47 protein-coding genes (2 of these 47 running past the window's edge) are annotated in these 57,671 nt (G+C 72.3%); 24 read left to right on the top strand and 23 right to left on the bottom strand.

Translation table 11 applies throughout. The annotated features are described in order from the left end of the window. Window positions 1-615, bottom strand: the 5' portion of a protein-coding gene (locus K1J60_RS46960) for a BadF/BadG/BcrA/BcrD ATPase family protein (protein ID WP_317619738.1). 15 nt of this gene lie to the left of the window's left edge; only the first 615 of its 630 coding nucleotides appear in the window; its start codon is at window positions 613-615; its stop codon lies beyond the left edge, outside the window. Window positions 616-1,140: 525 nt separating this feature from the next. Here K1J60_RS46960 and K1J60_RS38625 point away from each other — a divergent pair. Then, on the top strand, window positions 1,141-2,382 hold the full coding sequence (locus K1J60_RS38625; RefSeq protein ID WP_220651891.1) for a glycoside hydrolase 5 family protein: 1,242 nt from the start codon (window positions 1,141-1,143) through the stop codon (window positions 2,380-2,382). 87 nt (window positions 2,383-2,469) lie between these two features. Here the strand turns inward: K1J60_RS38625 and K1J60_RS38620 are convergent, their stop codons facing one another. Together K1J60_RS38620 and K1J60_RS38615 are read right to left on the bottom strand one after the other, a co-directional pair. Further along, the gene (locus K1J60_RS38620; RefSeq protein WP_220650268.1) at window positions 2,470-3,963 is read right to left on the bottom strand and encodes a glycoside hydrolase family 3 N-terminal domain-containing protein; all 1,494 of its coding nucleotides are present in this window, start codon (window positions 3,961-3,963) and stop codon (window positions 2,470-2,472) included. A gap of 101 nt (window positions 3,964-4,064) precedes the next feature. Next, on the bottom strand, window positions 4,065-4,703 hold the full coding sequence (locus tag K1J60_RS38615; protein WP_220650267.1) for a DUF6629 family protein: 639 nt from the start codon (window positions 4,701-4,703) through the stop codon (window positions 4,065-4,067). 243 nt (window positions 4,704-4,946) lie between these two features. On the opposite strand from K1J60_RS38615, the gene K1J60_RS38610 reads away from it, so the two are divergent. Further along, window positions 4,947-6,137, top strand: coding sequence for a phytanoyl-CoA dioxygenase family protein (locus K1J60_RS38610; protein WP_220650266.1), 1,191 nt, complete (start codon window positions 4,947-4,949; stop codon window positions 6,135-6,137). 187 nt (window positions 6,138-6,324) lie between these two features. Beyond that, complete coding sequence (locus K1J60_RS38605; RefSeq protein ID WP_220650265.1) at window positions 6,325-7,458, top strand: SGNH/GDSL hydrolase family protein; 1,134 nt, start codon at window positions 6,325-6,327, stop codon at window positions 7,456-7,458. Between the two features lie 108 nt (window positions 7,459-7,566). Here K1J60_RS38605 and K1J60_RS38600 read toward each other — a convergent pair whose 3' ends face one another. Continuing rightward, a complete protein-coding gene (locus tag K1J60_RS38600; RefSeq protein WP_220650264.1) occupies window positions 7,567-8,088 on the bottom strand; it encodes a hypothetical protein in 522 nt (173 codons plus the stop codon). 227 nt (window positions 8,089-8,315) lie between these two features. On the opposite strand from K1J60_RS38600, the gene K1J60_RS38595 reads away from it, so the two are divergent. Further along, window positions 8,316-8,879: a hemerythrin domain-containing protein gene (locus K1J60_RS38595; RefSeq protein WP_220650263.1), complete on the top strand. Its 564-nt coding sequence runs from the start codon at window positions 8,316-8,318 to the stop codon at window positions 8,877-8,879. Window positions 8,880-8,899: 20 nt separating this feature from the next. After that, window positions 8,900-9,751 (top strand): SDR family oxidoreductase, encoded by an 852-nt coding sequence (locus K1J60_RS38590; protein ID WP_220650262.1) that lies wholly within the window; start codon window positions 8,900-8,902, stop codon window positions 9,749-9,751. A 22-nt stretch (window positions 9,752-9,773) separates the two neighbouring features. Here the strand turns inward: K1J60_RS38590 and K1J60_RS38585 are convergent, their stop codons facing one another. Then, the gene (locus K1J60_RS38585) at window positions 9,774-10,955 is read right to left on the bottom strand and encodes an aminotransferase class V-fold PLP-dependent enzyme (RefSeq protein WP_220650261.1); all 1,182 of its coding nucleotides are present in this window, start codon (window positions 10,953-10,955) and stop codon (window positions 9,774-9,776) included. A 20-nt stretch (window positions 10,956-10,975) separates the two neighbouring features. Next, window positions 10,976-11,647: an expansin EXLX1 family cellulose-binding protein gene (locus K1J60_RS38580; protein WP_220650260.1), complete on the bottom strand. Its 672-nt coding sequence runs from the start codon at window positions 11,645-11,647 to the stop codon at window positions 10,976-10,978. Between the two features lie 465 nt (window positions 11,648-12,112). Here K1J60_RS38580 and K1J60_RS38575 point away from each other — a divergent pair, with 465 nt between their 5' ends. The 6 genes from K1J60_RS38575 (at window position 12,113) to K1J60_RS38550 (ending at window position 23,029) form a co-directional block, all read left to right on the top strand. Beyond that, window positions 12,113-13,615: an acyl-CoA carboxylase subunit beta gene (locus K1J60_RS38575; protein ID WP_220651890.1), complete on the top strand. Its 1,503-nt coding sequence runs from the start codon at window positions 12,113-12,115 to the stop codon at window positions 13,613-13,615. A 122-nt stretch (window positions 13,616-13,737) separates the two neighbouring features. Next, complete coding sequence (locus K1J60_RS38570; protein WP_220650259.1) at window positions 13,738-15,486, top strand: fatty acyl-AMP ligase; 1,749 nt, start codon at window positions 13,738-13,740, stop codon at window positions 15,484-15,486. After that, window positions 15,483-19,841, top strand: a complete 4,359-nt coding sequence (locus K1J60_RS38565; RefSeq protein ID WP_259408092.1) for a type I polyketide synthase — start codon at window positions 15,483-15,485, stop codon at window positions 19,839-19,841. The genes K1J60_RS38570 and K1J60_RS38565 overlap by 4 nt, the downstream gene beginning before the upstream one ends. Window positions 19,842-19,863: 22 nt before the next feature. Further along, the gene (locus K1J60_RS38560) at window positions 19,864-20,895 is read left to right on the top strand and encodes an alpha/beta hydrolase (RefSeq protein ID WP_220650258.1); all 1,032 of its coding nucleotides are present in this window, start codon (window positions 19,864-19,866) and stop codon (window positions 20,893-20,895) included. A 122-nt stretch (window positions 20,896-21,017) separates the two neighbouring features. Next, window positions 21,018-22,250: a PucR family transcriptional regulator gene (locus K1J60_RS38555; RefSeq protein WP_220650257.1), complete on the top strand. Its 1,233-nt coding sequence runs from the start codon at window positions 21,018-21,020 to the stop codon at window positions 22,248-22,250. Window positions 22,251-22,387: 137 nt separating this feature from the next. Continuing rightward, window positions 22,388-23,029: a cutinase family protein gene (locus tag K1J60_RS38550; protein ID WP_220650256.1), complete on the top strand. Its 642-nt coding sequence runs from the start codon at window positions 22,388-22,390 to the stop codon at window positions 23,027-23,029. Window positions 23,030-23,100: 71 nt separating this feature from the next. On the opposite strand, the gene K1J60_RS38545 is transcribed toward K1J60_RS38550, so the two are convergent. From K1J60_RS38545 to K1J60_RS38535, 3 genes are all read right to left on the bottom strand, one after another. After that, window positions 23,101-24,831 carry a hypothetical protein gene (locus tag K1J60_RS38545; protein WP_220650255.1) on the bottom strand — a complete coding sequence of 577 codons (1,731 nt, stop codon included), beginning with the start codon at window positions 24,829-24,831 and terminating at the stop codon, window positions 23,101-23,103. A gap of 139 nt (window positions 24,832-24,970) precedes the next feature. Beyond that, window positions 24,971-25,573 carry a zinc metalloprotease gene (locus K1J60_RS38540; protein ID WP_033529086.1) on the bottom strand — a complete coding sequence of 201 codons (603 nt, stop codon included), beginning with the start codon at window positions 25,571-25,573 and terminating at the stop codon, window positions 24,971-24,973. 36 nt (window positions 25,574-25,609) lie between these two features. Then, window positions 25,610-26,605 (bottom strand): pectate lyase family protein, encoded by a 996-nt coding sequence (locus tag K1J60_RS38535; RefSeq protein ID WP_220650254.1) that lies wholly within the window; start codon window positions 26,603-26,605, stop codon window positions 25,610-25,612. Between the two features lie 164 nt (window positions 26,606-26,769). Between K1J60_RS38535 and K1J60_RS38530 the strand changes: the two genes are divergently transcribed. Continuing rightward, window positions 26,770-29,952, top strand: a complete 3,183-nt coding sequence (locus K1J60_RS38530) for a glycoside hydrolase (RefSeq protein WP_259408091.1) — start codon at window positions 26,770-26,772, stop codon at window positions 29,950-29,952. 106 nt (window positions 29,953-30,058) lie between these two features. Here the strand turns inward: K1J60_RS38530 and K1J60_RS38525 are convergent, their stop codons facing one another. Further along, complete coding sequence (locus tag K1J60_RS38525) at window positions 30,059-31,762, bottom strand: cellulase family glycosylhydrolase (RefSeq protein WP_398683896.1); 1,704 nt, start codon at window positions 31,760-31,762, stop codon at window positions 30,059-30,061. Window positions 31,763-32,760: 998 nt separating this feature from the next. On the opposite strand from K1J60_RS38525, the gene K1J60_RS38520 reads away from it, so the two are divergent. Next, on the top strand, window positions 32,761-33,396 hold the full coding sequence (locus tag K1J60_RS38520; RefSeq protein ID WP_220650252.1) for a hypothetical protein: 636 nt from the start codon (window positions 32,761-32,763) through the stop codon (window positions 33,394-33,396). 83 nt (window positions 33,397-33,479) lie between these two features. Then, window positions 33,480-34,411 (top strand): IS5 family transposase gene (locus tag K1J60_RS38515; protein WP_398684334.1). Its coding sequence is split into 2 segments (ribosomal slippage): window positions 33,480-33,812 and window positions 33,815-34,411, totalling 930 coding nucleotides; the frame shifts between segments, so codons are not numbered across the junction. A gap of 149 nt (window positions 34,412-34,560) precedes the next feature. On the opposite strand, the gene K1J60_RS38510 is transcribed toward K1J60_RS38515, so the two are convergent. Then, window positions 34,561-35,022, bottom strand: a complete 462-nt coding sequence (locus K1J60_RS38510; RefSeq protein WP_220650251.1) for a MarR family winged helix-turn-helix transcriptional regulator — start codon at window positions 35,020-35,022, stop codon at window positions 34,561-34,563. 114 nt (window positions 35,023-35,136) lie between these two features. Between K1J60_RS38510 and K1J60_RS38505 the strand changes: the two genes are divergently transcribed. The 4 genes from K1J60_RS38505 (at window position 35,137) to K1J60_RS38490 (ending at window position 39,855) form a co-directional block, all read left to right on the top strand. Continuing rightward, complete coding sequence (locus K1J60_RS38505) at window positions 35,137-35,547, top strand: HGxxPAAW family protein (RefSeq protein WP_220650250.1); 411 nt, start codon at window positions 35,137-35,139, stop codon at window positions 35,545-35,547. 100 nt (window positions 35,548-35,647) lie between these two features. Beyond that, complete coding sequence (locus K1J60_RS38500) at window positions 35,648-36,763, top strand: LacI family DNA-binding transcriptional regulator (protein ID WP_220650249.1); 1,116 nt, start codon at window positions 35,648-35,650, stop codon at window positions 36,761-36,763. Window positions 36,764-37,149: 386 nt separating this feature from the next. After that, window positions 37,150-39,210: a galactose-binding domain-containing protein gene (locus tag K1J60_RS38495; protein WP_220650248.1), complete on the top strand. Its 2,061-nt coding sequence runs from the start codon at window positions 37,150-37,152 to the stop codon at window positions 39,208-39,210. Window positions 39,211-39,240: 30 nt separating this feature from the next. Beyond that, on the top strand, window positions 39,241-39,855 hold the full coding sequence (locus K1J60_RS38490) for a TetR/AcrR family transcriptional regulator (protein WP_220650247.1): 615 nt from the start codon (window positions 39,241-39,243) through the stop codon (window positions 39,853-39,855). A gap of 159 nt (window positions 39,856-40,014) precedes the next feature. Here the strand turns inward: K1J60_RS38490 and K1J60_RS38485 are convergent, their stop codons facing one another. After that, window positions 40,015-40,284: a hypothetical protein gene (locus tag K1J60_RS38485; RefSeq protein ID WP_220650246.1), complete on the bottom strand. Its 270-nt coding sequence runs from the start codon at window positions 40,282-40,284 to the stop codon at window positions 40,015-40,017. Between the two features lie 181 nt (window positions 40,285-40,465). On the opposite strand from K1J60_RS38485, the gene K1J60_RS38480 reads away from it, so the two are divergent. Both K1J60_RS38480 and K1J60_RS38475 read left to right on the top strand, forming a co-directional pair. Beyond that, the gene (locus tag K1J60_RS38480; RefSeq protein WP_220650245.1) at window positions 40,466-40,903 is read left to right on the top strand and encodes a hypothetical protein; all 438 of its coding nucleotides are present in this window, start codon (window positions 40,466-40,468) and stop codon (window positions 40,901-40,903) included. Then, a complete protein-coding gene (locus K1J60_RS38475; protein WP_220650244.1) occupies window positions 40,896-41,282 on the top strand; it encodes a hypothetical protein in 387 nt (128 codons plus the stop codon). Before K1J60_RS38480 ends, K1J60_RS38475 begins: the two co-directional genes overlap by 8 nt. 42 nt (window positions 41,283-41,324) lie before the next feature. On the opposite strand, the gene K1J60_RS38470 is transcribed toward K1J60_RS38475, so the two are convergent. From K1J60_RS38470 to K1J60_RS38450, 5 genes are all read right to left on the bottom strand, one after another. Continuing rightward, window positions 41,325-41,906: a GTP-binding protein gene (locus K1J60_RS38470; RefSeq protein WP_220650243.1), complete on the bottom strand. Its 582-nt coding sequence runs from the start codon at window positions 41,904-41,906 to the stop codon at window positions 41,325-41,327. Then, window positions 41,893-42,249 carry a DUF742 domain-containing protein gene (locus K1J60_RS38465; RefSeq protein ID WP_220650242.1) on the bottom strand — a complete coding sequence of 119 codons (357 nt, stop codon included), beginning with the start codon at window positions 42,247-42,249 and terminating at the stop codon, window positions 41,893-41,895. The genes K1J60_RS38470 and K1J60_RS38465 overlap by 14 nt, the downstream gene beginning before the upstream one ends. A gap of 1 nt (window position 42,250) precedes the next feature. Then, on the bottom strand, window positions 42,251-42,679 hold the full coding sequence (locus tag K1J60_RS38460; RefSeq protein ID WP_020114533.1) for a roadblock/LC7 domain-containing protein: 429 nt from the start codon (window positions 42,677-42,679) through the stop codon (window positions 42,251-42,253). A gap of 48 nt (window positions 42,680-42,727) precedes the next feature. Beyond that, a complete protein-coding gene (locus K1J60_RS38455) occupies window positions 42,728-45,202 on the bottom strand; it encodes a sensor histidine kinase (protein WP_220650241.1) in 2,475 nt (824 codons plus the stop codon). 241 nt (window positions 45,203-45,443) lie between these two features. Then, on the bottom strand, window positions 45,444-46,451 hold the full coding sequence (locus K1J60_RS38450) for a substrate-binding domain-containing protein (protein ID WP_220650240.1): 1,008 nt from the start codon (window positions 46,449-46,451) through the stop codon (window positions 45,444-45,446). A 396-nt stretch (window positions 46,452-46,847) separates the two neighbouring features. Here K1J60_RS38450 and K1J60_RS38445 point away from each other — a divergent pair, with 396 nt between their 5' ends. The 4 genes from K1J60_RS38445 to K1J60_RS38430 all read left to right on the top strand — a co-directional run bounded on the left by K1J60_RS38445 (window position 46,848) and on the right by K1J60_RS38430 (window position 52,299). Continuing rightward, a complete protein-coding gene (locus K1J60_RS38445; protein ID WP_220650239.1) occupies window positions 46,848-48,914 on the top strand; it encodes a pectinesterase family protein in 2,067 nt (688 codons plus the stop codon). Window positions 48,915-49,054: 140 nt separating this feature from the next. After that, window positions 49,055-50,572 (top strand): alginate lyase family protein, encoded by a 1,518-nt coding sequence (locus K1J60_RS38440; protein ID WP_220650238.1) that lies wholly within the window; start codon window positions 49,055-49,057, stop codon window positions 50,570-50,572. Between the two features lie 68 nt (window positions 50,573-50,640). Then, window positions 50,641-51,015 carry a DUF779 domain-containing protein gene (locus tag K1J60_RS38435; RefSeq protein ID WP_220650237.1) on the top strand — a complete coding sequence of 125 codons (375 nt, stop codon included), beginning with the start codon at window positions 50,641-50,643 and terminating at the stop codon, window positions 51,013-51,015. A gap of 57 nt (window positions 51,016-51,072) precedes the next feature. Beyond that, the gene (locus tag K1J60_RS38430) at window positions 51,073-52,299 is read left to right on the top strand and encodes a phosphodiester glycosidase family protein (protein WP_398683892.1); all 1,227 of its coding nucleotides are present in this window, start codon (window positions 51,073-51,075) and stop codon (window positions 52,297-52,299) included. 30 nt (window positions 52,300-52,329) lie between these two features. Here K1J60_RS38430 and K1J60_RS38425 read toward each other — a convergent pair whose 3' ends face one another. The 6 genes from K1J60_RS38425 to K1J60_RS38400 form a co-directional block, all read right to left on the bottom strand. Then, window positions 52,330-52,524, bottom strand: a complete 195-nt coding sequence (locus K1J60_RS38425) for a hypothetical protein (RefSeq protein ID WP_220650236.1) — start codon at window positions 52,522-52,524, stop codon at window positions 52,330-52,332. A gap of 117 nt (window positions 52,525-52,641) precedes the next feature. Next, a complete protein-coding gene (locus K1J60_RS38420) occupies window positions 52,642-53,511 on the bottom strand; it encodes a phosphatidylinositol-specific phospholipase C/glycerophosphodiester phosphodiesterase family protein (protein WP_220650235.1) in 870 nt (289 codons plus the stop codon). 203 nt (window positions 53,512-53,714) lie between these two features. Then, complete coding sequence (locus tag K1J60_RS38415) at window positions 53,715-54,818, bottom strand: acyl-CoA dehydrogenase family protein (RefSeq protein ID WP_220650234.1); 1,104 nt, start codon at window positions 54,816-54,818, stop codon at window positions 53,715-53,717. Next, entirely contained in the window at window positions 54,815-56,056 is a 1,242-nt protein-coding gene (locus K1J60_RS38410; protein WP_220650233.1) for an acyl-CoA dehydrogenase family protein, read from the bottom strand. The genes K1J60_RS38415 and K1J60_RS38410 overlap by 4 nt, the downstream gene beginning before the upstream one ends. Continuing rightward, entirely contained in the window at window positions 56,053-57,030 is a 978-nt protein-coding gene (locus tag K1J60_RS38405) for an NADPH:quinone oxidoreductase family protein (protein ID WP_220650232.1), read from the bottom strand. The genes K1J60_RS38410 and K1J60_RS38405 overlap by 4 nt, the downstream gene beginning before the upstream one ends. Window positions 57,031-57,144: 114 nt before the next feature. Beyond that, window positions 57,145-57,671, bottom strand: the 3' portion of a protein-coding gene (locus tag K1J60_RS38400; RefSeq protein ID WP_220650231.1) for a helix-turn-helix domain-containing protein. Its footprint extends 70 nt past the window's final position; 527 of the gene's 597 nt are visible here — the last part of the coding sequence; its start codon lies beyond the right edge, outside the window; the stop codon is at window positions 57,145-57,147.

Here is a 57,671-nt window from a genome sequence, read left to right as displayed (position 1 = left end):
GTGCGCGAGGCGGGCCAGGGCGACGGCGCCCGGGGAGCCGTCCGCGACCGGGGTGACGGTGAGTCCGAGGGGGGCGAGGCGTTCGGTCAGCGGGGACAGCAGGGGGCCGTCGGGGGCGAGCAGGCCGCCGGTGGCGACGAGGGGTTCGCCGGGCCGGGGCGCCAGGGCGGCGACGGTCTCGGCCAGGTGGCGCGCGGCCTCCTGGAGGATCCGCACCGCCACGGCGTCCTTCTCCTCGGCGGTCCGCACCACCACAGGCGCGTGATCGGCGAGACGGACGGGCGGCCGGTCCATGACGGCGGGCAGCACCCCGGCCCGGTAGGCGGTACGCCGCTCGGCACTCCACACGGCGGCACCGGTCACCCCGTAGCCACCGGTCACCCCGTAGCCCTCCGGCGGGAGCACCTCCTCCGGCAGGCCCAGGTCCCGGCCGACGGCGAGCACGAGCGCGGTGGGCTCGCCGCGGCCGTCGGCCGCGCGCAGGGCCGCCCGTACGGCCGCGCGGCCGATCCAGAAGCCGCCGCCGTCGTCCCCGAGGAGCCAGCCGTCGCCGCCCGAGGTCGCGGTCGGCACCCGTCCGGCGACCCGGGCCGCGACCGCGCCGGTGCCGGCCACCAGGACCAGCCCGTCGGCGGGATGGCCGGGGGCCGCGGCGAACGTCGTCTCGATGTCACTGTGGACACCGACCGACGCGGCGGTGACACCGAGCCGGGCGAGCGCGGCCGACAGGGCGGCCCGGGCCCGCAGTCGGCCGGGCTCGTCGGCCCCCTGGGCCCGGTGGCCGGCCCCGCGAACCCGCCCGCCACCGCCACCACCCGGCCGCGCAGTTCCTCCGGCACGGCGCGCGCCACGGCCTCGGCGAGGTGGTCGGCGAGCGCCGGGCCGGGCACGGTCAGCGCGTTACCCGGCCCGGCCGCGCCCTCGCCCCGGACCCGCCCGCCGTCGAGCTCCGCCAGGACGGCGCGGGTACGGGTGCCGCCCGCGTCGATGCCGACCACGCAGGCGGGAGCGGCCTCGGCCACCGGCCGTGCGGCGGGCGCCGGGAGATCCCCGGAAGCTTGGTTCAAATCACTATTCATTGCCGTCCATGGTGGTTGATACATTCGCCGGAGACAAGGTCCGTCTCTTGAGGAGGACGCCATCAGCACGCCACCCTCGTCCGCGCCCGCGCTCCGCTTCGGAGTGAACTACACCCCACGCAGGGGCTGGTTCCACGCCTGGCACGACTTCGACCCCGGGCTCGCGCGCGAGGACCTGGCCCAGATCGCCGGGCTGGGCCTGGACCACGTCCGGGTCTTCCACCTGTGGCCCCTGCTCCAGCCGAACCGCGCCCTGGTCCGGGCGTCGGCTGTGGACCAGCTCGTCCGGTTGGTGGATCTGGCGGGCGAGTGCGGGCTCGACGTCCTCGTGGACGGCGTCCAGGGCCATCTGTCGAGCTTCGACTTCTACCCCGAGTGGACCCGTAGCTGGCACCACCGCAACGTGTTCACCGACCCCGAGGCGATCGAGGCCCAGGCGCTGCTGCTGCGCACGCTCGGCCGCGCCCTCTCCGGCCACCCCCACCTCATCGGCCTCCAGCTCGGCAACGAGCTCAACAACCTGGTCGAGCACAACCCGGTGACCGTGGCCGAGGTCGACCACTACCTCGACACCCTGCTCGGCGCCGCACGGGACGGGCTCGGCGAGGCCCGGGGCCTGGTGACCCACTCGGCGTACGACGCGGCCTGGTACGGCGACGACCACCCGTTCACCCCGGAGGCCTCGGCCCGCAAGGGCGACCTCACCACGGTGCACCCCTGGGTCTTCTCCGCGGACTGCGCCCGCCGTTACGGCCCGCGCTCACCCGAGGTGCACCACCTCGCGGAGTACGGCACGGAGCTGGCCGCCGCCTACGCCACCGACCCGGCCCGGCCGGTCTGGGTGCAGGAGACCGGCGCCCCCGAGCCGCACATCCCGGCGGCCGACGCCCCCGACTTCGCCCGCGCGACCCTGCTGAACGCGGCGGGCTGCGCCCACCTGTGGGGCGTCACCTGGTGGTGCTCCCACGACGTCGACCGCTCCTTGGCCGACTTCCCCGAACTGGAGTACACGCTCGGCCTGTTCGACTCCACCGGGCGCCCCAAGCCGATCGCGGAGGCCCTGTCCACGACGGTGGCCGAGCTGCGCACCGCCGCCGTCCGGCCCGCTCCCCGCGCGACCGCGCTGGTCCTGGACTGCACCCCGTCCACCCGCTCGGTGTCCGGCCCGGGCGGCGCCTTCTTCGACGCCTGGATGCGCCTGCGACAGGAAGGCACCCGCCCGGCGGTGGTCCTGGCGGAGCGCGTGGAGGACACGGCGTATCTGGCGGCGCGGGGGATCACGGAGTTGATCGAGGGGAAGTGAGGGGGCGGGAGCGGGCCGGAACCGGGCGGAGCAACCCGCGCCACGGGCGGGACCGGCCGCGCCGGGGGCCCGTGATGGGAGACCCGCTCAGGACGTGCGGCCCGTCACCAGCTCGGCCGCCGCCCGCAGGTTCACCCGCCCCCTGCCGTGCGCGGCCACCGCGGCTCCCTCTTCCGGCAACCCGGTCGAGACCACGAGCGCGTCCGGCCGGGCGGCCAGCAGCGCGTCCCGGAGACGGGCCTGCCAGGGGTACAGCCCGGCATCGCACAGGGCGAGGACCAGCGGACGCGCCCCGGCGGCCCGTAGCACCTCCTCCGCGACGGCCGCGAGGTCGGCGGGCTCCCCGGCGACCGCCACCCCCGTCGCGGTCGGGTCGAGGGCACGGATCTCGGTCAGCAGATCCTCGCCGCCCCAGTTGAGGGCGGGGTGCGGGGGCGGGAAGCAGTCGACGACATGGGCGCCCGGCACCGGCCGCGGCAACGGCCCCCCGCTCCGTACGGCCCGCCGCGCCGCCGTCAGCCCGGCGCCGGTGTCCCACGCGGCCACGGCACCCGGCCGGTACGGCACCGCGTACCGCAGCGCGAGCCGCCGTACCCGTTCCGCGGCCTCGGTCACCCTCTCCGCCGCGAGGTCGCCCGCCCCGAGCGCGTCGAGCACGGCGTCACGGCAGGCGAGGGTGACCTCCAGATCCGGTACGGCGACGATGACCTGGTCGGCTCCGGCGGCGAGCGCGAGGCGGGCGCCGGCCGCTTCGCCGTAGCGGTCGGCGATGGCCTTCATCTCCAGCGCGTCGCTGACGAGGACGCCCTCGAAGCCGAGTTCGCCGCGCAGCAGGTCGGAGAGGATCCGCGGGCTGAGGGTGGCGGGCAGCTCCGCGTCGAGGGCCGGGAAGACGACGTGGGCGCTCATCAGCATGGGCACGCCCGCCTCGACGGCGGCCCGGAAGGGCGCGAGGTCGAGGTGTTCGTAGGGCCGCGGGTCGACCGCCGGCGCGTGGTGGCTGTCGGTGACGGTCCCGCCGTGGCCGGGGAAGTGCTTGGCGCAGGAGGCCACGCCGCGCCGCTCGGTGGCCTCGATCCAGGCGCGCAGATGCCGGGAGACCAGCTCGGGGTCGCCGCCGAAGGCGCGGGTGCGCACGATCGGGTTCTCTGGCCGGCTCTGGACGTCGGCCACGGGGGCGTAGGAGGCGGTGATCCCGAGCGAGAGCAGGTGTCCGGCGAGGGCGTCGGCGCACGCGGCGGTCAGGCCGGGGTCGTCGGCGACGCCGAGCGCCCATGAGCCGGGCACCTCGGGGGCGCCCGCGGCGACGAGGTGGCCGATGCCGCCGCCCTCGTTGTCGATGGCGACCAGCAGGTCCGGCCGCAACGTCCGCAGGGTGCCGGTGAGTTCGCGGACCTGGTCGGCGTCGCGGATGTTGCGGGTGAACAGGATGACCCCGCCCAGACCGCGGTCGATCAGCCGTTTCAAGGTGTCGGGGACGGTCGTCGTACCGTCGAAGCCCGCGACGAGGCAGCGGTGGGCTGCCTCGTCGAGGGCCGCGGGGAGAACCGGGCCGAGGGGCCCGGCGGCGGAGTGTGTCACCTCCGAAATCCTCTGGCTGGTCGAGCCGAAAGTCAACAGTTCGATGGATGATTGATTCACCAAGAGCCGGGCGGCGCCGTCCAAGGCGTATGGGCGACGCCTCAGGCGTTGTGGTGCGGCCGCGAGGACGCCCTCGCGCGTGCGCGGACCCAGCCGAGCAGTACCACCGAGCACAGGGCCGCGAAGGCGCACCAGGTGGAGATGAACTCCAGTCGCCACAGGGTCCAGCAGACCGCGGCTCCGACGGCGGCCAGGAGGCCGAGTACGACGAGCCGACGGTCGCCGGAGAGGAGCAGGGAGCCGACGGTGGCGAGGAGGTAGCCGGCGACCAGGAGCACCGGGTGGGAGAGGTCGACCGTGTACCCGACGGTGCGGCCGCGGATCTCGGCCGTCACCGGGCCGGTGGCGAGGGCGTGGGCGAGCGGCACGGCGGTCGCGACCCCGACGGCGAGCAGGACGGCCGACCGGGTGCGGGCCCGCGGCGGAGCCACGCACAACACGCCGGCCGGCACCCACACGGCCAGCAGCGGCAGGGCGACGACGGCCCAGGCCACGGTCGCCGGTCCGCTGCCGCCGCCCGAGGACCAGACCGCCGACTCCACGATCTGGTGGGCGCCGAGCAGCAACGGCAGCGCCGCCAGCGGCAGATCCCGCCGGTCGGGCGCCAGCACCACACCGGTCACCCCGACCGCCGCCACCGCGGCGCCCGCCACGAGATCGGCCGTCGCACTCCAGCACATCCCGCCGCCCCGGGTCGCCCGACACCTGCGCGGCCCACGCTACGTCGCCCACGGTGACCGGCCGCGGGGCGACACGGAGCCGGCCACCTCGGGCACCGCGCCGCACCGCTCATGTTCCCAAGGCGTGCCCGAAGGCGTGTCCCGAGGTGATCGTGACGTGTTTTTGATGGGTTTTCGCGCATTGAATGAGGGATCCGAGGTCCTCAGACTGGCAGCAACACAAGGGCTGCGAGAGGAGCCGCGATGTCCCCCATCGCTGCGGTGTCACGGACCTGGCTGACCGAGGCGGACTGCGATCTCGACACGTTCCGGGCGCTCGTCGAGCGGAGCACCGACCCGGCCGACCACCCCTCGGCCGAGCGGGTCGAGGGGAACGTGCCGCTCTACGACAGCGACCGGCTCCGCGCCCTGACGGCCACCCCGCAGGGCCGTCGGGACGTCCTGACGGAGTTGGTCAGGACGCTCCTGGACGGCCCCGGAATCGTCGTGTTCAAGGGCGCGTTCACCGATCCGGCCGTCGTGGACCGGGCGTCCGCCGCCTTCCGCGAACTGATCGAGGAGGAGCGCGCCTCGGGTACGGCCCGGGGCGACCACTTCGCCAAGCCCGGCGCCAACGACCGGGTCTGGAGCGCCCTGGACAAGCTGGCCGTACGCGCGCCGGACGTCTTCGCCGACTACTACGCCAACGACATGCTGGCCCTGGTCGCCGAGGCCTGGCTCGGCCCCGCCTACCAGGTCACGTCACAGGTCAACGTGGTCAACCCCGGCGGCGCCGCCCAGAGCCCGCACCGCGACTACCACCTCGGCTTCCTCTCCCAGCGGCAGGCCGCCGCCTACCCTGCGCACGTCCACCGGCTCTCCCCCGCCCTCACCCTTCAGGGCGCGGTCGCCCACTGCGACATGCCCGTCGAGTCGGGCCCCACCCTCTATCTGCCGCACTCGCAGAAGTACGAGCCCGGCTACCTCGCCTGGCGACTCCCGGAGTTCGTCGCGTACTTCGACGCCCATCACGTCCAACTCCCCCTCGACAAGGGCGACGCGGCCTTCTTCAACCCGGCCCTCTTCCACGCGGCCGGGCACAACCGCTCGTCGGACATCCGGCGCATGGCGAACCTGCTCCAGATCTCCTCCGCCTTCGGCCGGGCCATGGAGACCGTGGACCGCGAGGCGATGGTGAACGCCGTGTTCCCCGTCCTGGTGCGGCGCAGGGCCGAGGGCGCCACGGACGACTGGGTGCGCCGCGTCGTCGCCGCCACCGCCGAGGGCTACCCCTTCCCCACCGATCTGGACCTCGACCCGCCCGTCGACGGGCTGGCCCCGCCCTCCCAGGCCGATCTGCTCCGGCAGGCCGTCAGCGAGGCGTGGGATCCGGAGCGGCTGCGTCGTGAACTGGAGGCGGCCGACAGGCGCCGAGGGCACCGAACCGTTCGGTGACGCCGCCGGCGGGCGGCGGGCGGACGACGACGGCCGCTCGTCCGGGCGGCGCCCCCGGGGCTGCCGGGGCTGCCCGGGGATCCGTGACGGATGTCGTCGCCGGGGTTGACGGCGTCGCGTGAGGCGGTCACCTTCGATAGCGCTTCCGTTGTGGGAGCGCTCCCATATCCGCGTCGAAGGGACGGCCATGCAGACGCCTCACGAGTTATCCCGACGGACGGTGTCGCGACGGGCGCTGGTCGCGGCCGCGGCCGCGGGTCTCGTCACCACCGTCGTGTCCCCCGCGCGTGCCGCCGAGGCCGAAACGGCGCGGTTCCACACGGTGGGCCGGGTCAGGCGGGCCGCCGACGGGACCGTCCGCTACAGCTGGCCCGGCGTCTCCTTCGAGGGGCGGTTCCACGGGACCGGCGTCGGCGTGGTCCTCGACGACGCCGACAACGACTACGACGTCCAGGTCGACGGGGCGACCGTGGCCACGCTCGTCACCCCGGGCCGTAGCGTCTCCTGGGTCGACGGCCTCGCCGACGGCGCCCACCGCGTACGGGTCGTGAAGCGCACGGAGAGTCCGTGGGCGGTCGGCCGGTTCGGCGGGTTCGTCGCGGCTCCCGGGGGCGGGATCCTCCCGAGCCCCCGGGCGCGACGCCGGCAGATCGAGTTCATCGGCGACTCGTACACCGCCGGTTACGGAAATGTCTCCGAGATCCGGGACTGTTCCGGCAACGGCGGTGTCAACCGGAACAGCAACGCCGATCTCTCCTTCGGCGCGCTCACCGCGCGAGAACTGGACGCCGACTTCCAGATCAACGCCTTCTCCGGTCGGGGAATGGTCCGCAATTACAACGGCGGCGAACCCGGAACCGACTTTCGCACCTACTACGACCGGGCCCTGCTGAACGTCGAGGGCGACGTCTGGCGAAAGCCGCACAGCTGGTGTCCGCAGGTCGTCGTGGTCGGACTCGGCATCAACGACTTCTCGACGGCCCTGAACCCCGGTGAGCGCTGGAGCACGACGGCCGAGCTGGTCGCCGCCTACGAGAGCGCCTACCACGGGTTCCTCGACAAGCTGCGCGCCCGGTACGGGCCGAGGACGTTCCTCGTGGTGGCCGCCGCCCGTCTGTGGAACACGACCGCGCTGGCGGAGGCGACCCTGCGAATCGTCGAGGAGCGGGGCCGCCGCGGCGACGACCGGGTGAGCCACTGGTACTACGACGATCCCGGCCTCGACCACCTGGGCTGCGACTGGCATCCCTCGCTCCACGACCACCGGATCATCTCCGGACTGCTCGACACCCACTTGGCGGGGCTGCCGCTGCTCTGGTAGCGCGGCCTCGACCGGGATGCGCCCGCCTCGCGGCCTCGATCGACCCGTGGACCGGCGTCCCGTGGGCCGGCAGCCCGTGGGCCGGCCCGGGGTCTGCGGCCGACCGGCTCAGGCCGGCAGGGGCCGGCCCGGCCGCAGCGCGTCGAGGAGGCCGGTGTGGTGCAGGGTCGCGACGGGCGCGAGCAGGTCGGGGTGGCGCAGGAGTGCGGCGGCCCGCCGGTCGAGCTCGTCGGGGTCGAGGAGGCGGCGGAAGGCGGCGGACGGGCCGGCGGTGTGCGGGGACCCGTCGAGGGCGTCCACGGCGGTGCGGGCCAGCGCGGCATCGGCCAGAAGGCAGGCCGCCCAGCTGGCCACGACCTCGTCGACCCAGGTCCGCCAGGCGTACTCCTCGGGTGTCGGGACCTCGTCGTAGCCGGTGACCCAGTCGAGGCGGGCGGAGCCGCCCGGTCCGGCCACGCCGACGAGGGCGGCGTCCATCGGTGTCGGGTAGCGGAGCCAGGCGGCCACGGTGACGGCCTGGCGGGCCTGGGCCTCGCAGAGCGCGCCGTCCAGCGCGCCGCCGCCCGCCGGGTAGGCGCGCGTCAGCCACTGGGTGGTCGCCGCTATGAGAGGGGAGAGATCTGCGAGCACGCTGGGCCATCCGTGGGTACTGGGGAACGCCGGCACAACGTAGCCGTGCGCCGCCCGCCCCGAAATGGCGCAGGCCACGGAAGGGACGTGTCCTGGGCCACACCTGTGCGCCGCACTGACTCACCGGACGTCAATACGACGCATTCGGGACGGCGAGGGTTTCACTGACCTCCACAGAGGTCCGGACCGGAACGAACGCCGGGACGCGCAGGCAAGGAGCGACGGAAATGGCACACGGCGGGGACGTGATCGAGGAACTGACGGCGGACCACCGGGAGGTGGCGGAACTCTTCGGCAAAATCGAGGAACTGCCTTCCGGTGACGCGAAGCGCAAGGAATACGCCGACCTGGTCACCATCGAGTTGGTACGGCATTCCGTCGCGGAGGAGGCCTACCTCTACCCGGCGGTCCGCGAGCACCTGAACGACGGTGACGCGGTCGCCGACCGGGAGTTGGCGGATCACACCTCGGCCGAGCGCACCATGAAGGACCTGGAGCGGCGCGCCGCCGACGACCCGGAGTTCGACCGTCTGATCACCCAGTTGATGGCCGAGGTCAGGCATCACGTCCGGGACGAGGAGAGCAGTCTCTTCCCGCAGTTGGCGAAGGCGTGCTCCGCCTCGGTGCTGAACGACCTCGGCGACAAGGTCCGCCGGGCCAAGAAGCTGGCGCCGACCCGTCCCCACCCGGGGGCCCCGACCAAGCCGCCGGCCAACAGGATCCTCGCGCCGGGCCTCGGCCTCGTCGACCGGATGCGCGACGCGTTGAGCGGCCGGGGCAAGGAGTCCTGAGGGGCATATCGTTGCCGGTCATGAGGCTTCTGATCATCGGCGGCAGCGGTTTCCTGGGCGGTGAGTTGACGCGCCGGGCCGTGGCGGCGGGCCACGAGACGTCCGCGACCCGCACCACCCGGCCGCCGGACGCCCGTCGGGACGTTCCGGCGGAGGTCTCCTGGCACGCCCTCGACCTCCGGGACCCCGCGGGGCTGACCGAGGTGCTGGCGCGGGTGGCTCCCTCGGTCGTCGTCAATGTGTCGAGCGGCGGGTCGGACTGGGCGGTCACCGCCGAGGGCGCCGTCCGGGTGGCGCGGGCCGTGGCCCGGCGGGGCTGCCGCCTGGTCCATGTGTCGAGCGACGCCGTGTTCTCGGGTGACGGCGGCCCCTACGACGAGACCTGCCCGCCGGATCCCGTCACGCCGTACGGTGCCGCGAAGGCGGCGGCGGAGACCGGGGTCCGGCTGCTGGCGCCGGACGCCGCCGTGGTGCGTACTTCGCTGATCATCGGGGACGGGCACGCTCTGTCCGTGCATGAACGGCATGTGCACGACCTGGTGGCCGGTGCCCGCGACGGTGTGCTGTTCACCGATGTGGTGCGCTGCCCGGTGCAGGTGACCGACCTGGCCGACGCGCTGCTGGAACTGGCCGCGTCCGAGGCGGTCGGCGTACGGCACGTGGCGGGGCCGGACGCCCTCACCCGGCACGAGTTGGGCGTCCTCGTCGCCCGCCGCGACGGACTGGATCCGACGCGGCTGCCCGCCGGACGCCAGGTCGACGGCGCCCGGCGAGGAGCCCTCGACGTGCGGCTGGACAGCCGGGTCACCCGGCGGGGGCTGCGCACCCGGCTGCGTGGCGCCCGGGAGTTCCTCGCGGAGCCGCGGGCCTGACGGCCGGTCGCCGGGCGGGGTTTCAGCGTGCGCTGCGGGCGAGGTCGGCCATGACCTCGACGGTGCGGTCGAGTTCGGCCTCGGTGTTGTAGTAGTGCGGGGAGAGCCGGACCAGGGGGTGGACGCCTCGGTGTTCGGTGTCGAACTGGGTGTGGTCCGGGTCGGTGGTGGTGACGTTGATGCGCTGCCGGGCGAGGCCGGCGGCGACCTCGGTCGCGGACAGCCCGTCGACCTTGGCGGTCACGATGGCGCAGCGGTGTTCGCCGAGGTCGTGGGTGGTGACGCCGGGGAGGTCGTCGAGCCGGTCGCGCAGGTACGCGCCCAGGGCGACGGCGCGTTCACCGATGCGGTCCAGGCCCAGGTCGAGGGCCTGGCGCACGGCCGCGTCGAGGCCCAGGACACCCGCGTAGGCGGTCTCCCAGGTCTCGAAGCGGCGGGCGCCGGGCTGCCAGGTGAAGCCGCGTCCGCCGTCCCAGGTGGCCGAGTGGATCTCGATGACGTTCGGGTCGAGGTGTTCCAGCACCTCGGTGCGCACCCAGAGGAACCCCGTGCCGCGCGGGCCGCGCAGGAACTTGCGGCCGGTGGCGGAAAGCATGTCGCACCCGATGGCCTCGACGTCCACCGGGAACTGGCCCACGGACTGGGTGGCGTCGAGGAGGAACGGGACACCGGCGGCGCGGGTGATCCGGCCGATCTCGGCCGCCGGGTTGATCAGGCCGCCGCTGGTGGGGACGTGGCTGACGCCGACCAGTCGGGTCCGTTCGTCGATCAGGTCGGCGAGGGCGGCGGTGTCGAGTTGTCCGGACGGATCGTCGGGGACGACGACGATCTCCGCGCCGGTGCGCCGGGCGACCTGGAGGTAGGCGAGCACATTGCTGCCGTACTCGGCCCGGCCGGTGAGGATGCGGTCGCCCGGCTTGAAGGTGAGCGCGTAGAACGCGGCGTTCCAGGCGTGGGTGGAGTTGTCGAACAGGGCGATCTCGTCGGGGTGTCCGCCGATCAGCCGGGCGAGGGTGGTGTAGGTGGCGTCGATGCGGTGCTGCTCCTGCCGGGCCGCCTCGTAGCCGCCGATGGTCGCTTCCAGTTCCAGGTGGGCGGTGACGGCGTCGAGGGTCTGCCGGGAGAGCAGGGCGGCTCCGGCGTTGTTGAGATGGAGTCGGTGGGCGGTGCCGGGGGTGTCCCGGCGCAGTGCGTCGATGTCCATGCCCTCACCCTTCCCATGGGTCAGCGCTTGGTGAACTGGGCGCGGCCCGGCTGGTCGACGTTCGGGGTGAGGGCGACGCCGGCGTCGACGAGGGTCTGGCCGTGGATGTCCGTGACGCGGATGTCGGAGCCGCAGCCGGCGCCGTCCGCCGAGACGAAGTAGTTGTACTCCTGGCGCGGGAGTTGCCGCCAGGTGGTGCCGGTGCGGACCTCCAGGGTGGCGACGGGGTTGCGGTGGTTGCGCACCTGGATGCCGCACCACCACTGTGTGGACCCTTCCTTGTAGCGGTAGGAGACGGGTCCGGCGAGGTCCGGGCTCACCAGCGTCCAGGTGATCGGCACCCGGCCGGCCACGGGGTCGGCGATACGGGCGAAGGCCTGCTGCCCGAGGTCGACGTCACCGGGACGGCACTCCGGGCAGCGGTCGACGATCTTCACCGTGAGCTCGCCGCGCGGGCCCTTGACCCGGATGAAGGCGCCGCACATACGGGCGGTGTCGTAGTCGGTGTGGTTGAGAGCCGCGACGGCGATGTCGCTCGTGGCGTCGTAGAGGCAGTTCCCGACGCCGGTCGCGCCGTAGAAGGTGCCTTCGCCGGAGTAGGTGACGCCGGGCCGGACACCGGCGTACGCCGGTGAGGGGGCCGCCGTCAGCAGGGCCGTGGCGGCGGCGAGGAGGGTGAGCCGACTGCGCATGTCGAAGCCTTTCGCGAACGGTGGGGCGTGCTCGGGGGCCGAGATCCTGGCATCGTTGAACCCTCAAGTGAAGCGGGATTACGGCCATCCGCCCGGAACACCCGAGTCGCCCCCGGGCCCTTGTCACCCACGGACTAACCCGGGCCCCGCAGGACTCATCTCCCGCAAACAGAAAGGGGATCGGCCCGGTCCGGCCCTCCTCCGCTGCCATATTCGAAAGCCACTTCGGAGGTGGCTGTGACGCTAGAGGTGACGACATCCCGGGCGAGGCAGGTGGCGGAACGTACGCCCGGCCGCGTGCGCGAGCCGGTCCCGGAACCGGCCCCCGGGCCGGTCCCCGAGCCGGTCCGTGACCATACCGCCGACCGGATCCCCGACCGGGCACCCGACCCGGCACCCGACCGGACCCCCGGCCGGACCGCCGGCCGGACCGCCGACCCGGCACCCGACCGGACCGTCGACCGCATCGCCGATCTGGAGGGCCGCCGGACGCGGGCGGTCGCGGCGGGCGGGCCCAGGAGACGCGGGGAGTACGGGGCCCGCGAACGGATCGACCTGCTGCTGGACGCGGGATCGTTCACGGAGACGGGCCTGTTCGTGCGGGCCCGGCCCACCGGGGACGACGCCCGGCGCCCGTACGGCGACGGGGTGGTCACCGGGCACGGCACGATCGACGGCCGTCAGGTCTGTGTCTTCGCCCAGGACGCCACCGTGTACGGCGGCAGCATGGGCGAGGCCTTCGGGGAGAAGACCCTCGCGCTGATGGACCTCGCCCTGAAGACCGGCTGTCCGGTCATCGGGCTGAACGACGGCGGGGGCGCGCGCATCCAGGAGGGTGTCACCTCCCTCGCCCTCTACGCCGAACTGGTCCGCCGCAACGTCCAGGCGTCCGGGGTGATCCCGCAGATCTCGGTCGTCCTGGGTCCCTGTGCGGGCGGGGCCGCGTACTCGCCGGCCATCACCGACTTCACCGTGATGGTGGACGGTGCCTCGCACATGTTCGTCACCGGACCCGACGTCATCGAGACGGTCACCGGCGAACGCACCAGCGCCGAGGAACTGGGCGGCGCCCGCACCAGCAACACCGTCAACGGCAACGCGCACTTCCTCGCCGCCGACGAGGTCGACGCTCTCGACACCGTGCGTGACCTGTTGTCGTATCTGCCCGCCAACAACCTGGAGCGGCCCCCGCAGTACGCGCCGGGGGCCGCGCCCGCCGGGCCGTGCCTCGACACGGTGGTGCCGGACCGGCTCGGTCAGGCCTACGACATGCGGGACGTGCTGCGCGCGGTCGTCGACGACGGTGAACTCCTGGAGATCCAGGAGCTGTTCGCGCCGAACATCATCTGTGCGCTGGCTCTCGTCGAGGGAGCCACCGTCGGGGTCGTCGCCAACCAGCCGCTGTGCTCGGCCGGGGTCCTCGACATCGACGCCTCCGAGAAGGCCGCGCGGTTCGTACGGTTCTGCGACGCGTTCGGCATCCCCCTGCTGACCTTCGCCGATGTCCCCGGCTATCTCTCCGGCGTCCGCCAGGAGCAGGCCGGCATCATCCGGCGCGGTGCCAAACTGCTGTACGCCTACGCCGAGGCGACCGTCCCCAAGGTCACGGTGGTGGTGCGCAAGGCGTACGGCGGCGGGTACGCGGTGATGGGGTCCAAGCACCTCGGCGCCGACATCAATCTCGCCTGGCCCACCGCCAGGATCGCCGTCATGGGCGCCGAGGGCGCGGTGGGGATCCTGCACCGCCGTGAACTCGCCGCCGCGGCCGACCCCGAGGCGCTGCGGGCCAGCCTGGTCACCGCGTACGAGAGCACGTACGGGACCCCGTACCTCGCAGCCGAGCGCGGCTACGTCGACGCCGTCATCGCCCCGCGCGACACCCGTGCCCACATCTGCCGCGCCCTGCGCGCCCTGCGCGGCAAGCGCGCCCCGATGCCGGAACGGCGCCACGGCAACATTCCGCTCTGAACGCGCGTGTGCCCGAGCGCGTCCCGCTGTGCGCGCCGCGTCCCGCCCAGTCCTGTCACCGCCCGTCACCGCCGTCACCGCTGTGACCGCAAGCCGTCCCGCGACGTGAGGAGCCATGCCCGATGGACAGCCGCCGCCCCCCGCTCGCGCCCGCCTTCCGCAGTCTGCCGGAGTATGTGCGGCACTGGGCCGAGACCACTCCCGACCGCCGGGCGTTCACCTTCGTCGACCATCCCGCGCCTCAGTCGCGCGGCGTCCACCGCACCCTGACCTGGCGTCGGCTGGATCTACGGGTGCGGGCCGTGGCCGCGCGGCTCGCGGCGGAGGCCGAGCCCGGGGAGCGGGTCGCGGTGCTGTGCCCGCAGGGGACGGAGTACGTCACCGCCTTCCTCGGGGCGCTCGCCGCCGGGCTGGTCGCCGTACCGCTGTATCCGCCCGGTCTGCCCGGGCAGGGCGACCGGCTGTCGGCGGTGCTGGGCGACGCGTCCCCGGCGGTGGTCGTCACGACGGTCCAAGTCCTGGCCGAGGTGCAGGAGTTGTGCGAGGGCGGGGCGGCGCGGGTCGTCGCCGTGGACCGGATCCCGGACTCGGCCGCCGATGACGCACGGCCGTCGTGCACGCCCGATGCCGGCGCCGTCGCCTACCTCCAGTACACCTCCGGTTCGACCCGCACCCCGGCGGGAGTCGAGATCACCCATGCCAATGTCGTCGCCAACGCCCGCCAGGCGCTGTCCGCCTACGGTGCCGACGCGCACCCGGCTACCTGTGTGGGCTGGCTGCCGCTGTACCACGACATGGGGCTGGTGCTCAGTGTCGCGGCGCCGGTGGTGCGGGGGCTGTTGTCGGTCCTCATGGACCCGGTGGCGTTCCTGCACGAGCCCGTGCGCTGGCTGCGGCTGCTGGCCGCCCACCCGCTCGCGTTGAGCGCGGCGCCCAACTTCGCCTACGACTACTGCGCTTCGGCGGTCACCGAGGCGCAGAAGGCGGGGTTGCGCCTGGACGGGGTCATGGCGCTGATCAACGGCAGCGAGCCGGTCCGTCCGGGCACGGCCGACCGTTTCCACGCCGCGTTCGCCGCCCAGGGCCTCGCCCCGCGGACGCACTGTCCCTCGTACGGTCTGGCCGAGGCGACCGTCTTCGTCAGCGCGGCCCGGCCCGGCGAGCCGCTGCGCGGATTCGCGCTCGACCGGGACGCCCTGGCCGCGGGCAAGGCCCTGCCCGCGCGCCCGGAGGACCCGAGGGCCGTGCTGCTGGCCGGCTGCGGCGCGCCGGCGGGGCAGCGGGTGCGGATCGCCGACCCAGTGTCCCGGGTCGCGCTGGCCGAGGGCGAGGTCGGCGAGATCTGGGTGCAGGGCCCCAATGTCGGCCGGGGCTACCGGAACCAGGACCGGCAGACCCGGCGGGTCTTCGGCGCCGAGCTCGCCGACGCCGCGTCCGGTCCCGGGTGGCTGCGGACCGGTGACCTCGGGACGGTCCTGGACGGGCAGTTGATCGTCACCGGGCGGCTGAAGGACCTCATCGTCGTCGACGGGCGCAACCACTACCCGCAGGACGTGGAGGCCACGGCCCAGGAGGCGCATCCGGCCGTACGGCGCGACCGGCTCGCCGCGTTCGGTGTGTCGGGCGGGGCCGGGGAGCGGGTGGTCGTCGTCGCGGAGCACGCGCGAACCGTTCCGCTCGCCGACATCGACGTGCCCGCCCTCGTGCGGACCGTGCGCGCGGCCGTCTCCGCCCGGCACGGGCTGCGGCTCGCCGACGTCGTGCTCGTCCCGCCGGGAACGGTGCCCCGGACGTCCAGCGGGAAGGTCTCGCGGGCGTCGACCCGCGAGCGCTATCTGGCGGGTGCCTACGCGGCGGGGGTCGGGGGATGAGGGTCGTGGGCGGGAGCGGGCGCGGGCGCGGGCGCGGGGACGGGGACGGAGACGGGGACAAGGGTGACGGCCCGGACGAGCGCGGGAGCCGGATCGGGGGCGGGCTCGGGGGCGGGCTCGGGGGCAGGGAGGCCGGCGCGGGCCGTCCGCGGAGGCTGTCCGGCGACGGGCGGGAAGGCGTGGTGCGGCGGCTGATCGCGGCGCGGGTGGCCGGCTGGAGCGGTGGGGCCGCCGAGGACGTGCCGATGGACCGGCCGCTCGCGGATCTCGGAATGTCCTCGCGGGACGCGGTCGTGCTGGCCGGGGAGCTGTCCCGGGCGACGGGCCGGGAGCTGCCGGCCACGCTGCTGTGGGAGGCGTCCACCGGGGACGCGCTGGTGGCGCGGCTGTGCGATGCGGCGGCGGACCTCGCTCCGGTGACGGGCGCCGTGCCGGCCGCCGCACGCCTCGTGCCGACAGCGATGGACCTCGCTCCTGCGGTGGACCTCGTTCCGAGGGCGGCCCCGTCGCGGGAGGCGCCCGCGCCCGGTGAGCCCGTCGCGGTCGTCGGGGTCGGGTGTCGGCTGCCGGGTGGGGTGCACGGCCCGGCGGAGTACTGGCGGTCGCTCCTCGACGGTGTCGACGCGATCCGGCGCGTCCCGGAGGACCGGTGGCGGGACTTCACGCCGTACCCGCCCGCCGACGCGCTGCCGTACGGCGGGTACCTGGACGACATCGCCGGGTTCGACGCCGACTTCTTCCGCGTCACCCCGCGCGAGGCCGCGGTGATGGACCCGCAGCAGCGGATCCTCCTGGAGGTCGTGCGGGAGACCCTGGACCACGCCGCCGTCCCGGCCGCGTCCCTCACGGGCAGCGCCACCGGGATCTTCGTCGGTGTCTCCGCGCCCGAGTACGGGCAGCTCACCGGCGCCGACCCGGCCGCCGTCGACCCCTGGGCGCCGGCCGGCGGGGCGCTGAGCGTGGCGGCGGGCCGGCTGGCGTACGTCCTGGACACCCGGGGGCCGAGTCTGGCCGTCGACACCGCGTGTTCGTCGTCGCTGGTGGCCGTGCACCAGGCGTGCGTCAGTCTGCGCACGGGCGAGAGCGATCTCGCGATCGCCGCCGGGGTGAACCTGCTGCTCTCTCCGACCGTCACCGTCGCGTTCCGGCGGGCGGGCGCCCTCGCGCCGGACGGCCGGTGCAAGCCGTTCTCGAAGGCGGCCGACGGCATCGGCCGGGGCGAGGGCTGCGCGGCGGTCCTGCTGAAGCGCCTGTCCGACGCCGAACGGGACGGCGACCGGATCCTCGCCGTCGTCCGGGCCACCGCCGTCAACTCCGACGGCCGCTCCAACGGCCTCCTGGCCCCCAACCCGGCCGCCCAGCAGGCCCTGTTGCGCACCGCGTACGCGAGGGCCGGGCTCTCCCCCGCGCACGTCGACCACGTCGAGGCGCACGGCACCGGCACCCCGCTCGGCGACCCCATCGAGGCGGGCGCGCTCGGCGCCGTCCTCGGTACGGGCCGCGACCCCGACCAGCCCCTGCTCCTCGGCTCCGTCAAGGGCAACCTGGGCCATCTGGAGTCCGCGGCGGGCATCGCCGGGCTGGTGAAGACGGTGCTCGCGCTCCACCACGACCTGATCCCGCCCTCGCTGCACTGCGCCGAGGGCAGCGCCCTGGACGGCGACGTACGGCTGCGGGTGGTGACCGAGGCCGAACCGTGGCCCCGGTACGGGGGTACGGCCACCGCCGGGGTCTCCGGGTTCGGGTTCGGCGGCACCAACGCCCACGCGGTACTGGAGGAATGGCGGGCCGGCGCCCTGCTTCCGCCCCCGGCCGAGGAACCCCCGGCCCGGCTCCACCTCCTCTCCGACGTCGACGCCGACCGGGTCCGCGACACCGCCGCCCGGCTCGCCGACTGGCTGGACACGCCCGAGGGCGGCGCCGCGCACCCCGCCGACGTGGCGCGCACCCTCGCCGGGCGGACGGGGAGGGGGCCGGTGCGGGCGGCGGTCGTCGCCGCGGACCCTGCCGAACTGGCTGACGGGCTACGGGCGTTGGCAGCGGGCCGGCCGCACGAACGGGTGACGGTGGGCGACCGGGATGTGGTCGGGAACGGGCCGGTGTGGGTGTTCTCCGGATATGGCAGCCAGTGGACCGGCATGGGACGTCGGCTCCTCGCCGAGGAGCCCGCCTTCGCCGCGGCCGTGGAGAAACTGGACGGACAACTGGCCCCCGCGTGCGGCCTCTCGCTCTACGACCATCTGGTCTCCGGCGGCGACCTCGATCGTCTGGAGGTCGCCCAACCCGTGCTGCTGGGTGTGCAGTTGGCTCTCGCGGAGCTGTGGCGGGCGCACGGTGTCGAGCCCGCCGCCGTCATCGGGCACTCCCTGGGCGAGGTGGCCGCGGCGGTGTGCGCGGGCGCGCTGGAGGTGTCGGACGCGGCCCGGGTGGTGGCCGTGAGGGCCCGGCTGCTCAGCGGGCTGCGGGGCGGGGCGATGGCGGTGGTGGACCTCGACGACACCGAACTGCGCATGCTGGAACGGGACTTCCCGGGGGTGCAGGTCGCCGTGCACTCCTCCCCCTGCCAGAAGGTGGTGACCGGGGAGGGGGAGTCGGTGGCCCGGCTGGTGGAGCGACTGGAGAAGGAGGGGCGGGCCGCGCGGGCGATGCGGGTGGTGGGGGCGGGCCACTCGGCCCAGGTGGACCCGTTGTTGCCGGAGTTGACGGCGGAACTGGCCGACATCCGGGGCGGACACCCCCGCGTCCGGGTCTATTCCACCGTGCTGGACGACCCACGCGGCGACTGCGCGTTCGACGCGGCGCACTGGGCCGCCAACCTGCGGCGGCCCGTGCGTCTGGACCGGGCGGTCGCCGCGGCCGCCGCCGACGGCCATACCGCGTTCGTCGAGCTCTCCCCCCACCCGGTCCTGGCCCGGGCGATCACGGACAACGCGCCCGGCGCCCTCGCCCTCGGCACGCTTCACCGGGACGCCGACACCTCCGCCGACTTCCTGACCCGGCTGGGCACCCTGCACACCGCCGGATCGGGGCTCCCCCGGCCTCCGGGGCGCGTCATCGACCTGCCCGCGCCGCGCTGGCGACATGCGCGGCACTGGTGGACGGACGGCCGGGCGGGGGGCGCGGGCGGGGACCGCGCGGCGTGGGAGGGCCGTACCGAGGGCCCGGACGTCGGCCCCGCGCCCGCGACGTGGCTCACCGGGCAGGAGCGGGACGCCTCCGTCCCGGCTCGCCTCTGTCACCACATCGCGGCCGTCACCGGGCACCCGGCGACCCGTGTCACCCCGGCCACCGCCTTCGCCGAACTGGGCCTGGACTCGCTGATGGCGGTCCGCATCCGCTCCGCCATCGAACGCGAGTTCGACATCGAACTGCCCCTGCGCGACCTCCTGGGGGCCGGCACGGTCGAGGAGACGGCGTCCCGCATCCAGCGGGCACTGTCGAGGGAGGAGGGGCCGGCCGAAGCCGCCCCGGTCGCGCCACCCTCAGCGGTGACGGCTGAGCACCGCCTGCCCCAGCCCATCCGTCCCCTGGGCCCCCACCCCCATCCCCTCCTCCGCCCCCTCCACACCTCCGGCTCCCTGCCCCCGCTCTTCCTCGTCCACGCCGCCGGAGGGACCACCGACGTCTACCGGGGCCTCGTCGAACGGCTCGGCGGGGAGCGGCCGGTGTACGGGATGGAGCGGGTCGACGAGGCCCGTACGGTCGTCGAGAAGGCCCGGCGGTACGCCGAGGCCGTGGCCGCCGTGCACCCCGACGGGCCCTGCCTGCTGGGCGGTTGGTCGTTCGGCGGCTTCGTCGCGCAGGAGGCGGCCCGACAGCTCACGGCCGCCGGGCGGGACGTGCGGCTGGTGGTGCTCATCGACTCCGTACGACCGCTCCCCCGCGCCGAGGAGACACCGGGCGAGCGGATCCGCGCCCACTTCACCGGCTTCGCGCGCCACGTCGCCGACACCTACGGGGTCGAACTGGAGCTGCCGTACGACGAGTTGGCCGCGACCGAGGACGACGGCGAACGGATCGACACCGTGCTGGAGGCCCTGCGCGAGGCCGTCGACGTGCCGCGCGCGGCCCTCGATCACCAGCGGTCCTCCTATGTGGACCTGCGGATCGGCGAGGCCCACCGACCCGGCCGCCACGACGGGCGGGTGGTGTTGTACCGGGCCACCGAGCCCGCCCCGCACACCGTGCGCGACCCCGCGTACGTGCGGGACGACGAGGCGCTCGGCTGGGACGAGGTGTGCCCGCGTCTGACGGTCGTCCGGGTCACGGGTCACCATCTGTCGCTGCTCGACCCCCCGCACGTCGACGAGATCGCCGCCCATCTGCGGCGGGAGCTCGCCGAGGAACACCGCTGAACCCGAGCCGAGGAGAGCCGCCATGTCCGACTCCACCGACCGCACCACCGCGATGTCCCGTCGCGCCGTCACCAGAGCGGCCGCCGTGACGGGCGTGGCCGCCCTCTTCGGTGCCGCGACCACCCGGACCGCCGGGGCGGCCGCCTCCGGCTCCCGGCCGGCCCCGGCCCGGCGCGCGGGCCGGGCGGCGGCCACCGCGACCACCACCCCCGCCGGCACCGTCACCCGCCTCGGCCCCCGGACCCTCGACATCTCGCTGCCCTCCGCCGCCCTGGGTCGCAGCGCCCCGGTGCGGCTGATCCTCCCCTCCTCCTTCGACGCGCAGCCCACCCGGACGTATCCCGTGCTGTACCTCCTCCACGGCGCGCACGACGACCACACGTCATGGACCCGGGAGACGGACATCGAGGCGTTCACGGCGGGCCGGGAGCTGATCGTGGCGATGCCGGACGCGGGGCCGACCGGCATTCCCACCGCCTGGCGCGACGGACCCGACTACGAGACGTTCCAGGTCTCCGAGGTCCCCGCGCTGCTCGCCCGCGACTACCGCGCGTCCGGGGTCCGGGTGATCGCCGGTGTCTCCACCGGCGGCTACGGCGCGATGGCCCACGCGGCACGTCACCCGGGGAGGTTCGCCGCGGCGGCCTCGTACAGCGGCATCCTCGACACCCTGGCGCCCGGGGTGCCGAACCTGATGGAAGCCATCGTGTCCCGCGAGAACCTGGCGCCCCGGTCGCTGTGGGGCAGCCCGATCCTGAACCTGCTCACCTGGCGGGACTTCAACCCGCGTTCCCGGGCGGCGGGGCTGCGCGGCACCCCCCTGTACGTGTCGAGCGGCAGCGGAGTGGTCGGCGGTATCGGCGACTGGCTCCCCGAGGCGCTGGAGAGCCTGCTCTGGCCGTCCGCCCACGCCTTCACGGACACGCTCGCGTCGCTGCGGGTGCCGGTGACGACCCACTTCTACGCGGGCGGAGGGCACGGCTGGGCCTACTGGAAGCGGGAGTTCGGCACATCGTGGCCGATGCTCGCCGGTGCGCTGGGGGTGCCGGCGTGAGGCCGGTGCCGTCGGGGCACGGAACGGAGCGCAGGGGACATCCGTCCAACCCTGGACTTGTCCCTCGCCCCACGGGCGTCAGCCCACGGGTGAGCCGCTTCCGGGTGAAAGGAGGGTCCGCCGTGGCTGCCCCCATCCCGCCGTACGGCGTACCGAACGGTCCCGGCGCCGCCCCGGCGCCGCCCGAACTGGTCAAACTGCTGCGCGAACAGTTGGAGCATGTCGCCGACCAGGTGGAGGAGGAGGTGTGCAGACAGGTCCCGGAGTACGCCTCCCGGTCGCTTGACGGAGCGAGCCGCGCACTGCTCAGATCGGGGGTCGTCCAGGCGCTCACCCTGTTCGTCGACCACATCGCCGATCCGCGCGGCCGGGGAGACTCGATCACCGCGATCTATCACGAGCTGGGGCGTGGCGAGGCGCTGGAGGGCCACAGCCTCGAAACACTGCAGTCCGCACTGCGGGTCGGAGGGCTGCACGCCTGGCGGCTGCTGGGCCGCACGACGGAGGAACTCGGGTTGGACTCCTCGGTCATGGCCAGGCTGGGTGAACTGGCGTTCCGGACGGTGCACGAGGTGGCCGAGGCCGCGGCGGCGGGATACGCGGAGGGGCAGCTGCGCAGCACGGACGAACTGGAACGGCGCCGAGGGCGGCTGCTCGCCCTGCTGCTGGGCGAGAGGCCGGTGTTGCCGGAGGCGGTGCGCGACCTGGCGCACGGCGCCCGGTGGTCCGTGCCGACGCACGTCGCGGTCGTCGTCCTCGCGGCCTCGCCCGACCGGCGGGAGGAGCGGCCGTTGGCCGCCGCCGGGGCGCTGGTGGACATGGAGTCCCGGCCGCCACGGATGCTCGTGCCCGACCCGGACGGCTCGGGCGGCTTCGGCGGCCGGGCGTTCACGCTCGCACTGCGGGGGCGGCCGGCCGCGATCGGGCCCTCGGTTCCGCTCACGGAGGCCGCCCGTTCGCTGCACTGGGCCACCCGTGCGCTCGGGTTGATGGGGCGCGGCATCCTGCCCCGGCAGGGCGTGGTGCGCTGCGCGGACCATCTGTCGACCCTGCTGCTGCACAGCGACGAGCCGATGCTCGACCAGCTCAGGTCTCAGGTGCTGGCCCCGCTGGACTCGGTCGCGGAGGGGCCGCGCGGCCGGCTCGCCGAGACCCTGCTGGCGTGGCTGCTCGGCGGCAGCAACGTGCCCGATGTCGCCGCCCGCCTCCACATCCACCCGCAGACGGTCCGCTACCGCCTGCGGCAGCTGGAGAAGCTCTTCGGCGAGGCCCTGCACGACCCCGGTACCCGACTGGACCTCATCCTCGCCCTGCGGGCGGAGGCCGTGCGGGACGACGACACGTTCACCGCATAAAATCATCGACTCACCTCGGCGCAAAAACAGAAGCGATTTTTGAATTCTCGTCCATAACACCCGGCCTGGCACAGCGAATACCTTCGGGACGTCCTTTTCCACAGGCGCTTCACGCGCCCCACCCGCAAAGGATCCCCATGCGCATCCGCTTGTGCCTCGCCGCGCTCTCGCTGGCCGGCGGGGCCGGACTGGCCACCGTCTCGATGCCCACGGCCACGGCCGCGGCCTGCACGGACATCGACGTCGTCTCAGCTCGCGGCACGTTCGAGCCGGGCACGCTCGGCTTCATCGTCGGCGACCCCGTGTATTCGGCGCTGCAGAAGAAACTCACGGGCAAATCCCTGTCCAGCTACAAGGTGAACTATCCCGCGGACCTTTCCCTCACCTCGGCCGCGCAGGGAAACGCGGATCTGGTGAACCATGTCAGGAGCCAGGCCGCCGCCTGTCCGAACCAGCGTTTTATTCTGGTCGGTTATTCGCAGGGCGCGAACGTCGTCGACAACTCCATCGGCATCAGCAGCGCCGGCGCGGTGGTCGGCAGCCCCATCGTGGCCACCATTCCCGCCGCGCTCGAACCGAAGGTCTCCTCGGTGCTGCTGTTCGGCAACCCGATCCGGGCCATCGGCAAGAGCGTCACCGGCACCTACCAGAGCCGCACCATCGACTTCTGCGCGGCCGGTGACCCGGTCTGCGAGAACGGCGGGGGCGACACGGGCGCCCACCTGAGCTACCGGGCGAACGCGGACGCGGCGGCGGCCTTCGCCGCGACCAAGGTCTGACCGACCCCACGCACGGAGGCGAAGGGCCCGGGAGGAGATCCTCCCGGGCCCTTCTTCCATGGGGGCGATGGCTACTCGGTGTCCCGCGCGAACTCCGTGAGGCTCCTGGAGACGGGTTCGGGACGGCCGTCGTTCTGGGTGGGCGCGGCGGTCAGCACGTCCAGGTGCTGGTAGCCGTCGGCGACCACGGGGTCCAGGTCGGCCGGGACGCGGCCGGCCAGAAGTCCGTCGCCCGCGAGCACGGTGAGCGTCGGGTTGGCGGTGAGTCCGTCCGGGTGGACGACGAGGCGCTTCACCTGCGGCGAGGTGGACAGTTGGAGGTCGGTGACCAGCTTGGTCGGGAAGTACTGCTCGGTGAAGTCCAGCGGCTGCTGGGCCATGCTGCGGGCCAGTTGCTGGATGTCGGTGACCTCCTTGCCCGCGTCGGTGAAGGGGGTGCCGTCCGCCGACCGGTAGCCGGGGTCGTCGGGGTCGCCGACGCGGTCGTAGTTGCGCCAGGTGTAGAGCGGGCCGCCCGGCCGGTCGGGGATCGCCTTGTACTCGCTGCCGAACAGCGCCGGTTGCCCGGTGCTCCCGTTGGCGACGGGGAAGTTCTTGTCGACGACCGGCCCGCCGTCGAAGAAGCCCACACTGCTCTGGAGGAACGCCAGCGGTACGGAGTGGTCGTCCATCAGCGCGCCGAGGATCGCCTCGTTGGTGAGCCGGAAGTCCCTCACCGCTGGTGAGCCGGAGAGGAAGGTGGCGGTGTCCTCGGAGAACAGGAAGCGGTTGGTGACCTCGATGTTGGTGTTGAGGGGCAGGTAGCCCGGCAGGGTGGCCTCGCCGTCCGGGTCCTGCAGCGCGCCGAGGCCGGCGATGGCCAGCAGCGTCATCATCTCGGGGTTGAGGAGCACCGGCGCGGACAGCGTGCGGGAGAGGAGTCCGCTGTCGAGCCCGGCCTGCACCGCGCCGTGACCGAGGCCCACGTCGGGCAGGTTGGTGTCGTCCGGGATGCTGCCGCTGAGGTCGGCGAGGGAGGTGGAGACGGTGGTGTCGAGGGCGAAGTAGCCGGCGCACTGGCGGTGCCCGGCGTCGGCCGTGGTGGTTCGGTCGCCGTCGAAGTCGGCGGTCGCGAAGTACCCGGTGATGACTCCGCCGAGCGAGTGCCCGCCGCACAGCACCTTCTCCTTGCGCACCCGCTGGTCGGGCAGTTCGGCGGTGAGCAGGTCGTACTGGTCGCGGACGGTCCGCTCGATGCCCAGCTTCGCCATCCAGCCCAGTTCGCCGTTGCCGACGTAGCCGTCGAAGGTGCGGCCCTCGACCTGTTTGTCCCGGTAGTAGTAGTCGACGGCCGTGTGCTGGTCGCCGGAGGCCACGCCGGTACGGTCCTCCAGGCAGTTGGAGCGCCGGTCCAGAGCCCAGAACTCGATGTGCCGTCCTTGTTCGGCCGCGCGGGCGACGGTGTTGCGGGCGACGCTGTCGAAGGCTCCGGCGCCTTCCAGGATGCCCGGCTGGGCGACGAGGATCCGGTCGGCGTCGGCCGAGGCGGCGGGCCCGTCGGCGGATCGGTAGCGCAGGTACGACAGCCAGTCGCACGCCGCCGGCCGCGCGCCGAAGGACACCGGCAGCGGCGCCCTCACGCGGACCAGCGTCTCGGTCACCCCGTCGACGGGGCTCGTCGTCGCGACGGCCGTCTCGGTGCGCGCGCTCTCGCCCCGGGCGTCCGGGGCGGCGCCGGTGACCGCCCCGACGGTCAGCAGCACCGCCAGCGCGGCGCTGCGCAGTGGTCGTGAGGTCTTTCCTCTGCTGTGACTCGTGTTCATGCTGGGACGGTAGGACCGCGAACGCGGCCCCACCGCCCCATGCTCACAACAACGCAGCCACCGTCGGCGCCTTTGTCACCGGGCACCAAGCGTCGGCGCCTTGGTCACCGGGCACCAACCGCCGCCACCGCGGACGCGGTCACAGCCCGTCGCTGACCATGGCGGACACGATGCGGACGTGCCGGTCGGCCGCCGTGCCGGAGAACTCGTTGTCGTAGTTCAGGCCGTACGGCCAGAAGTGCCCGCCCCCGGTGGAGATCTTCGCGCTCGCCCCGTCGTACTGCCGGACCAGTGCGGTGGCCCCCGCGCCGGTCCAGGTGCCGCTGCCGCCCAGCCGCGACCAGCCCGCGCTGGTGCCGACGCCTATGGTGTGCGCGATCTCGTGCAGCGCGGTCCGCTCGTTCATGTAGCTGCGGTTGGAGCCGAAGCGGATGGTTCCGTTGATGTTGCCGTCGGCGGTGGGGACGCCCGGCTCGTAGCGGACGGTGATGTTCTTGCCGAGGTCGCTGAGGTTGTTGTACCGGGCGACGGCCGCGTTCATGGCGGTCGTGATGGTGGCGTACGCCGACTGCTGGTCCTGCGTCGGGTTGCTCGCCCGTACGAGGGTCCAGGTGATGGTGGCGGCCGCCGCCCGCTCGCCGGGCACGGGCCCGGCCTGCGGGGCCGCCTGCGCGACGCCGGGTCCGGCGAGCAGCGCGGCCGCCAGGGCGGCCACGACCACCTGCCTGCGCGGTGAGTTCATGGGGCTCTCCTGTTTTTCGTGGGGGGGGTGGGGAGTTCAGGCACCGATCTTTCCGGTGCCTGCCCCGGCCCGTACGAGGGCCGGGACGTCTGCGGCGGGGTCCAGCGTGTACGCGTAGTACGTGCGGGGCTCGACGACCGTGCCGTTGGTCTCGCACGTGCCGGACCCGGTGAAGACGTTGTTCCGCTGGACCAGTCGGCCCGGTCCCGAGGCGTCGTAGCCGCTCGCGGAGTGGCAGGGGTGGGGGACGCCCTCGAAGTGGTTGCCCTCGACGACGACGCCCGCGTTCATCGTCGAGGCGACGCCGTAGACGGCGTTGCCCTTGTAGTAGTTGTTGTAGACGTGCACCGGCTCGCCGAACCGGACCCGGGGGTGTCGCTGCCGTGAGCCGTCGAAGAAGTTGTGGTGGATCGAGACCTTCAACTTCCCGGTGTCCTGGCTGCCGTTGCCGTCGGAGTGCCCGAGCAGCATGCTCTTGTCGGTCTTGTTGAACCAGTTCCAGGAGACGGTGACGTACTCGGCGGCGCGGACCACGTCGACCGCTCCGTCGAGCGGGGCGACGAACTCGTTGTGGTCGATCCAGATGTGGTGGGACTCCCGGCCCACGCTGATGGCGTCGTCCTCGGCCGCGGTGAACTTGATGTTGCGCACGATGACGTTGGAGGAGCGGTAGAACTCCAGGCCGCCGCCGTTGATGACGGCCGAGGAACCGACCCCGATGATGGTCTTGTTCGGGCGGACGCCCTGTTTGCTGGTGATGTCGATCGTGCCCTGGACCCGGATGACCAGCGGGGCCGTGGTGTCGATGTACTCCAGGAACTGCTCGGTGGTGGTGGCGGTGACGGTGGTGCCGCCGGCCCCGCCGGTGGTGCCGTTCTGTCCGAGCGCGTGGACGGCGGCGAAGCCGGTGGGGGACGTCTCCGCCAGGGGTGCCGGCGGCGCGGCGGCGGCCGTCCCGGCCTCGACGGGCGTGGCGGCGGCGAGCAGCAGGGCGAGCGTGAGTGCGGAAACCGTGCGTGACGACGACCTCATGTGGTTCCTCCCGGGACGAGTGGGGGACGTTCCTGGGTCTTGCGAATTCGCGTGAATCCGTGCACACAAGGGCTAGAAAGCGCTTTCAGTTTCCTGAATGCTAAGCACGTGTTTTGGGCATGTCAACGAGATCGCGTTCGCCTCTGTGTTGTGGAAGGAGTGTCGTGACCCCACGACATCGCATCGCCCGGGCTCTGGCAGCCACGGCCCCCCTGGTCCTCGGCGCGGGCCTCATGGCCGCGCCCCCGGCGAGTGCGGACACGTCGGCCCCGGCGGCGTCGAGCGCGGTCACCGTGCGGATCGACCCGTCGTACCGGCAGCAGGAGTTCGAGGGCTGGGGCACCAGTCTCGTCTGGTTCGCCAACGCGACGGGGAACTACCCCGAGCCCATCCGAAGACAGCTGGTCGACATGCTGTTCGGCGAGGACGGCCTCGGCCTCACCATCGCCCGCTACAACATCGGCGGCGGTAACGCCCCGGACGTCCGCAAGGACTACATGAAGGCCGGCGCGACGATGGACGGCTTCTGGAAGGCCCCCGAGGGCACCACCCGGCAGGACATGGAGTGGTGGGACCCCAACGACCCCGACCACTGGGACTGGGACGCCGACTCGGGCCAGCGCTGGTGGGTCGAACAGATCAAGGACAAGGTCGACACCTGGGAGGCGTTCAGCAACTCGCCGCCCTGGTTCCAGACCGTCAGCGGCTATGTCTCCGGCGGCTTCGACGCCAACACGGACCAGATCCGGGCCGACCGCGTCGACGAGTTCGCCACGTATCTGGTCCGCGTCACCGAGGAGTTGGAGAAGCGGCACGGCATCGACTTCGACACCATCGCCCCGCTGAACGAGCCCAACACCAACTACTGGGGCACCCAGATCGGCGCGAACGGCCAGCCCACCGGAGGCCGCCAGGAGGGCGCGCACGCGGGCCCGGCGCTCCAGCAGAAGGTCGTCCTCGCCCTCGACGAGGCGCTGGAGGGAGCGGCGACCGACGCCGAGATCTCCGCGATGGACGAGACCAACCCCACGATCTTCACCCAGAACTGGAACGCCTACGACACCTCCGCGCGGGCGGCGCTCCCCCAGCTGAACGTGCACACCTACGGCACCGGCATGCGCACCAGCGCCCGTGACATCGCCAAGGGCGCGGACAAGAAGCTCTGGATGAGCGAGGTCGAGGGCACCTGGGGCACCGGCACCGACTTCACGGGCATGGAACCGGGTCTCGGCATCGCCACCCGCATGGTCGACGACATGCGGGAACTGGAGCCCTCCGCCTGGGTGTTCTGGCAGCCGATCGAGGACTCGATCCCGCAGGCCGCCGCCGGCAAGAACTGGGGCAGCATCCATGTGCCGTTCAACTGCACGGCCACGGACACCCTGGAGACCTGCCCGGTCCGGGCCAACTCCAAGTTCCACACCATCCGCAACTTCACCCACCACATCCGACCGGGCGACCGCTTCGTGAAGGTCGACGACCCCTCCAGCGTCGCCGCCGTCAAGAAGTCCGGCCGCGCGGCCTCCGTGGTCCACGTCAACAGCGGCACGACCGGGCGTTCGGTCACCCTCGATCTCTCGCGCTTCGGGAAGGTCTCCTCCCGTGCCACCGTCACCCCCGTCGTGACGAGCGCCGACGGGGCCCTCGTCGAGGGCACGCCGGTCCGGGTGAAGGACCGTGCCGCCACCCTCGACGTGCCGGCCAAGTCCGTCACCACCTTCCTGGTCGACGGCGTCAGCGGTGTGGCGAAGGACGCCGCCCTCGTCCAGCCCGGCCACGTGTACCGGCTCCAGGGCACCCAGAGCGGCAAGTCGCTGACCCCGTCGGAGGACGGCACCGGCGTCGCCATCCGCACCACCGACGCCGCGAGCGCCCGGCAGCTGTGGTCGGTCGAGAAGCTGACCCCGGGCCGCGACAACCGCGAGCGGTACGCCCTCACCGACGCCGGCACCGGCAGGCGGCTCGCCGTCCGTGACAACCAGGCCGTACTGGAGGAGCCGGTCGCCGGGGAGGTCCCCGAGGCCGCCCAGTGGATCATGTCGACCACGGGCGACGGCAGTTGGACCTTCGTGAACGCCGCCACCGGCCGCCTCCTCGACGTCACCGGACAGTCCTCGGCGGACGGCGCCAAGGTGTCGACGTACACCCCGACGTCGGCCCCCAACCAGCGCTGGGCGGTGACCGACGAGACCGTGCTGCGCACCGAACGGGCCGAGGCGTTCACCGTCCCCGGGCTGCGGCCGGAACTGCCGCGGACGGTGACCCCGGTGTTCCGGGACGGCGCCCGCGGCAGCCTGCCCGTCGAGTGGGAGCTGCCGTCGGACCGGAAGTGGCGCGAGCCCGGGACGGTACGCGTGAGGGGTGAGGCGACCGACGCCCTCGGCCGCAAGCTCCCCGCGAAGGCCCTCGTCACCGTCGACACGATCGCCTCGACCCTGCCCGCCCGCGCCAAGACGTACGTGGGCGGCGCACCGGAGCTGCCGGCGACGGTCGTCGGCGTCGGCCGGCACGGCGGCCGGACCACCCTCCCGGTGAGCTGGGACGCGGCACCCGAGGGGGCCTTCGACGAGGCGGGGGTGGTGACCCTGCGGGGCAGCGCCGAGGTCGTCGGCGGCACCACGGCCGAGGCGACCGTACGGGTCCAGGTCACCGAGGCGACGCAGAGCAACATCGCGACCGACCCGAAGGTCTCCGTGGGTGCCACCTACACCGAGAGCGGCTACTCCGCCGAGCGGCTGCGCAACGGCACCACCGCCGAGAAGGCCTGGTCCAACTGGCGCTCGGGCACGAAGAACCCGTCCGACACCATCACCTTCGGTCTCCCGAAGGCCCGTGATCTCACCCGGATCGTCGCCCACTTCCACCGGGACGGGACCAATGTCTCCTTCCCGGAGAGCCTGAAGGTGCAGGTCCGGGCCACCGAGAACGGTCCCTGGACGGACGCGGGCGGCTCCGTCGCGGTCGGCACGGAGGGCACCCCGGTGATCGACGTCCCGCTCGCCGCGGGCCCGGTGACCGGTGTGCGCGTGGTGATGACCGCGCGTCCGGGCGGCTACATCACCATGGGCGAGATCGAGGTGTACGCCAAGGCCGCCGGTGCCTCGTCGGACGCGGCCGCCACCGCCGTGGAGGTCGCCGGCCGGCCGATCGGGTCCTTCGACCCCGAGACCACCACCTACCGGGTGGCGACCGACGACCCGAACCGGGCGCGGGTCACGGCGACGGCGCGCGACCCGTACGCGACCGTCACCGTGGACCGCGTCGGCCGGACCACCGCCCTCGTCACGGTCACCAGTGAGGACGGCTCACGGACCCGGACGTACCGGATCACGCTGGTACGACGTTGATGTGACCGGCGGGGGCCGCGAGCAGGCCCCCGCCGGTCACCTCGCGAGGAGCGGCCACCTGGCAGGAACCGGCGCCCCGCGAGAATCGGTCACCTCACCGGGCGGGTCAACTGCTCGCGCAGCTCGCCCCGTTGAGCGTGAAGGCCGTCGGCGCGGTGTTGCCGGCGCCCTTGCTCCCGATGAACCCGACCGTCACGGACCCCGCGGCCGGGATGGTGGACGTGTAGGAGGCGGGCTTCACGCTCACCGAACCGCCGCTCTGAGTGGCGGTCCCGCCCCACATGTTGGTGATCGTCTGGCCGTCGGCGAAGGCGAAGGCCAGGGTCCAGCCGCTGACGGCGGTGGTGCCGGTGTTGCGGATGACGATCTCGCCCTGGAAGCCGCCCTGCCACTCGTTGGTGGCCCGGTAGGTCACGGAGCAGTTCCCGGCGGGTGTGCCGCCGCCCTCGTCCGTCGTGACGTTCACGGTCGCCGAGCGGGCCGACCGGTTCCCGGCGGCGTCACGGGCGTAGACGGCGAAGGTGTACGCCGTGTCGGCGGTGAGGCCGGTCAGGGTGGCGGAGTTGGTGGTGGAGGCCGCGACCTTGGTCTCCGTGGAGCCGCTGACCCGGACGACGTCGTAGCCGGTGACCCCGACGTTGTCGGTGGCGGCCGTCCAGGAGAGCGTGGCCGAGGTCGCCGTCACCGCCGAGGCGGCCGGGGTGCCGGGGGTGCTCGGCGCCTGGGTGTCGCCCGGGGTGCCGCCGCCGAAGACGGTGGCCTCCTCGGCCGTCTGCGCGATGCCGTTGGCGCCGTTGAAGATGCGCTGGCCCCAGGCGCTGAGCCGCGTCGGGTCGAAGTCGATCGACAGGTCGAGGATCGGATCGGTGTTGCCGCTCCAGGACCAGGCCAGGTAACCGAGGTCGAGCTGCTCGGCGGCGGCCATCATGGTGTCCTCGTCCGGGTCGCCCCACTGGTCGGCGGGCCCGCCGAACTCGCCGATGAGAAGGGGCAGTCCGGCGTTCACGAAGGCGCCGAGGTAGTCGGTGATCTCGGCGGCCGTGTCGAAGACGCTGTACATGTGGATCGAGAAGATCAGGTTGCCGGTGGGGTCGGCGTCGTACACGGACTGGGCGTTGGCGCGCATGACGCCCTGCCAGTCCTGGCCCCAGTTCGGCGCGTCCACCATGATCGTGTGCTCGAAGCCGGCGGCCCGCAGCTTCTGCACGGCGGCCTTGGTGGGGGCGGTCCAGCCCGCGGGGTCGGTGTTGCCCCAGGGCTCGTTGCCGATGTTGACGATGACGTAGTCCTCCTCGCCGACGAGGACGTCCTTGAGGCCGATCCAGTAGTCGGCGGCGTGGTCGAGTGTGCCGGCGGCGGCCTCCTCGCCGTATCCGGTCGTGTCGTGCACCTCCAGGACACAGATGAGCCGGTTGGCCTTGCACTGGGCGACGACGTTCGCCACGTCGGCGGGGCTGTTCTCGGTCCAGCGGTGCCCGTCCGAGAGGACGACGCGGACGGTGTTGGCGCCGAGCGCCTTGATGTCGGCCAGCGACTGCGTCTCGCCCGGGTACCAGGTGTGGGCGTGGTTGACGCCGCGCATCACGAAATCGTTGCCGCCCGCCTCCAGCAGCCGGCCGTCGCTGATGTGCAGGCCGGTGGCCCGGATGTCGGGGGCCGACCGGGCCAGGGCGACGGCCGGGGCGAGGACGCTGAGCAGGGTGAGCGCGACCAGGCTCGCGAGGCCGGTCAGGAGGGTGCTCAGGGGGTTGCTTCGCTGCGGGGAGATTCCCCGTGGGCTTGTTCTCCGCGTGCTTCGTCCAGTTCTCACTGCGACTCCAGGTGGGGGTGGGCGCCGAGAAGGTCAGGCATCGAAAGGTGTGGGGGTGTCACGGCCCAGAGGTATGGGAGCGCTCCCATGAACCCATCTCGCCCCGTACACGTCAACCCTTCGCGCGCGGTCGGCACCGAAGAGGCGCCCGGACCGCGGCCTCGCCGACCGTGTCGCGCTCGGCTGCGGTGAACCAGCGTCCCGGACACCCACGCCTCGGCCGGCGCACGCACCGCCCGAACGAAGACCTCGGAGGTCGCCAAGGGCGCCTGGGCCCGGAGCACGTCGAGGAAGGCCAGTACGTCCCCACGGCTCCGGTACGGGACCCCGGAGCGCGAGCACGGCGGTCTGCGCGAGCGGGCCGGTGGCGGCCGCGCCTGCGCCAGGGTCGATTGCCTTCGCCGGGTGGAGGGTTGAAACATCTGGATCTACAACTGCCGTAGCCTCGCCGTTTCACCCGGATACGGCTGCTGGACGATCGGCACTGAGGCCTCCGGCGCCCGACCGCCGCGCACTCCGCCTCACTCAGGCCACTCCGACCACTCAGGCCACGCGAGACCGGACCTGTTCCAGGCAGGATCACCGACGACCCCGCAGTGATGCCCGCCGACGACGGCGAGGCCATCGCCGACCTGGCTCTACTGGGCGACCAGGCCAAGGCGTTCGGCCCGGTGGCCCCCGCCACGACCGCCTGGCGGCTGCCGGCCCGCATCGACCCCAGGGCGCTGCCGGACATACGACCGGGCAACGCCGGGGCCGTCGACGCCGCCGACCACGTCACCGTCCACGAGCAGGCCCCGGGCCCAGATCACCGCCCACCGCCACGACACCCCCATCCGCATTCCTGTCCCATCCCACCTAGCCAGGTAGGGCCTGTCCGGCCGATCACGCGGTCGATACGGGCAACGGTCCGATCCGTCGGGAGGTCGGGAGGTCGGGAAACCGGGAAGCGCCGGGCCTGGGATTCTTGGCGCGCCGGCCTTGTAAAATAGCGACCGGTGGGTACCCAGGAGCGCGACCGCAAGGTGTACCGGCCGCTGCGGCGGGCCGGCCTCGAGGTGATCCCGGACGCCGTTCCGGACGGCACGATGCCGTTCGTCGCCGGATATCGTGCCGAGGACATGGCCGGCGGCTTCTCCCACCGGTACGACACCCCACGGCTCGTCGAGCGGCTGAATGAGGACTGGTACGACCTCGCCGTCTCCTCGGGTCTTCTCGATGACCGGCGTGAGTTCCTCGTCCAGCTTCCACAGGGCACCCGCACGCACCGGGCCGCCCTGCAGAACCTGCACAGCGACAGCGCCGCACCGACGCTCTGGACCCGGGTCCGGCTCCTGGACCACTGGGACATCATGGGCCGGGGCGCGGCATCGGCGTTCCTCGGCATACACGCGGGCCACCCGGGCTTCGCCATGATGGCTCTCGACGGCAGCGTGTACGTCATTGCCTCGACGGGCGAGATCGGCGTCGACGTGGTCGCGGTACGCCACCCGGACCGCTCGGAGAACATCCTGCAGTACCTGGAACGGATCACTTTTCACGACAGTCCCTACGTCAACCGCGCGTTCAAGGAGCGGATCGCGGTTTGGCTTGCGGGCCGCACACCTGCCGCTGTCAGCCGTTCAAACCGATGACCACGCGGTGGCCGAGGCCAGCAAGGGTTGCTGCTGTTCAGCTGATCATGTGACTACTCCATTGCCGACTCGTTCACGTGGACATGGGGCGGGGTGACCTGAAGGATGCCGAGTGGGAACGGCTTCGACCCTTCCTACCGGTCAGCAACGGGCGTTGCGGCAGGTGGCGGGATCACCGGCAGGTGATCGACGGGATTCTGCACCGGGTGCGGACCGGCGTTCAGTGGCGCAACCTGCCCGAACGGTTCGGCCCATGGAAGACGGTCTATGAACGCCACCGCCTGTGGTCGGCCGACGGAACCTGGGAACGCCTGCTCCGGCAGGTCCAGGCTGAGGCCGACGCGGCCGGAGAGATCGACTGGGACATCTCGGTCGGCTCCACCGTCGTGCGTGCACATGAGCACGCCGCCGACGCCCGCACCGACCCGCCGTCGGCCCCGCATCAAAGGGGGGGCGCAGCGGCAGAACAGCAGGGCGAAACACCGTGGCGGGGCCTCGTCGCCCGCCTGGTGGAGGTGGTGCAGGAGGTGAGGGCTTGGGCCGCTCGCGAGGCGGGTTCACGACCAAGCTCCACCTGAGTGCGGACGGCCGCTGCCGCCCGCTGTCTCTGATCATCACACCGGGACAGCGGGCGGACTGCACACAGTTCGAGCCGGTGTTGGAGAAGAACCGCGTCCCGCGGATCGGGCCGGGCAGGCCGCGGAAGAAGCCTGACAGCCTCCCGGCTGACAAGGCGTACGGCAACGGCCCCTGCCGCGAGTACCTGCGTCGCCGGGGTCTCCGGCACACGATCCCGGAGAAGACTGACAACCAGGCAGCCCGCCTGCGCAAAGGGGCACACGGCGAGCGGCCACCGGGCTTCGACGAAGAGCGGCACAAGAAGCGCAAAACCGTCGAACGGGCGATCAGTCGGCTCAAGCACGCCGGAGCAGTGGCCACCCGCTACGACAAGCGCGGCTACGTCTTCCTGGGCACCGTCACCGCCGCAGCCCTCACCACCTGGCTCCGTACCTGATCGGCCGGACAGCTGCTTAAGCCGCTCGCGCTCGCGGAGAACCCCACCGGCGCATCGGGGCCCAGCCACGCCCACCCGGCCACGAGCCACCGAGACCACCGCTCCGCCACGATCCGATCAACTCGGCCACGCGAAGCGGAACGGGGAAGCTAACAGGACTCGTCCAGATACCCCCGCGCCAGCTCGCCCGCGCGCGTGAACCAGTCGACGAGCAGGGCCAGTTCGTCCGGCGAGTAGCGGGCGAAGAGTTCGGCCAGGCGCGCGTAGAACGGACCGTAGACGGCCACCACCCGCTCGGCGGCGTCCGGCACCGCGACGACGCGGACCCGGCGCCGGTCGGCCGGGTCGGGCTGCCGGGTCACGAAGCCGCCGCGCTCCAGACGGTTGAGGACACCGGTCACCGCCCCCGTGGTGACATGTGCGCGCGTTGCCAGATCACCGGCGGTGACCGGGGCGTCCCCGGCCTCCAGGACGTACGCGAAGCAGACGAGGTCGGTGACGCTCAGCCCGAGGTTCCGGGCGAACTCCTGCTGGCCGACGATCATCGTCGCAATCAGGCCGTCCATGGCACCGATCGCGTCAGGGACGGTGGGGCGGCGTTCGGCCTCCATTGAAATTGCCTCCGGCGCGGGCTAAATTCCTTACTCGCTAAGACATCTTACGGCGTCCTGGGCGTGGCCGCGGCATGCGGTGGTGCGCCCCGGCGCGCGAGGGGAGCGGACACCATGAGTCTCTACGACGAGGGACACACCGTCGCCGGCTGGACGGGCACCGCCGTCGGCGCCGTGGGGGCGACCGCGCTCGGGTTGGGCGTCTGTGGCTGGACCCCCGGGTTCGCCCTCGGCGCCGTCGTCTCGGTCGCGGCACTCGTCGTCACCTGGGTCCTGCACCTCGTCGGCTGGGGCAAGCCTCCGGGCCCCCGCCCCCGCGACCAGTGGAGCCTCCGAGTCCGCGACCGCTCCGCGCGCGGCGGCCACGTCGACTGCCTCGGCTGCCGCCTGGCGGGCCGCCGGCGCGCCCCGGCCTCGCTCCCCGCCGCACCCGGACCCGGACCCGCCGTACCCGGATCCGCCACTGGCCCCGACATCACGGTCGCCGCGCCCGCCACCGTCCCGGCGGGCGACGCATCGCACTGACCGGAGTTCCGAAGGAGGGGAGTAAACGCTTACCCCTTCTCGGGGCCTCAGTTCCGCAACCGCGCGCCGCCCTCAGGCTTCCATGCAGTAACGTCGAACCGTGACGGTCAATGAAAACGGTCGCCGGAGCAGCACCGAATCCGGCGGTACCAGGCGTCGACGGAGCAGCGCCTCGGGCGGGGAGCGGCCCAGCACGATTCGGGATGTCGCCGCGCGGGCCGGGGTCTCCGTAGCAACCGTTTCCCGCACACTCGCCGGGAACTACCCGGTCTCCACGGAGACCAGGGCCCGGGTCATGGCGGCGGTCGAGTCACTGCACTATGTGGTGAACGTGCACGCCAAGGCGCTCTCCGGCCGCGTCGCCGGCCCGGTCGCCCTGGTCATCAAGGACATCACCGGCCCCTCCCTCGCCCATGTCGCGGCGGGGGTGGAGCAGGCGGCCGCCGACCGGGGCCGACTGAGCCTGGTGTGCGCCACGCACGACGACTCGGCCCGCGAGGACGACCTGGTGCAGCTGATGCGCGAGCAGCACGCGGCGGCCGTCCTCCTCGTCGGCGGCGCCCGGCAGGACGAGGCGTACCGGAGGCGGATGGCCGAGTACGCGACGGCGCTGGACGCGGCGGGCTCCCGGCTGGTGCTGGTGGGCCGTCCGCCGCTGCCCGGCTCCCTGCCGGTCACGGTGGTGCAGTACGACAACCGGGGCGGCGCCTTCCAGGCCACCGACCACCTCCTGACCGCCGGGCACCGGCGCGTCCTCTTCCTGGGCGGCGACCCCGGGCTCAGCACGGCCGACCAGCGCCGGGACGGCTTCCTGCACGCCCTGCGCGCCCACGGCGTCGAGCACGCCGAGGAGTTGGAGCTGCCCGGCCCGTACACCCGGGTCTCGGGTTACCAGCGCACCCGGGAGGCGCTGGCGGCCGGTCTCGACTTCACGGCGGTCTTCGCGGGCACCGACATGGTGGCCACGGGCGCGCTCGCCGCGCTGCGCGAGGCCGGGCTCGACGTCCCGGGCGACGTCTCCCTGATCGGCTTCGACGACGTCCCGTTCGCCGCCGACCTCTCCCCCGCGCTGACCACGGTGCGGGTGCCGTACGAGGATCTGGGGCGCACGGCGGTCCGGTTGGCGCTGGAGCGCGAGGAACGCCTGGGCGGCGACGACCATGTGGTGCTGGGCACCCAGCTGGTGATCCGCCAGTCGGTACGTACACTCTCGTGATCCGCCCGCCGGCACGCACGCTCTCGTGATCCGCCCGCCGACACGCACGCTCTCGTGATTCGCCCGCCCGGTACGGCACTCTCCTGATCCGGCGGACCTTGCGCGCGCTTTCGTGAGCGTGGTCCCCGGCCGATGACGGCTGAGGCCGCGACAACCCGGACAACCTCCCCCTCTCCATAAGATTTTGACGAAGCGTCACTTCGTCGTGAGGTCGAAGGCGCCATCAGGTCAACCGTCCCGGACTATTGACTCGGATCACCACAGTAGCGATTCTCGTCACATCGCTTGTGCCAGCCATGACAATCGGGCTATGGCGTCGTGGGTGTTCAACGCGTCCCGGAAGGTCTGGCCGATCGACCGCGCATCCCCCGACCGAGGACGTGAGTATGACCAGGACTCCACGCGCCCACCGCAGACGCAGACCCCTCATGGTGCTGGCGCTGTTCCTGACCGCGATGGGCATGCTGCTCAGCCCGTCGTCGAGTTCGGCGGCCACCGGTGAATGGTGGCTGCCCACCTCACGGCCGTCCCCCGACTCCCAGATCAACGTGACGGGCGAGCCGTTCAAGGGGACCGACTCGGCGGGCGACGTGCGTGGGTTCGTCGACGCGCACAACCATCTGTTCTCCAACGAGGCGTTCGGCGGCCGGCTCATCTGCGGCAAGGTGTTCTCGACCACGGGCATCGCGGACGCGCTGAAGGACTGTCCCGAGCACTACCCGGACGGTTCCCTCGCGATCTTCGACTACATCACCCACGGCGGCGACGGCAAGCACGACCCGGTCGGCTACCCGACGTTCAAGGACTGGCCGGCGTACGACTCGATGACCCACCAGGCCAACTACTACGCCTGGATCGAGCGCGCCTGGCGCGGCGGTCAGCGGGTGCTGGTCAACGACCTGGTCACCAACGGGATGATCTGCTCGATCTACCCGTTCAAGGACCGCAGCTGCGACGAGATGACCTCGATCCGGCTCCAGGCGAAGCTGACGTACGACCTCCAGGCGTACATCGACGCGCAGTACGGCGGCACCGGCAAGGGCTGGTTCCGCATCGTCACCGACAGCGCGCAGGCCCGTGAGGTGGTCAAGCAGGGCAAGCTCGCCGTCGTCCTGGGCGTGGAGACCTCCGAGCCGTTCGGCTGCAAGCAGATCCTCGACATCCCGCAGTGCAGCAAGGAGGACATCGACAAGGGCCTCGACGAGCTGTACGACCTGGGTGTGCGCAGCATGTTCCTGTGCCACAAGTTCGACAACGCGCTGTGCGGCGTCCGCTTCGACGAGCACGGTCTCGGTACGGCCATCAACGTCGGGCAGTTCCTGTCGACCGGCACGTTCTGGCAGACGGAGAAGTGCAAGGGCCCGCAGAAGGACAACCCGATCGGCGGCGCCTCGACGGAGGCCGAGGAGGACCTGCCGGCGGGCACCGAGGTGCCGGAGTACGACGAGGACGCGCAGTGCAACGTGCGGGGGCTGACCGATCTCGGTGAGTACGCCGTCCAGGGCATGATGAAGCGCAAGATGATGCTCGAGATCGACCACATGAGCGTCAAGGCCACCGGCCAGGTGCTGGACATGTTCGAGGCCGCGTCCTACCCGGGCGTGCTGTCCTCGCACAGCTGGATGGACCTCAACTGGACGGAGCGGGTCTACTCCCTCGGCGGTTTCGTCGCCCAGTACATGCACGGCTCCGAGGAGTTCAGCACGGAGGCGAAGCGCACCGACGCGCTGCGGACCAAGTACGACGTGGGCTACGGCTTCGGCACCGACTTCAACGGGATCGGCGACCACCCCGCCCCACGCGGCGCGAACACCTCCAACCCGGTGACGTACCCCTTCAAGAGCGTCGACGGCGGCTCGACGATCGACAAGCAGACCACGGGCCAGCGCACCTGGAACTACAACACCGACGGTGCCGCCCATGTCGGCATGGTCCCGGACTGGATCGAGGACATCAGGCTGGTCGGCGGCCAGGGCGTCGTGGACGACCTCTTCAAGGGCGCCGAGTCCTACCTCGGCACCTGGGGTTCCTCCGAGGCCCACCAGGCGGGCGTGAACCTCGCCAAGGGCGTGTCGGCGACGGCCAGTTCGTCCGAGTCGAACCCCGTCACCAGCTATCAGCCCGGCCGGGCGGTGGACGGCGACGGCTCCACCCGCTGGGCGAGCGACTGGAGCGACAGCCAGTGGCTGAAGCTGGACCTGGGCTCCTCGCGGACGATCAAGAAGGTCACGCTGGACTGGGAACGGGCGTACGGCAAGGCGTACCGGATCGACGTGTCCACCGACGGCTCGACCTGGAAGACCGTGTGGTCCACGACCTCCGGTGACGGCGGTCTGGACACGGCGACGTTCTCCTCGGTGTCGGCGAGATATGTTCGCATGCTGGGGACCGACCGCGGCACGGACTGGGGTTACTCCCTCTACGAGGTCGGCGTCTACAGCGGCTGACCGCACACCACGGGGGAAAGAGGGATCCAGATGGCACGCCTGCCGTCGGCCGAGCGGCGCAGACAGCTCACCGAGGCCGCGATCCGCGCGATGACCCGGGACGGCGTCCCCAGAACGACGACCCGGTCCATCGCGGCCGAGGCGGGCGTGTCACTGAGCGTCTTCCACTACTGCTTCGAGTCGAAGCAGGAACTGCTCGAGTCCGTCATCACCACCATCACCGGGCACTACGTCACGCTGGTACGGGAAGCGCTCCGGCCCCGGGACACGCTCAGGGAGACCGTCCGGGCCGGTTTCCAGGCCTACTGGGACCATGTCTCCGCCCACCCGGGCGAACACATGCTGACCTACGAACTCACCCAGTACGCCCTGCGCGAGCCCGGCTTCGAACACCTGGCCCGGCGGCAGTACGTGATGTACCAGGACACCTACGCCGACCTGATCGAGCAGCTGAGGCTGTCGATGCGATTCGAACTGACGGTTCCCGTCCCGGTCCTGGCCCGCTACCTCGCCGCCATGACCGACGGCCTCACCCTGAACTTCCTGGTCCTGGGCGACGACGCGGCCTGGACGAACATCCTGGACACGATCACGGACCATGTGGCGGGGCTCGTACGGGAAGAGGTCACCACGCCCAACCCCTAGGCGGATCGCCCGATTCGCATGAGAATCGGGCGATCCATGCGAACCTGTCGCTGGGTTCGCGCAGCGCGAGGGGGAGCGCATGCTGATTCCCAAACCACCAGCACCGAAGAACCGGACCGTTCCGTCAGAGCAGACAACAGCCGGCCGGCGCCCCGGGGCTCAGGCGACTGAGAGCGGGCGGCAGGAGACCTCGACCGCCACCTCACCGGCACGCACACCGACCTCGACCACCGCCTCACCGGGCCGCACACCGACCTCGACCACCGCCTCACCGGCACGCACACCGACCTCGACCACCATGTCACCGGCACGCACACCGACCTCGACCACCATGTCACCGGCACGCACACCGACCTCGACCACCATGTCACCGAGGAATTCGCGGTCGCCGGCCACACCCTCGCCGCCCAGGCATGTTCGGTCGTCCACCACACCCCCGCCCGACACCCGGCGTACGGAAAGCCTCCGGGGAAGGCCTTCGGGCAGCGGGGCCGTCCTCCCGGCGGCACCGGCGGTGTTCGGCCCTCGCGCACCGGAGTCCCGGCCGAAGCCTGGTTCCGTCCCCCTCACGGCGGAGGTCCACCAACACTTCGTCGTCTTCAGGAAGGCCGTGACGGGCAGCCAGATCGCCGTCAACAACGGCACCGTCCACCAGCACCAGGTCATCCAGCAGGTCGTCCAGCAGGTCGTCGCCACCGAGCTGATCACGCTGCCTCAGATGCGGGCCATGACGGGCGCCATCCGCGGCGTCGGGATGAGCCCCGAGAAGTTGCGGGAAGTCCGGCAGGCAGCGCGCGCTTTCTGGAAGGCGGCCACCTGCCCCGTGCCCCGAGCGGACCACTTGAGGAAGGCTGCCAGGCACCTCGTCGTCGTCGCCGTCGACGCGCTGGACACGGTGGTCGGTGAGGGCTCGGAACAGGCCAAGGAGATGGCAGACCTGCTGCGCCCGGCTCTGCCCGTCGTCCTCGGCGCTCCCGACGCCCCCGACGCCCCCGACGCCCCCGACGCCCCCGACGCCCCCGACGAGGATGGTGGTCTCCGTGGCTGATGTCGGAGGCGGGCCCGTGTTTCACGGGCCGGTGAGCGGCAGCCAGATCGCCTGGGGCAACCGGGACGTCGTGCAGAACCAGCGACTCGACTCCGCACCTGCCCTCGACGACCTCCGGGTCAGGGTCCAAGCCCTGCTGGACCGGCTCGACGACCTCGGTCTGTCCCCCGCCGACGCGGCGTCCGTGCGCACGGACGCCGACGAACTGTTGGACGAGGCATCCGGCGACGCTCCCGACCCGGGCCGCCTGCACCGGCTGTACGAGCGGATCCGGGCGGTGCTCGGCGTGCTCGCGACCGGGGCGGTGACCGGCGCCGGGGCCGGTGCGGCGCAACTCGCGCAGAGCATGCTGGCCGACGTCCAGCGGGCCCTTCCGTAGCCGGGCGCCCCGGCCCGCCGGGGCGCCCGTCCCCCACCGCTCTCAGTGCGTCGACGCCGCGATCAGCTGATCCAGGAGGGCGATCAGGACGTCGCGGCACGACGTGCGTTCGCGGGCGTCGAAAAGCAGCACCGGGGTGTTCTCGGGGAGGGCCAGGGACTCCCGGATCACATCGGGCTCGTAGGGGTGTTCGCCGTGGAAGCCGTTGACGCCGACGACGAAGGGGATCTTGCGGCGTTCGAAGAAGTCGATGGCGGCGAAGCTGGACTCGGGGCGGCGTACGTCGATGAGGACGACGGCGCCGAGGGCGCCGATCGCGAGGTCGTTCCACATGAACCAGAACCGCTGCTGTCCGGGCGTACCGAACAGATAGAGCACGAGGTCCTGGCCGATGCTGATCCGGCCGAAGTCGAGGGCCACCGTGGTGGCGTGCTTCTCGGGGATGCCGTCGAGGTCGTCGACCCCGAGCCCGGCGGTGGTGAGGGGTTCCTCCGTGCGCAGCGGGACGATCTCGCTGACCGACCCGACCATGGTCGTCTTTCCGACGCCGAACCCGCCGGCGATGAGGATCTTCACCGTGTCGGGTGCCGAGATGCCCTGTGCGGTGTGGTCAGAGCCGGCCAAGGCCGTCCCTCACTTTCTTCAGCAGGTCCAGGTCGGGGGCGCGGGCGATCAGGCGTGGCTGGCGGACGCTGATCCGGCCGGCCTCCAGCAGGTCGCAGAGCATGATGGCGACCACGCTGACAGGAAGGTCGAGCTTGCTGGCCAGCTCCGCCACCACGATCGGCTTCGCGCACAGCTTGACGATCCGTGCTTGCTCCGGCTGCGGCCGGGTGCCCCCGGCCGGCTGCGGGTCCACGGCCGTCACCATGGTGATGAGGGTGAAGTCGCCACGGGCGGGCCGGGTCCGGCCGCCCGTCAGGGTGAACGGGCGAACCAGCCGGCCCGCCGCGTCGCCTCCGTTCACCTCACTCGCCGCTGTCGGCCGCGACGACACCGGCGCGCGGTGCCGCGCTGAGGTGCTCGCCGATCTTCTTCACCAGCATGTTCATCTGGTACGCGACCACGCCGACGTCGGCGCCCTGCCGGGTCAGCACGGCGAGGTTGGCGCCGGGTCCGGCGTTGGTGAGGATCAGGAAGGCGTTGCCCATCTCGATGAGGAGCTGGCGGACGGGCCCGCCGCGGAAGTCCATGCTGACGCCCTTGCTGAGGCTCATCAGGCCGGACGCGGTCGCCGCCAGCCGCTCGGCGTCGTCGCGCAGGAACGCGGTGGACTTGCTGACGACCAGTCCGTCCTCGGAGAGCACGACGGCGTGGTCGACCTCGGCGACCCGGTCCACCAAACCGGTGAGCAGCTGGTCGAGCTGGCTGTGGGTGGCGGGGATGGGGCGTGTCATCTGTGTGTCCTTCAATGAGCGGTCTGCGGGGAGGGAGTCGTGGGGACGTCAGGTGCCGGAGGCGGGGACTCGGTCTCCTGGGTCTTCGGATGCGGTTTCCTCCCCTGGTGCGTGATCGGGTTCCGCGTCGTCGTCACGTGCCTGGAGCGTTCCGCGCTGGAACCCGGCGAGCGAGGAGGCGGCCCGCTCGGCGGTGAAGTCGTCGGCGTCGCCGTCCGGGCAGGGCTCCGCCTCCTCCTTCAGCTCCGCCGCCAGACTGGTCTGCGGGATCCGGCGGGGCAACGGCATCAGGCCGCCCTTCTTCCCGGCTCGCGGCTTTTCGGCTCGGGGCTTTTCGGCTCTGGGCTTCTCGGCTCTGGGCTTCTCGGCGGGGGCCGGCCGGGTGCCGTTCGCGTCCTCGACGGTGTCGGCGGCCCGCGCGTGCGCGGCGGACCGTTCCTCCGGCGTACGGTCCGCCGTCGCGCTGTCCGGGTCCTGCCGTACGGCCTCGGGCTGCGGCTCCGCGGCCGCGGCGGCGGCGACCCGGGCGGCCACCGCCGAGGTACGGGACGGGAGTTCGACCGGGTCGGTGCCGTCCTCGTCGGGGACGGGGGACTCCCGCACCACGATCTCGTCCGGGATCAGCACGATCGCGGTGGTGCCGCCGTACGGCGAGGGGCGCAGGGTGACGGTGATGCCGTGCCGGGTGGCGAGCCGGGCGATGACGAACATGCCGAGACGGAGGTCGTCGGCGAGCGCGACCACGTCGAACTGCGGGGGCACCGCCAGCTGGGCGTTGAAGGCGGTGTAGTCCTCCTCGGACATGCCGAGCCCCCGGTCCTCCACTTCGAGGGCGAGACCCTTGGCGACGGTCGCGGCGCGAACGCTCACCGGGCTGGGCGCGGGCGAGTAGGAGGTGGCGTTGTCGATGAGTTCGGCGAGGAGGTGGATGACGTCGGCCACGGCGGGCGGGGCGATCCACACCTCGTCGTCGGTGTGCACCTCCACCCGCTGGTACTGGGCGACCTCGCCGACGGCGCTGCGCAGGATGTCGATCAGCGCGACCGGTTCGGTCCAGCTGCGGCCGGGCCGCTCGCCGCTGATGATGACCAGGTTCTCCTCGTAGCGGCGCAACTGGCTCGCGGTGGAGTCCAGTTCGTACAGACCCTTGAGGATCTCCGGGTCCTGGTGCTGGCGCTCCAGCTTGTCGAGTTTGGCGAGCTGGAGGTTGACGAGGTTCTGGCTCTGCCGGGCGATGCCGAGGATGACGCGCTGGAAACCGCGCCGGGTGTCGGCGAGTTCCACGGCGGTGTGCACGGCGGTGCGCTGGGCGGCGTTGAACGCCTTGGCGACCTGGCCGAGTTCGTCGGTGCCGTAGTCCAGCGGCGCCGCGGCCTCGTCCATGTCGATCTTCTCGCCACGGTCGAGGCGGGCGACGACGTCGGGCAGCCGGTGCTCGGCGAGGCTGAGGGTGGCCGTGCGCAGGCCGGTGAGGCGCCGGGACAGGGAGCGGGTGATGCGCCAGGACATCACGACGCACACCAGCAGCGCGGCGAGCCCGCCGGCGCTCAGCGAACCGGCCGTGATCAGCAGCCCGCGCGCCTCCTCGCCACTGCGGTCCAGCAGGCCCGTGGTCTGCTCACGGATCAACTGCTCGTACTGGACGGACAGCTTCGTCATCGCGGCGTTCCAGCGCGCCTGGGCCTGCGGCAGCTTGGTCCTGCGAGACTCTCCGGTGCCCGTGGTGTGGGCCGAGAGGACCTGGTCCTCCACGGCCTGCAACGTCTGCCAGTCCTTGCCCTGGACGATCCGTTCGATCTTGGCCTTCACCTCGCCCTCCACGGTGTGGATGAGCTGGTCGTCCACGAGCCAGCGCCGGGCGCTCACCACTTGGGCGAAGCGGTTGCGACTCGCCTCGTCGAGTTCGCCCGAGGGCCAGTTGAGAGTGAGGATCGCGTCGCCCTGGGAGACCAGTTCCGCGGCCTGTTCGAGGGTGATGAGCGGGCCGGCCTGCGCGGTGAGGTCGCCGTCGTCGACCTGGGAGAGCGCCTGGAAGGCATGGATCTGACTGTCGATGATCTCGGTGTACTGGTCGAGGATCTGCTCGGGGGTGATGTCGGTGGGGCTGTCCACCTGGTCCCGGTAGTACTCCAGGCTGCCCGAGCCGGCCATCACCGAGTACAGCCGGTCACCGATGCGGTCGGGGGCGTCCTCGATGGCGCCCGCGCGTGCGGCGAGCTTCGCGACGGCCTTGTCGGTCACCCGGCGCTGCTGCTCCAGGAGGTCCATGGAGCTGCCGGGGGCGGCCATGTAGGCGGCCGACAGGGCCCGTTCGCGCTGCAGGGCGAGAGTCGCCTCGGTTCCCATGGCGCCGGTGGACTTGCTCAGTCCTGTCTGCGACCGCAGCCGCAGCCCCTCCGAGAACATCTGGGTCGTCGTCACACCCCAGGTCGCGGCCAGCGTGACGCTGGGGATCAGAGCCAGGAGGATCAGCGAGAGACGTATGGAGCCGAGACGGCGCCGGGCGCCGGTCCGTGAGGGCATCGTCGTCCTTGGGCGGTTGGCGGGGAGCGGAAGAGACGGGGAGCGGGGGCGACAGGGGTCCGGGGGTGGTGGGTGGACACCTGTCAGTACGGCGCACAGGGGATGCGCAGGATGTTATCCGCACAAGTGAACGCACGTCGCAGGGGTCGCCGGAAGTTTGGTGTCGCCGTTACACGACCGTTCCGGATGCTTGGGTTCTGGGGCGAGGTCATGTCCGAACGGAAGGTTCCGTTTGCCGGTGTCAACGGGTCCCGTTCGCCGCGAACGCGGCGACTCCGGCGATGTTCTTCTTGGTGACGAACGCCGGACCGGTGAGCACGGGCTCGACGCCGCCGCCACTGATGTTGCCGTTGGTCCGGTAGAGCCAGAGACCGTCGACCGCGAGATACCCCTGGAGGTAGGGCTGCTGGTCCACCGCGAACTGGACGTCACCGTCCTTCACCGCCTCCACCAGGTCCTTGTTGAGGTCGAACGTGGCGACCTGGGCCTTGCTGCCGGCGTCGTCCACGGAGTCCACGGCGGCGAGCGCGAACTGGGCGCCGAGGGTCACGACCTCGTCGATGGTGGCGTCCTGGCGGAGCCTCGCGGCGATGGAGTCGCTCACCGAGTCCATGTCGGTGCCGTCGACATAGAGGTTCTCGGTCTGCCCGCCGAAGGTCTTGCGCACACCGGCGCAACGGGCCTCCATGGCGACGTTGCCCCGTTCGTGGATGACGCACAGGGCGTGCTTGGCGGCGCGGGCGTCGAGTTCGTTGCCGAGGGCCCGGCCGGCGACGCTCTCGTCCTGGCCGTAGAAGGCGAGCAGGCCCTGTGCCTGCCAGGCGTCGATACCGGAGTTGAGGCCCACCACGGGTATACCGGCGGTGCGGGCCTCGGCGACCGCGCCGCGCATCGCCTGGGGCTTGGCGAGGGTCACCGCGATGCCGTCGACCTTGTCGGCGATCGCGTCGCGCACCAGCTTCGCCTGCCCCGCGGGGTCGGGGTCGTTGACGAAGGTCAGCTCGACACCGTCCTTCGCCGCCGCGACCTCCGCGCCTTTGCGGACCAGGTCCCAGAAGGCGTCCCCCTCGGCGCTGTGCGTGATCAGTGCGATCTTCATCCCGCCCGAGGATCCCGACGTGCCCGTGTCCGAATCGGCATCCGATCCGCCGAACACCGAGCAGCCGGCGACGGTCAGGCAGAGGGCCGCGGCGAGCGCCGTGGCACGGAACGTCGTGAAGATCCTTCGGGAGGCGGGGGGTGGGTTCATGGGGGCGCGGCACCTCGCTGTGCGACCGGGGTGGAACGGCTGTGGAGAGCGGAATCGTCGCCGTCACCGCGATGACGTGCGGTGACCGGCTGACTATCGCTGGGCGGAGCCAATCGCGTGTGACGCCCGGTAGTCAAGTGAACAACGGAATCGATGTATTGCTGTGACAGCCCCCAGTCTGACCTGCGCGCACGTGTCAACGGCCGTCGCGGGCCCGACCCGAGCGAACTGAACCGTTCCACCCGCGCTGCGGGGGTCGATTCTCGGCCACCGCCGTCTCCGCCGCGAAGTTCCTTCCACCTGACCGAAATTCGCGGCGAAGGACGGCAACCTCTCCCCCCGTGGGCGGCGACTGCTCGGCTGACGACCATCCCCCGCACGGAACGGAAGCGACGCGTGAGCGACAACCACGGCAAGGCCCGCCACCGCAGAAGGAAGACGGCCCTCGTGGCCGGTGTCCCCCTGACCCTGGCCGCCGCCGGGACCCTGGCCTACGGCGCGGTCCTCGGCGTCTTCGGCGAGGCCGCGCAGCCCCGCGCGGCGGCGGCCGGCGCCGCCTGGGCCACGGAGACCGCCGACGGCTTCGCCTCGGTGAACGCGCTGGGCCAGAACGGGACCTACGGCGGCCGGGGCGGAAAGACGGTCACCGTGCGGACCCTGGCCGACCTGGAGAAGTACGCGACCGCTCCCGAGCCCTACGTCATCGTCGTGGCGGCGACGATCGACATGAACCCGGTGGGCAAGGAGATCAAGGTCGCCTCCGACAAGACGATCGTCGGCTCGGGCACCTCGGGCCACATCGTGGGTGGCGGCTTCTTCCTCGGCTCCGGCGTCCACAACGTCATCATCCGCAACCTGACGATCCGGGACTCCTACCAGGGCACCTGGAACGACAAGGACCACGACTTCGACGCCGTCCAGATGGACGGCGCCCACCACGTCTGGATCGACCACAACGACCTGCGGCACATGGCGGACGGTCTGATCGACAGCCGCAAGGACACCACCTACGTCACCGTCTCCTGGAACAAGCTGAGCCAGAACAACAAGACCTTCGGCATCGGCTGGACCACCAACACCACCGCCGACCTGACGATCCACCACAACTGGCTCCGCGAGACCGAGCAGCGCAATCCGTCCACCGACAACGTGGCGCACGCACACCTGTACAACAACTTCCTGGAGGACGTCTCCGGTACGGACATCGCCTCCTCGTACGGCAACTACGCGCGCGGCAACACGAAGATGGTTCTGGAGAACAGCTACTTCCAGGGCCTGAAGAACCCCGTCACCAAGGACTCCACGGCCGCCCTGGTCCAACGCGGCAACATCTTCTCCGGCACCTCGGGCCGCAACGAGAGCGGCGGCACGGCCTTCGACCCGAAGACGTACTACAGCTACACCCTCGACAAGGCCGCCGACGTGCCCGCGCTCCTGAAGTCCGGTGCGGGCCCGCGCGGTTCCATCGGCACGACCGCGACGGCGGCGACGCCCAAGGCCGCCGCCGCGACCACGCTCACCGTCGCCAAGGACGGCAGCGGCCAGTTCACCACCGTGCAGAAGGCCGTCGACGCGGTGCCCGCGGGCAACACCGCGCGGGTGGTGATCTCGGTCGCGCCGGGCACGTACCGCGAGGTCGTCAAGGTCCCGTCCAACAAGCCGCACGTGACCATCCAGGGCTCGGGCGGCAGCCGCAAGGACACCACGATCGTGTACGGCAACGCCGCGGGCATGCAGAAGCCGGACGGTTCGGGCACCTACGGCACACCCGGCAGCGCCACCGTGTCCATCCAGTCCGACGACTCCCAGGTCCGCAACCTGACCGTCACCAACGACTTCGACGAGGCCGCGAACCAGTCCCTGAACGGCCACCAGGCCGTCGCGCTCCTCACCCAGGCCGACCGGATCGTCCTCGACGGCGTCATCGTCAACGGTGACCAGGACACCCTGGAACTGGAGACCGCCGCCAAGGACAAGCTCGGCCGCGTCTACGTCACCAACTCCTACATCACGGGCAACGTCGACTTCGTCTTCGGCCGGGCCACCGTGGTCGTCGACAAGTCGGTCATCACCCTGAAGAAGCGCTGGAACGGCACCTCCGCCGGGTACATCACCGCGCCCAGCACGCCCGCGAACCGCAAGGGCATCCTGATCAACCGCTCCACCGTCAACGGCGACGTGGCCGCCGCGAGCTTCTTCCTCGGCCGCAACTGGCACCCCGGCGGCGACACGACCGTCGACCCGCAGACCACGGTCCGCAACTCCACCCTCAGCGCCGCGATCAAGTCGACGCCCTGGTCCGACATGGGCGGCTTCTCCTGGAAGGACGACCGCTTCGCCGAGTACAAGAACACCGGCGCGGGCTCCGGCAGCGCGAGCGGTGACCGCCCGCAGCTGACGGACGCCCAGGCCGCCGACCAGGAGGTCGCGGACTGGCTGGGCGGGTGGACCCCGGGCGCCTGACCCGGCGGGTACGGCGAGGGACGCACCGCTCCGGTTTCTGTTATCCGCCCCGGGGCCGGTGCGTCTCCTGTGCGTGGCCGCCCGCGCGGGCCGACGCGGGCGCGAGCCGCGACCTGTACCCGAGACCCGAGGACCCCCACGTGACTGCACAGATCAGCCGCCGGAGCACGCTGAAGATCGCCGGTATCGCCGCGGGTGCGGCGGGCCTGGGAGTCGGCACGGGCCTGGCGGCGACGCCCGCCTCCGCGGCGGGCGCCGCCTTCGCGCACCCCGGTCTGCTCCACACATCGGCCGACCTCGCCCGGATGGCGGCCAAGGTGAAGGCCGGTGCCCGGCCCCACACCGCGGGTTTCGCGAAGCTGACCGCCAACCCGCACTCCCAGAGCTCCTGGACCCCCCGCCCCGTCGCCACGGTCTACCGGGGCGGCGGGTCCCCGCAGAACTACGCCCAGTTGTACAAGGACGTCCACGCCGCCTACCAGAACGCCCTGCGCCATCACATCACCGGCGAGAGGGCGCACGCCGACACCGCCGTGCGGATCCTCAACGCCTGGTCGGGGACGCTGACCAGCGTGCAGGGCAGCGCCGACCGGTTCCTCGCGGCGGGCCTGTACGGCTACCAGTTCGCCAACGCCGCCGAACTCGTCCGCGACCACGACGACTTCGAGCTGGACCGCTTCAAGACGATGCTGAGCGAGGTCTTCGCCCCGCTCAGCGACGACTTCCTGGTCCGCCACAACGGCGCCGTGATCACCAACTACTGGCCCAACTGGGACCTCGCCAACATGGCCTGCGTCCTGGCCACCGGCATCTTCTGCGACGACAAGGCCCAAGTGGCCCGCGCCGTCGACTACTTCAAGAACGGCGAAGGCCTCGGCGCGGTCAGGAAGGCCATCCCCGTCGTCCACGACGACGGCCTCGCCGAGTGGCTGGAGGCGGGCCGCGACCAGGGCCACGCACTGCTGGGCGTCGGCCTGATGGGCACCTTCTGCGAGATGGCCTGGAACCAGGGCGTCGACCTGTACGGCTACGACGACAACCGCTTCCTCAAGGGCGCCCAGTACGTGGCCAAGTGGGCCATGGGAGGCAAGGTCGCCTATACCGCCAACACCCGGGCGAAGGGCGCGGTCAACGGCTGGTCGGGCAGGGAGACGGCGTCCGACGCGGCCGGTGTCGACCCGAACATGACGCGCCCCATCTGGGCCATGATCGCCAACCACTACACCAAGCGCCGGGGCCTCGACGCCTCCTACCTCACCCGCATGGCGGCCAAGGCGGCGCCCGAGGGCGGTGGCGGCGACTACGGCCCCGACAGCGGCGGCTACGACCAGCTGGGCTTCGGGACACTGGCGTTCACCCGCGACAGGGCGACCGCGGCCGAGGCGGACGCGGCACCGACCGCGTCGGGCTCGGACACCGGTTCCGCCGCCGACACCGGTTCCGCCGCGGGCGCCGGCTCGGGCAAGAAGGACGCCCGGGACACCTCCTCGTCCTCCTCCGCGAGCGCCCAGGGCGACCGGGGCGAGGACCTGGCCGCGACCGGCACCTCCGACCTCCCGGCCTGGACCGCCGCCGGCGGAATCGCGGCCCTCACGGGCGGCCTGCTCCTGCTGCGCCGCCGCACCCGCTCGGGCGGCGGCGACGCGCCGCAGGGCTGACCTGTCACCCGGGCCGCGTACGGGCCCGCGCAACGTCCTCGCAACCTGACGAGGCGTTCACTGCGCTCATGGATGTCGTCCCGCGCGTACAGCTGACCCCCGCGGCCGCCGATCTCGTCCGGCGGCTGCGGGCGGCACACGGCCCGTTGATGTTCCACCAGTCGGGCGGCTGCTGCGACGGCAGCGCCCCCATGTGCTACCCCGACGGCGAGTTCCGTACGGGGAACGCGGACGTCCTCCTCGCCGAACTGACCGTCGACGGGGTCGACGAGGCGGTGGGGTTCTGGATGTCCCGCAGCCAGTACGAGGTCTGGAGCCACACCCGGCTCATCGTGGACGTCGTGCCGGGCCGGGGCAGCGGGTTCTCCCTGGAAGCACCCGAAGGGGTGCGTTTTCTCATCCGTTCTCGCGTCGTCGAGGCGGAGCCGCCGCCCGGCCGGTAGTCGTCTGGTGCACTTCCCCTGAGTCCTGGGACATTTGACGAGACATCAGGGGGCACCGTGACACGTCGTGCTCAACGGTTCAGAACGGTACTGACGGTTCTCTCGGCGTGGAGTGTGCTGGCCGGCGCGGCCCTCGTGGGGGCGGCACCGGCCAGTGGCGCGCCCAGGGCCGTCGTCGTCGCACCGGGCGTGGAGTACAGCCAGTTCGACATCCAGGCGGCCAGGGGCCCGGCGCACGCCCATGTGCTGAGCGTCGACCTGAGCAACCCCCAGGTGGGCGTCGGGCTGCTGTACCCGGGCAAGGTGGCCTCGCGCGCGACCGTGTCCCGGCTGGCCGGCGCGGCGGGAGCCGTGGCCGGGGTCAACGGCGACTTCTTCAACGTCACCGAGACCCAGCATCCCGGCGTCGCTGCAACCGGGGCGCCGGTCGGCCCGGCGATCGCCGACGGGCACGCGCTCAAGGCCGCCGTACCGAAGGGCCAGCGCTTCGGCCCGGCGCTGCCGCCGGGCACCGGCACCACGGACGTGCTGGGTGTCACCACCGACGGGACGGCCCGTCTCGACAGCATCGCCCTCGACGGTTCCGTCACCACCGCCGCGGGCGATCTTCCGCTGCGCGGCCTCAACCAGTACGCCCTGCCGGTCGGTTCCGTGGGGGCGTTCACCTCGGACTGGGGCAGCGTCTCCCGGATGCGCGCGGTCTGCGGCACGGACACCGACCGGGCCGCCCCGTGCAGCACCGACACGCACGAGGTGCTGGTCGAGGACGGCCGCGTGGTCGGTACGGCGGGCACGCCCGGCAGCGGTGCGATCGCGGCCGGCGCGACCGTTCTGGTCGGCCGTGAGGCGGGCGCCCAGCAACTGCGCAAGCTCGCCCCCGGTGACACGGTGGAGGTACGGCACCTCCTCGTCTCCTCGACCGGCTCCCCGTACGCGTTCGCACTCGGCGGCTACCCGGTCCTGCGGGGCGGCCGACCGCTGCCCGGCCTCGACGCCACGACCTCGGCGGTCCGCACGGCCGCGGGCGTCGCCGACGGCGGCCGACGCCTGCTGCTCCTCGCTCTGGACGGCGCCGCGGCCTACCGCACCGGGCTGACCATCGCCGAAGTGGCCGACACCATGCGTGGCCTGGGCTCGGTCGACGCGTTCAGCCTGGACGGCGGCGGCTCCTCCACGCTCGTGGCCCGCGCCCCGGGGGCGAGCGCGGTCACCGTCCGCAACCACCCGAGCGACGGCGCCGAGCGCGCCGTGCCGAACGGCATCGGCGTGTTCACCAAGGCGTGAGGTGCGTTGTCGGCCGCCGGCAACGCACCGTCACGGCTTCACACTGCTCACGATGTCCGCCGTGGCCGTCAGCCCGTTGTGCACGGTCGGCGCCAGACTCGTGCCGGCCATGGAGAACCCCAGCAACACGCAGACCGCGGCGTGCGAGAACTTCAGCGCGCCGTTGCGCAGGAAGACCACCGTGAGAATCATGAGCAACACGACCACCGAGATGGAAATGGCCATCGTCAACCTCCTCCGCCACGCCCACTTCGCGGCATTCGGCCGTAAGTGTGGCGTAGCGGAGGGTTCGTCCGGGCGGCTGACGTGTCCGCCGAACGAGTGGTGTCGACCGTGTCGTGGTTACGCCGACCGGCGGGCGTCCAGGAACGCTTCGAGACCCGCCAGGTCGTCTGTGTTGAGGTGGTCGACGCCGGCCGCGAGCAGTTCGTCCCACAGCGCGTCCCGGGCCGGACCCGCCAGGTCGGGCGTCGCCCAGAAGCGCACCCTCTGTCCGCGCCCGTGCGCCGTGGAGACGATCTGCCGGAGCTTGGCGCGCTCGGCCTCCGGGAACGGACCGACTCCCTGCCAGGTGAAGTTGAGCAGCCAGTTGTCGGAGATCAGCGGGATGAGGGAGGCGGGCGCGGGCGCCGGGGACACGAGGTCGGCGAGTCGGCCGTCGTAGAAGGCGCGCCGCACGGTCTGCGACTCCATGGGCACTCTGGCGGCACGGTCCCCGGAGATCACGGCCGTGACCGCGCCCGGGTGGACCCGGCCGTGCGCGTACGTGGTGAACAGGTGCCGGTAGCGCCGCAGATGACGGTCGAGCTCCAGATAGGTGGAGGAGCCCTCGGTCTTGATGTCGATGAGCAGCTGCAGCGGCCTTCGGTGCCCCCGGTACACCGAGCCGTGGTGGGCGCGGACGCGGGCGGCGAGCGGGTCCAGGTAGAGGGCTTCGAGCGTGCGGGCGGGGTCGAGGTCGGCGGGGTCGTGGGCGACGAGGAGTCGGTCGCCGACGAGGAAGATGTCGGCCTCGACGCTGCCGAAGCGGTGGTCGAGGGCGTCGAGGAGGGGCCGCGGGTGCTCGTAGTCGTTGTGCGCGTGGGCCCGCCACAACGGGCGCGGCCGGTGCTTGCGTTCGCCGGCCAGCGCGCTGGTGGCGGGCAGGGCGAGGGCGCCGGTGAGAGCGGCGCCGAGGGTGGTGAGGGCTCTGCGACGGGTGGTGAGGGCCATGCTCTGCCTCCCGGGTGGGCCGGTTGCGGACCCAGCGAGTATGCGAGCCGGAAGGGGCCGATGAGCAGGTCCGTGCGGGGAGTTGGCCGGACCGACGTCGTGCGTTCACCCACCCCCACCCGGGCCGCCGGGCGCACGCGAAGAGGCCCGCCCCAGGTGGGGCGGGCCTTCCTCGCTCTGCTCGGCTCTTCTCCCTGCGTACGTCAGGGGGCCCGGAGGTCGACCAGTTCGGCCAGGGCCGCCCGGTGGGCGCCCGCCGTGCCGTACGCGATCGAGTCCGCCTTCGCCCGCTTCAGGTACAGGTGGACCGGGTGTTCCCAGGTCATGCCGATACCGCCGTGCAGTTGGAGCGCCTCCTCGGCCGCGTGGACGGCCACGGGCGCCGCGAAGGCCTGGGCGACGGCCACGGCGAGGTCGGCGTCGTCGCCGCCGGTGGCGAGCTGGTCGGCCGCGTTCCGGGCCGTGGCCCGCAGGTTGACGACCTCCAGCCACAGCTGCGCGAGGCGGTGCTTGAGCGCCTGGAAGCCGCCGACGGGCCGGTTGAACTGCTTGCGCTCCTTGAGGTAGCGGACCGTCTCGGTCAACGTCCATTCGGCGAGGCCGAGTTGCTCGGACGCGAGGAGCCCGGCTCCGGCCCGCAGCGCACGGCGTACGGCGGGCTCGGCGTCCCCGAGGAGGCGGCCCGGCGCACCGTCGAGCGTGACCTTCGCCAGCGGCCGGGTCAGGTCCAGCGACACCTGCGGGGTGACGGTCGCCGCCGAGGCGTCGACCGCGTAGAGGCCCCCGTCATCGGCGGGCACCAGCAGCACATCGGCGACGGCCGCGTCGGCGATGCCGGTCAACTCCCCGTGCAGGGCGCCGTCCTCGAACCGTACGACCTGGTAGGCGCTGCCTGCGGGAATGTTCAGCGCGACGGCCAGGGCGCCGATCCTGCGGCCTGACGCCAGCTCGCCGAGCAGGTCACCGGCGTCGGCGGCCAGCAGGGCCTCGGTGGCGACGACGGCGCTGGTGAGGTACGGCACCGGGGCGACGGCCCGGCCGAGCTCCTCCAGGACGACGGCGACTTCGCGATGTGTGGCGCCCTGGCCGCCCAGCTCCTCGGGGACGAGCAGCCCGGCGAGGCCCATGCCGTCGGCGAGGAGCTTCCACAGTTCACGGTCGTGCGGTGCGTCCGACTCGGCGCGGGCGATGACACCGGCCGCGTCGCAGTGGTCGGCCAGCAGGTCGCGCACGGCCGCGCGGAGGGCCTCTTCGTCCTCCGAGTACAGCAGGTCGGGCTCTGCGCGCTGGGGCGACTGGGTGCTCATCGGGCGAGGTCCTTCCACGCGACGTCCTTGTCGGTGCGCGGCTCGCCGGGCAGGCCCAGGACGCGCTCGGCGACGATGTTCAGCAGGACCTCGGTGGTCCCGCCCTCGATGCTGTTGCCCTTGGAGCGGAGGTAGCGGTAGCCGGCGTCCCGGCCCACGAAGTCGACCAGCTCGGGGCGCCGCATGGTCCAGTCGTCGTACAACAGGCCTTCCTCGCCGCGGAGTTCGACCTCCAGGCCGCTGATCTCCTGGTTGAGGCGGGCGAAGGCGAGTTTCATGCCGGCGCCCTCGGGGCCGGGCTGTCCGGCGACGAGCTGCTGGCGCAGCCGTTCGGCGGTGAGCCGGGCTGCCTCGGCCTCGACCCAGAGCTTCAACAACCGCTGGTGGAGGTCGTGGGTGCGTAGTTCGGGGCGCTCGCGCCAGGTCCTGGCGACCGGGCCGATCATGCCGCCCTCGCGGGGCAGCCGCATGCCGCCGATGGCGACGCGTTCGTTGTTGAGGGTGGTCTGCGCGACCTTCCAGCCGTCACCGATCTCGCCGAGGCGGCGCGAGTCCGGGATGCGGACGTCGGTGATGAACACCTCGTTGAACTCGGCCTCGCCGGTGACCTGGCGCAGCGGCCTGACCTCGACACCCGGGTCGGTCATGTCGCAGATGAAGTACGTGATGCCGCGGTGCTTGGGCACGTCCGGGTCGGTGCGGGCGATGAGGATGGCCCAGCGGGCGATGTGGGCGCTGGACGTCCACACCTTCTGCCCGTTGACGACCCAGTCGCCGTCGCCCTGCCGGACGGCCCGGGTGCCGAGCGCGGCGAGGTCGGAGCCGGCGCCGGGCTCGCTGAAGAGCTGGCACCAGACCTCCTCACCCGTCCACAGCGGCCGCAGGTACCGCCGCTTCTGCTCCTCGGTGCCGTAGGCGAGGATCGTCGGCGCGGCCATGCCGAGGCCGATGCCGATGCGGCGCGGGTCGTTGTCGGGGGCGCCCTCCGCCTCCAGGTCGGCGTCCACGACGGCCTGGAGGGAGCGCGGGGCGCCGAGTCCGCCGAGGCCCTCGGGGTAGTGCACCCAGGCGAGCCCGGCGTCGAAGCGGGCGCGCAGGAAGTCCAGGCGGTCGGTGGTGGCAGATGAGGGGGGTGGGCCCGCAGGGTCCTCCGTTGAGGGCGGTGGTGGGAGACGGGAGGGCGGGTACGCGGCCAGCAACTCGGCCGTGCGGCGCCTGAGGTCGGCTGCGTCGGTCATGCGGCGGCTCCGTTCTCCAGCGAGGGCACCACGACGACCCGGCCCGTGGTCACACCGTCGGCGACGCGCTGTACGGCGGCCGCGGCCCCGTCGAGCGGTGCGCGCTCGCTCACCAGCGGCTTGACGACGCCCCGGGCCGCCAGCTCGGTGAGCTGCTCGTGGCAGTGCTGGACCAGCTTCGGGTTCTTGGTGTTGTACAGGCCCCAGTGCAGGCCGAGGATCGAGTAGTTCTTGACGAGGGCGTGGTTGAGGCCGGGGCTGGGGATCGTCCCGCCGGCGAAGCCGACGACCACGATGCGTCCCTCGAAGGCGACGACCTTGGTCGACTGCGTGTAGGCCTCGCCGCCCACGGGGTCGTAGATCACGTCCGCGCCCCGGCCTGCGGTGGCTTCCTTCACGGCGGAGACGACGTCCTCGCTCCGCCGGTCGATCACCACGTCGCAGCCCAGTTCCCGGGCCACGACGGCCTTCTCGGCGCCGCCCACGACGCCGATGACCGTCGCCCCGGCCGCCTTGCCGAGCTGTACCGCCGCGCTGCCGACGCCGCCCGCGGCGGCGTGGACGAGCAGGGTCTCCCCCGCTTCGAGGCGGGCCCGGCGGTGGAGGCCGAACCAGCCCGTCTGGTAGCCGATGTGCAGGGCCGAGGCCTCGGCGTCGTCCAGCGACTCGGGTGCGGGCAGCAGAGCGGCGGCATCGGCGACCGCGTACTCGGCGAGGCCGCCGTGCGGCAGCGCCGGATTGGCGAGGACCCGGCGCCCGTCCTCCGTCTCCCCGCAGATCTCCACGCCCGGGGTGAACGGCAGTGGCGGCCGGACCTGGTAGTGCCCCCGGCACATCAGCACATCGGGAAAGTTGATGTTCGCGGCACGCACCTTCAGCAGGACCTGGCCGTCGCCGGGCGTGGGCCGCTCCACGTCCTGGAGCCGCATCACCTCGCTCGGCTCGCCGTTCTCGTGCACTTGCCATGCCTGCATGCGGTGCCTCCACGGACTGCTTCGACTGCCCCGCCGGACCCCGGGGCCGACTGCCGCATGCATACTAAGCGGTCGCTTGCCCTCCGGGGAACAGTCCGGGCCCAGTAGCGTGCGTCACGACCGCGCCGGCCTCGCGCGTACGTGCATCCGCTCCCCCTGCGGCCCGAACAGGCTGAGGAACTCCACCGGCCCCTCCCCCGTCGACCCGAACCAGTGCGGCACCCGGGTGTCGAACTCGGCGGCCTCCCCGGCCACCATCACCACATCATGCTCACCGAGCACGACGCGCAGTTTCCCGGACATCACGTACAGCCACTCGTAGCCCTCGTGGCTGCGCGGCTCCGGCTCCTGCTTCGACCGGGGCACGAGCACCTTGAAGGCCTGGAGGCCGCCCGGCTGCCGGGTGAGCGGCCAGTACGTCCGCCCGTGCCGCTGGATCGGCTTCGACCGCACCCGGGGATCGCCCACCGGCGGCTCCCCGATCAGCTCGTCCAGCGGCACCTGGTGGGCCCGCGCGATCGGCAGCAACAGCTCCAGGCTGGGCTTGCGCAGCCCCGACTCCAGCCGGGAGAGCGTGCTCACCGAGATGCCGGTCGCCTGCGACAGCCCGGCGAGCGTCGCCTCCCGCTCCTTGCGGATCC

Origin of the sequence: Streptomyces akebiae, assembly GCF_019599145.1 — a bacterium.
Taxonomy (GTDB): Bacteria; Actinomycetota; Actinomycetes; order Streptomycetales; family Streptomycetaceae; genus Streptomyces; species Streptomyces akebiae.
Note: the sequence above shows the minus strand (reverse complement) of the source record. Positions and strands in the feature narration are given on the sequence as shown.

Bases quoted from the DNA above. Each gene is read 5' to 3' on its own strand.
- K1J60_RS38615 (WP_220650267.1), bottom strand. From the start codon at position 4,703: ATGTGCTGGAGTGCGACGGCCGATCTCGTGGCGGGCGCCGCGGTGGCG.
- K1J60_RS38610 (WP_220650266.1), top strand. From the start codon at position 4,947: ATGTCCCCCATCGCTGCGGTGTCACGGACCTGGCTGACCGAGGCGGAC.
- K1J60_RS38605 (WP_220650265.1), top strand. From the start codon at position 6,325: ATGCAGACGCCTCACGAGTTATCCCGACGGACGGTGTCGCGACGGGCG.
- K1J60_RS38595 (WP_220650263.1), top strand. From the start codon at position 8,316: ATGGCACACGGCGGGGACGTGATCGAGGAACTGACGGCGGACCACCGG.
- K1J60_RS38590 (WP_220650262.1), top strand. From the start codon at position 8,900: ATGAGGCTTCTGATCATCGGCGGCAGCGGTTTCCTGGGCGGTGAGTTG.
- K1J60_RS38585 (WP_220650261.1), bottom strand. From the start codon at position 10,955: ATGGACATCGACGCACTGCGCCGGGACACCCCCGGCACCGCCCACCGA.
- K1J60_RS38580 (WP_220650260.1), bottom strand. From the start codon at position 11,647: ATGCGCAGTCGGCTCACCCTCCTCGCCGCCGCCACGGCCCTGCTGACG.
- K1J60_RS38570 (WP_220650259.1), top strand. From the start codon at position 13,738: ATGGACAGCCGCCGCCCCCCGCTCGCGCCCGCCTTCCGCAGTCTGCCG.
- K1J60_RS38565 (WP_259408092.1), top strand. From the start codon at position 15,483: ATGAGGGTCGTGGGCGGGAGCGGGCGCGGGCGCGGGCGCGGGGACGGG.
- K1J60_RS38560 (WP_220650258.1), top strand. From the start codon at position 19,864: ATGTCCGACTCCACCGACCGCACCACCGCGATGTCCCGTCGCGCCGTC.
- K1J60_RS38550 (WP_220650256.1), top strand. From the start codon at position 22,388: ATGCGCATCCGCTTGTGCCTCGCCGCGCTCTCGCTGGCCGGCGGGGCC.
- K1J60_RS38545 (WP_220650255.1), bottom strand. From the start codon at position 24,831: ATGAACACGAGTCACAGCAGAGGAAAGACCTCACGACCACTGCGCAGC.
- K1J60_RS38540 (WP_033529086.1), bottom strand. From the start codon at position 25,573: ATGAACTCACCGCGCAGGCAGGTGGTCGTGGCCGCCCTGGCGGCCGCG.
- K1J60_RS38535 (WP_220650254.1), bottom strand. From the start codon at position 26,605: ATGAGGTCGTCGTCACGCACGGTTTCCGCACTCACGCTCGCCCTGCTG.
- K1J60_RS38510 (WP_220650251.1), bottom strand. From the start codon at position 35,022: ATGGAGGCCGAACGCCGCCCCACCGTCCCTGACGCGATCGGTGCCATG.
- K1J60_RS38505 (WP_220650250.1), top strand. From the start codon at position 35,137: ATGAGTCTCTACGACGAGGGACACACCGTCGCCGGCTGGACGGGCACC.
- K1J60_RS38495 (WP_220650248.1), top strand. From the start codon at position 37,150: ATGACCAGGACTCCACGCGCCCACCGCAGACGCAGACCCCTCATGGTG.
- K1J60_RS38490 (WP_220650247.1), top strand. From the start codon at position 39,241: ATGGCACGCCTGCCGTCGGCCGAGCGGCGCAGACAGCTCACCGAGGCC.
- K1J60_RS38460 (WP_020114533.1), bottom strand. From the start codon at position 42,679: ATGACACGCCCCATCCCCGCCACCCACAGCCAGCTCGACCAGCTGCTC.
- K1J60_RS38455 (WP_220650241.1), bottom strand. From the start codon at position 45,202: ATGCCCTCACGGACCGGCGCCCGGCGCCGTCTCGGCTCCATACGTCTC.
- K1J60_RS38450 (WP_220650240.1), bottom strand. From the start codon at position 46,451: ATGAACCCACCCCCCGCCTCCCGAAGGATCTTCACGACGTTCCGTGCC.
- K1J60_RS38435 (WP_220650237.1), top strand. From the start codon at position 50,641: ATGGATGTCGTCCCGCGCGTACAGCTGACCCCCGCGGCCGCCGATCTC.
- K1J60_RS38425 (WP_220650236.1), bottom strand. From the start codon at position 52,524: ATGGCCATTTCCATCTCGGTGGTCGTGTTGCTCATGATTCTCACGGTG.
- K1J60_RS38420 (WP_220650235.1), bottom strand. From the start codon at position 53,511: ATGGCCCTCACCACCCGTCGCAGAGCCCTCACCACCCTCGGCGCCGCT.
- K1J60_RS38415 (WP_220650234.1), bottom strand. From the start codon at position 54,818: ATGAGCACCCAGTCGCCCCAGCGCGCAGAGCCCGACCTGCTGTACTCG.
- K1J60_RS38410 (WP_220650233.1), bottom strand. From the start codon at position 56,056: ATGACCGACGCAGCCGACCTCAGGCGCCGCACGGCCGAGTTGCTGGCC.
- K1J60_RS38405 (WP_220650232.1), bottom strand. From the start codon at position 57,030: ATGCAGGCATGGCAAGTGCACGAGAACGGCGAGCCGAGCGAGGTGATG.